This window comes from Pseudomonas sp. NPDC087358, assembly GCF_044900785.1.
Classification (GTDB): domain Bacteria; phylum Pseudomonadota; class Gammaproteobacteria; order Pseudomonadales; family Pseudomonadaceae; genus Aquipseudomonas.
Genome location: NZ_JBJDOA010000019.1, coordinates 1 through 57264, shown reverse-complemented (window position 1 = coordinate 57264; position 57264 = coordinate 1). Strand labels below are relative to the sequence as shown.

At 61.2% G+C, this 57264-nt stretch carries 52 protein-coding genes, 1 pseudogene and 1 riboswitch (1 of these 54 only partly in view); of the genes and pseudogenes, 38 read left to right on the top strand and 15 right to left on the bottom strand.

Annotation, left to right across the window (positions count from 1 at the left end):
• The 6 genes from ACI2KS_RS28105 to ACI2KS_RS28080 all read left to right on the top strand — a co-directional run.
• On the top strand, positions 1-272 hold the 3' portion of the coding sequence (locus tag ACI2KS_RS28105) for a DUF2066 domain-containing protein (RefSeq protein ID WP_404624294.1). Its footprint begins 787 nt before the window's first position; the window shows 272 of its 1059 coding nt (coding positions 788-1059); its start codon lies beyond the left edge, outside the window; it ends in the stop codon at positions 270-272.
• 55 nt (positions 273-327) lie between these two features.
• Positions 328-1401 carry an AI-2E family transporter gene (locus ACI2KS_RS28100; protein WP_404624293.1) on the top strand — a complete coding sequence of 358 codons (1074 nt, stop codon included), beginning with the start codon at positions 328-330 and terminating at the stop codon, positions 1399-1401.
• Between the two features lie 321 nt (positions 1402-1722).
• Positions 1723-2427, top strand: a complete 705-nt coding sequence (gene hda, locus ACI2KS_RS28095) for a DnaA regulatory inactivator Hda (RefSeq protein ID WP_404624292.1) — start codon at positions 1723-1725, stop codon at positions 2425-2427.
• A 10-nt stretch (positions 2428-2437) separates the two neighbouring features.
• On the top strand, positions 2438-3217 hold the full coding sequence (locus ACI2KS_RS28090) for an NAD-dependent deacylase (RefSeq protein ID WP_404624291.1): 780 nt from the start codon (positions 2438-2440) through the stop codon (positions 3215-3217).
• Between the two features lie 75 nt (positions 3218-3292).
• Complete coding sequence (locus ACI2KS_RS28085) at positions 3293-3982, top strand: C40 family peptidase (protein WP_404624290.1); 690 nt, start codon at positions 3293-3295, stop codon at positions 3980-3982.
• 88 nt (positions 3983-4070) lie between these two features.
• Positions 4071-4607 (top strand): C40 family peptidase, encoded by a 537-nt coding sequence (locus tag ACI2KS_RS28080; protein WP_404624289.1) that lies wholly within the window; start codon positions 4071-4073, stop codon positions 4605-4607.
• A gap of 35 nt (positions 4608-4642) precedes the next feature.
• On the opposite strand, the gene ACI2KS_RS28075 is transcribed toward ACI2KS_RS28080, so the two are convergent.
• Complete coding sequence (locus tag ACI2KS_RS28075; protein ID WP_404624288.1) at positions 4643-6001, bottom strand: PQQ-dependent sugar dehydrogenase; 1359 nt, start codon at positions 5999-6001, stop codon at positions 4643-4645.
• Positions 6002-6138: 137 nt separating this feature from the next.
• Positions 6139-6382: riboswitch (cobalamin riboswitch) on the top strand.
• A gap of 110 nt (positions 6383-6492) precedes the next feature.
• Between ACI2KS_RS28075 and cobO the strand changes: the two genes are divergently transcribed.
• The 12 genes from cobO (at position 6493) to ACI2KS_RS28015 (ending at position 17668) form a co-directional block, all read left to right on the top strand.
• Positions 6493-7104: a cob(I)yrinic acid a,c-diamide adenosyltransferase gene (cobO, locus tag ACI2KS_RS28070; RefSeq protein WP_404624287.1), complete on the top strand. Its 612-nt coding sequence runs from the start codon at positions 6493-6495 to the stop codon at positions 7102-7104.
• Positions 7101-8402, top strand: a complete 1302-nt coding sequence (locus ACI2KS_RS28065) for a cobyrinate a,c-diamide synthase (protein WP_404624286.1) — start codon at positions 7101-7103, stop codon at positions 8400-8402. The genes cobO and ACI2KS_RS28065 overlap by 4 nt, the downstream gene beginning before the upstream one ends.
• Entirely contained in the window at positions 8399-9049 is a 651-nt protein-coding gene (gene bluB, locus ACI2KS_RS28060) for a 5,6-dimethylbenzimidazole synthase (RefSeq protein WP_404624285.1), read from the top strand. Before ACI2KS_RS28065 ends, bluB begins: the two co-directional genes overlap by 4 nt.
• Positions 9046-9954 carry an adenosylcobinamide-phosphate synthase CbiB gene (cbiB, locus tag ACI2KS_RS28055; protein ID WP_404624284.1) on the top strand — a complete coding sequence of 303 codons (909 nt, stop codon included), beginning with the start codon at positions 9046-9048 and terminating at the stop codon, positions 9952-9954. Before bluB ends, cbiB begins: the two co-directional genes overlap by 4 nt.
• Positions 9947-10951, top strand: coding sequence for a threonine-phosphate decarboxylase CobD (cobD, locus tag ACI2KS_RS28050; RefSeq protein ID WP_404624283.1), 1005 nt, complete (start codon positions 9947-9949; stop codon positions 10949-10951). Before cbiB ends, cobD begins: the two co-directional genes overlap by 8 nt.
• The gene (locus tag ACI2KS_RS28045; protein ID WP_404624282.1) at positions 10948-12426 is read left to right on the top strand and encodes a cobyric acid synthase; all 1479 of its coding nucleotides are present in this window, start codon (positions 10948-10950) and stop codon (positions 12424-12426) included. Before cobD ends, ACI2KS_RS28045 begins: the two co-directional genes overlap by 4 nt.
• A complete protein-coding gene (gene cobU, locus ACI2KS_RS28040; protein ID WP_404624281.1) occupies positions 12426-12947 on the top strand; it encodes a bifunctional adenosylcobinamide kinase/adenosylcobinamide-phosphate guanylyltransferase in 522 nt (173 codons plus the stop codon). Before ACI2KS_RS28045 ends, cobU begins: the two co-directional genes overlap by 1 nt.
• Entirely contained in the window at positions 12944-13996 is a 1053-nt protein-coding gene (cobT, locus tag ACI2KS_RS28035; RefSeq protein WP_404624280.1) for a nicotinate-nucleotide--dimethylbenzimidazole phosphoribosyltransferase, read from the top strand. The genes cobU and cobT overlap by 4 nt, the downstream gene beginning before the upstream one ends.
• Complete coding sequence (gene cobC, locus ACI2KS_RS28030) at positions 13993-14565, top strand: alpha-ribazole phosphatase family protein (RefSeq protein ID WP_404624279.1); 573 nt, start codon at positions 13993-13995, stop codon at positions 14563-14565. The genes cobT and cobC overlap by 4 nt, the downstream gene beginning before the upstream one ends.
• Positions 14566-15297, top strand: a complete 732-nt coding sequence (locus tag ACI2KS_RS28025) for an adenosylcobinamide-GDP ribazoletransferase (protein WP_404624278.1) — start codon at positions 14566-14568, stop codon at positions 15295-15297. It begins immediately after the preceding gene.
• Between the two features lie 413 nt (positions 15298-15710).
• Positions 15711-16919: an MFS transporter gene (locus ACI2KS_RS28020; protein WP_404624277.1), complete on the top strand. Its 1209-nt coding sequence runs from the start codon at positions 15711-15713 to the stop codon at positions 16917-16919.
• A gap of 197 nt (positions 16920-17116) precedes the next feature.
• Entirely contained in the window at positions 17117-17668 is a 552-nt protein-coding gene (locus ACI2KS_RS28015; protein ID WP_404624276.1) for a glutathione peroxidase, read from the top strand.
• A gap of 90 nt (positions 17669-17758) precedes the next feature.
• Here the strand turns inward: ACI2KS_RS28015 and ACI2KS_RS28010 are convergent, their stop codons facing one another.
• The 3 genes from ACI2KS_RS28010 to ACI2KS_RS28000 form a co-directional block, all read right to left on the bottom strand.
• Positions 17759-19063, bottom strand: a complete 1305-nt coding sequence (locus ACI2KS_RS28010; RefSeq protein WP_404624275.1) for an OmpP1/FadL family transporter — start codon at positions 19061-19063, stop codon at positions 17759-17761.
• Positions 19064-19202: 139 nt separating this feature from the next.
• Positions 19203-19694, bottom strand: coding sequence for a hypothetical protein (locus ACI2KS_RS28005; protein WP_404624274.1), 492 nt, complete (start codon positions 19692-19694; stop codon positions 19203-19205).
• A 280-nt stretch (positions 19695-19974) separates the two neighbouring features.
• The gene (locus ACI2KS_RS28000) at positions 19975-20199 is read right to left on the bottom strand and encodes a hypothetical protein (RefSeq protein ID WP_404624273.1); all 225 of its coding nucleotides are present in this window, start codon (positions 20197-20199) and stop codon (positions 19975-19977) included.
• Between the two features lie 1089 nt (positions 20200-21288).
• Between ACI2KS_RS28000 and rmuC the strand changes: the two genes are divergently transcribed.
• The 3 genes and pseudogenes from rmuC to ACI2KS_RS27985 all read left to right on the top strand — a co-directional run bounded on the left by rmuC (position 21289) and on the right by ACI2KS_RS27985 (position 24808).
• Positions 21289-22653: a DNA recombination protein RmuC gene (gene rmuC, locus ACI2KS_RS27995; protein ID WP_404624344.1), complete on the top strand. Its 1365-nt coding sequence runs from the start codon at positions 21289-21291 to the stop codon at positions 22651-22653.
• 387 nt (positions 22654-23040) lie between these two features.
• Positions 23041-24491, top strand: a pseudogene (locus ACI2KS_RS27990) (NCS1 family nucleobase:cation symporter-1).
• Between the two features lie 191 nt (positions 24492-24682).
• Positions 24683-24808 (top strand): PA1414 family protein, encoded by a 126-nt coding sequence (locus ACI2KS_RS27985; protein WP_256601618.1) that lies wholly within the window; start codon positions 24683-24685, stop codon positions 24806-24808.
• A gap of 140 nt (positions 24809-24948) precedes the next feature.
• Here ACI2KS_RS27985 and ACI2KS_RS27980 read toward each other — a convergent pair whose 3' ends face one another.
• The 3 genes from ACI2KS_RS27980 to speB form a co-directional block, all read right to left on the bottom strand.
• Positions 24949-25239, bottom strand: a complete 291-nt coding sequence (locus tag ACI2KS_RS27980) for a hypothetical protein (protein ID WP_404624272.1) — start codon at positions 25237-25239, stop codon at positions 24949-24951.
• A 249-nt stretch (positions 25240-25488) separates the two neighbouring features.
• Positions 25489-26868: a sodium:solute symporter gene (locus ACI2KS_RS27975; protein WP_404624271.1), complete on the bottom strand. Its 1380-nt coding sequence runs from the start codon at positions 26866-26868 to the stop codon at positions 25489-25491.
• Between the two features lie 216 nt (positions 26869-27084).
• Positions 27085-28035 (bottom strand): agmatinase, encoded by a 951-nt coding sequence (gene speB, locus ACI2KS_RS27970; RefSeq protein ID WP_346832118.1) that lies wholly within the window; start codon positions 28033-28035, stop codon positions 27085-27087.
• 230 nt (positions 28036-28265) lie between these two features.
• On the opposite strand from speB, the gene ACI2KS_RS27965 reads away from it, so the two are divergent.
• Together ACI2KS_RS27965 and ACI2KS_RS27960 are read left to right on the top strand one after the other, a co-directional pair.
• Entirely contained in the window at positions 28266-29159 is an 894-nt protein-coding gene (locus ACI2KS_RS27965; protein ID WP_404624270.1) for a LysR family transcriptional regulator, read from the top strand.
• 10 nt (positions 29160-29169) lie between these two features.
• Positions 29170-29760 (top strand): tRNA-uridine aminocarboxypropyltransferase, encoded by a 591-nt coding sequence (locus ACI2KS_RS27960; protein ID WP_404624269.1) that lies wholly within the window; start codon positions 29170-29172, stop codon positions 29758-29760.
• Positions 29761-29763: 3 nt separating this feature from the next.
• Here ACI2KS_RS27960 and ACI2KS_RS27955 read toward each other — a convergent pair whose 3' ends face one another.
• The 3 genes from ACI2KS_RS27955 to ACI2KS_RS27945 all read right to left on the bottom strand — a co-directional run bounded on the left by ACI2KS_RS27955 (position 29764) and on the right by ACI2KS_RS27945 (position 32333).
• Positions 29764-29979, bottom strand: coding sequence for a DUF6316 family protein (locus tag ACI2KS_RS27955; RefSeq protein ID WP_404624268.1), 216 nt, complete (start codon positions 29977-29979; stop codon positions 29764-29766).
• Between the two features lie 352 nt (positions 29980-30331).
• Positions 30332-30946 (bottom strand): NAD(P)H-dependent oxidoreductase, encoded by a 615-nt coding sequence (locus ACI2KS_RS27950; protein WP_404624267.1) that lies wholly within the window; start codon positions 30944-30946, stop codon positions 30332-30334.
• Complete coding sequence (locus tag ACI2KS_RS27945; RefSeq protein WP_404624266.1) at positions 30939-32333, bottom strand: class II fumarate hydratase; 1395 nt, start codon at positions 32331-32333, stop codon at positions 30939-30941. Before ACI2KS_RS27945 ends, ACI2KS_RS27950 begins: the two co-directional genes overlap by 8 nt.
• Before the next feature lie 262 nt (positions 32334-32595).
• Here ACI2KS_RS27945 and ACI2KS_RS27940 point away from each other — a divergent pair, with 262 nt between their 5' ends.
• The 7 genes from ACI2KS_RS27940 to ACI2KS_RS27910 all read left to right on the top strand — a co-directional run bounded on the left by ACI2KS_RS27940 (position 32596) and on the right by ACI2KS_RS27910 (position 40732).
• Positions 32596-33132, top strand: coding sequence for a DUF2059 domain-containing protein (locus ACI2KS_RS27940; protein WP_404624265.1), 537 nt, complete (start codon positions 32596-32598; stop codon positions 33130-33132).
• 12 nt (positions 33133-33144) lie between these two features.
• Entirely contained in the window at positions 33145-33441 is a 297-nt protein-coding gene (locus ACI2KS_RS27935; protein WP_404624264.1) for a BolA family protein, read from the top strand.
• 281 nt (positions 33442-33722) lie between these two features.
• Positions 33723-34694: a rhodanese-related sulfurtransferase gene (locus ACI2KS_RS27930; RefSeq protein WP_404624263.1), complete on the top strand. Its 972-nt coding sequence runs from the start codon at positions 33723-33725 to the stop codon at positions 34692-34694.
• A 36-nt stretch (positions 34695-34730) separates the two neighbouring features.
• A complete protein-coding gene (locus ACI2KS_RS27925) occupies positions 34731-35333 on the top strand; it encodes a DsbA family protein (RefSeq protein ID WP_404624343.1) in 603 nt (200 codons plus the stop codon).
• 49 nt (positions 35334-35382) lie between these two features.
• The gene (locus tag ACI2KS_RS27920) at positions 35383-37161 is read left to right on the top strand and encodes an ABC transporter ATP-binding protein (RefSeq protein WP_404624342.1); all 1779 of its coding nucleotides are present in this window, start codon (positions 35383-35385) and stop codon (positions 37159-37161) included.
• A 273-nt stretch (positions 37162-37434) separates the two neighbouring features.
• Positions 37435-39900 carry an EAL domain-containing protein gene (locus tag ACI2KS_RS27915; RefSeq protein WP_404624262.1) on the top strand — a complete coding sequence of 822 codons (2466 nt, stop codon included), beginning with the start codon at positions 37435-37437 and terminating at the stop codon, positions 39898-39900.
• A gap of 34 nt (positions 39901-39934) precedes the next feature.
• Positions 39935-40732: a TenA family transcriptional regulator gene (locus ACI2KS_RS27910; RefSeq protein WP_404624261.1), complete on the top strand. Its 798-nt coding sequence runs from the start codon at positions 39935-39937 to the stop codon at positions 40730-40732.
• Positions 40733-40737: 5 nt separating this feature from the next.
• Here the strand turns inward: ACI2KS_RS27910 and ACI2KS_RS27905 are convergent, their stop codons facing one another.
• The 5 genes from ACI2KS_RS27905 to ACI2KS_RS27885 form a co-directional block, all read right to left on the bottom strand.
• Entirely contained in the window at positions 40738-41664 is a 927-nt protein-coding gene (locus ACI2KS_RS27905) for a GGDEF domain-containing protein (RefSeq protein WP_404624260.1), read from the bottom strand.
• A gap of 433 nt (positions 41665-42097) precedes the next feature.
• Positions 42098-42844, bottom strand: coding sequence for a YciK family oxidoreductase (locus tag ACI2KS_RS27900; protein ID WP_404624259.1), 747 nt, complete (start codon positions 42842-42844; stop codon positions 42098-42100).
• Positions 42845-43019: 175 nt separating this feature from the next.
• Positions 43020-43691: an N-acetylmuramic acid 6-phosphate phosphatase MupP gene (mupP, locus tag ACI2KS_RS27895; protein ID WP_404624258.1), complete on the bottom strand. Its 672-nt coding sequence runs from the start codon at positions 43689-43691 to the stop codon at positions 43020-43022.
• A 3-nt stretch (positions 43692-43694) separates the two neighbouring features.
• Positions 43695-44393 (bottom strand): bifunctional 2-polyprenyl-6-hydroxyphenol methylase/3-demethylubiquinol 3-O-methyltransferase UbiG, encoded by a 699-nt coding sequence (gene ubiG, locus ACI2KS_RS27890; protein WP_404624257.1) that lies wholly within the window; start codon positions 44391-44393, stop codon positions 43695-43697.
• A 69-nt stretch (positions 44394-44462) separates the two neighbouring features.
• Positions 44463-45791, bottom strand: coding sequence for a TRZ/ATZ family hydrolase (locus ACI2KS_RS27885; RefSeq protein ID WP_404624256.1), 1329 nt, complete (start codon positions 45789-45791; stop codon positions 44463-44465).
• 227 nt (positions 45792-46018) lie between these two features.
• Between ACI2KS_RS27885 and mtnA the strand changes: the two genes are divergently transcribed.
• The 8 genes from mtnA to ACI2KS_RS27845 form a co-directional block, all read left to right on the top strand.
• Positions 46019-47095: an S-methyl-5-thioribose-1-phosphate isomerase gene (gene mtnA, locus ACI2KS_RS27880; protein WP_404624255.1), complete on the top strand. Its 1077-nt coding sequence runs from the start codon at positions 46019-46021 to the stop codon at positions 47093-47095.
• 304 nt (positions 47096-47399) lie between these two features.
• Entirely contained in the window at positions 47400-50195 is a 2796-nt protein-coding gene (gene gyrA, locus ACI2KS_RS27875; protein WP_404624254.1) for a DNA gyrase subunit A, read from the top strand.
• Positions 50196-50345: 150 nt separating this feature from the next.
• On the top strand, positions 50346-51431 hold the full coding sequence (gene serC / locus ACI2KS_RS27870) for a 3-phosphoserine/phosphohydroxythreonine transaminase (RefSeq protein ID WP_404624253.1): 1086 nt from the start codon (positions 50346-50348) through the stop codon (positions 51429-51431).
• Positions 51431-52525 (top strand): prephenate dehydratase, encoded by a 1095-nt coding sequence (gene pheA / locus ACI2KS_RS27865; protein WP_404624252.1) that lies wholly within the window; start codon positions 51431-51433, stop codon positions 52523-52525. The genes serC and pheA overlap by 1 nt, the downstream gene beginning before the upstream one ends.
• A 170-nt stretch (positions 52526-52695) precedes the next feature.
• Entirely contained in the window at positions 52696-53808 is a 1113-nt protein-coding gene (hisC, locus tag ACI2KS_RS27860) for a histidinol-phosphate transaminase (RefSeq protein WP_404624251.1), read from the top strand.
• Between the two features lie 28 nt (positions 53809-53836).
• On the top strand, positions 53837-56044 hold the full coding sequence (locus ACI2KS_RS27855; protein ID WP_404624341.1) for a bifunctional prephenate dehydrogenase/3-phosphoshikimate 1-carboxyvinyltransferase: 2208 nt from the start codon (positions 53837-53839) through the stop codon (positions 56042-56044).
• On the top strand, positions 56041-56730 hold the full coding sequence (gene cmk, locus ACI2KS_RS27850) for a (d)CMP kinase (protein ID WP_404624250.1): 690 nt from the start codon (positions 56041-56043) through the stop codon (positions 56728-56730). Before ACI2KS_RS27855 ends, cmk begins: the two co-directional genes overlap by 4 nt.
• A gap of 121 nt (positions 56731-56851) precedes the next feature.
• A partial coding sequence (locus ACI2KS_RS27845; protein ID WP_404624249.1) for a S1 RNA-binding domain-containing protein occupies positions 56852-57264 on the top strand: 413 nt, incomplete at its 3' end.

Here is a 57264-nt window from a genome sequence, read left to right as displayed (position 1 = left end):
AGGGCATGAACCTTGAGCGCTACGCGCAGTTGGGGCGTTTGCTCGAACCCTTTGGCGGGCGTCTGAAGTCGGTGGACGCCGATCGTGTGGTATTTGATGTCAGCGGCAGCCCGGACCAGTTGCGTTCGCAGTTGTCACTGGCCCGGTTGCAGGAAGTGCCTGCCGGTGAGGTCGCTGCAGTCCCGGTCAATGCCGGACAGGTGCCGGTTCAGGGAGCCCCTGCGCCGCAGCCACAGGCAGCTTCTGCACAAACACTGCACTTCCGTTGGTGAAAGCGTTCATAACGACGCTGCATGACGCAAACAATTCTGGTTTCAAGGGGCTGTAATGACTGATACGCGTCGTTGGTTCTGGCTCGGCGGGGTTGTCCTGCTGTGCCTGTTTGTCTGGTTGCTGCACGCTATCCTGACGCCGTTCCTGGTGGCGCTGCTGTTGGCGTACATGGGTGATCCGCTGGCTGACCGGCTGGAAAAACTCAAGATGTCGCGCACCTGGAGCGTGGTCACGGTCTTCGTGCTGTTCACCCTGATTTTCATGGGGCTGATGCTGGTGCTGGTGCCGATGCTGGCCAAGCAGCTGTACCGTCTGTATGAGCTGGCACCGCAGATACTTGACTGGTTGCAGCATACGGCACTGCCGTGGACTCAGGCCAAGCTCGGTCTGGCGGACGGTTTCTGGAAGTTCGACAAGGTCAAGGCGGCGATTTCCGAGCACATGGGGCAGACGGGTGACATCGTCGGCATCGTCCTGGCGCAAGCCACGACCTCGACCCTGGCGCTGATCGGCTGGCTGACCAATCTGGTGCTGATCCCGGTGGTCTGTTTCTATCTGCTACGGGACTGGGACGTGATGATGGCCAAGGTGCGCAGCCTGTTGCCGCGTCACCGCGAGAAAAAGATCGTCGCCCTGGCCGACGAGTGTCACGAGGTGCTGGGGGCGTTCATTCGCGGCCAGTTGCTGGTGATGGTGGCGCTGGGTGTGATCTATGCCGGCGGGCTGATGCTGGTCGGGCTTGAGCTGGGCTTGTTGATCGGCGTGATCGCAGGTCTGGCGGCGATCGTGCCTTATATGGGCTTTGTGATCGGGATTGGCTCGGCGATTCTGGCGGGCTTCTTCCAGTTCGGCGGCGATCTGTACCCGATGCTGGGCATCATCGCGGTCTTCATGGTGGGCCAGGCGCTCGAGGGCATGGTGCTCACGCCGCTGCTGGTCGGTGACCGTATCGGCCTGCACCCGGTGGCGGTGATCTTCGCCATCCTGGCCGGCGGCGAGCTGTTTGGCTTCACCGGTATCTTGCTGGCGTTGCCGGTGGCTGCGGTGATCATGGTGCTGGTGCGGCATGTGCACGATCTGTACAAGGATTCGGATATCTACGGCGGCATGGAAGATCCGGATCTGTAAGGCGCGATCCCCGCAAAACCCCTTGTGGCCGTCCGACGTGCCGGGGGCCAGGGTGTATCGGGCACTATAAAGGTGGCTGACACACCGCTACTGCCGGCAAGTCGTACTGCTACAGTTAATGAAGGCGCCTGAATCTTTCGTATTCAGGCGCTTTTTTTGTGTCCGGGTTTTGCCCGTATTCCGTGGCCTGGCTGCTATCAGGCGCAAGCCTTTGATTTTGCAGGCGGTCGGGCGCATTGTGCGGTCAGCCCTGCGGGTATAAACTTTGCACACTTTACACAGAGGCCCCTTGGCGGTTCGTCACTGAATCGCTCAGCCAGCATGAAACCAGTTCAGCTGCCCCTGAGTGTGCGTCTGCGTGATGACGCCACCTTCATCAATTACTATCCAGGCGCCAATGCCGCTGCACTCGGCTATGTCGAGCGGCTGTGCGAAGCCGACGCCGGGTGGACCGAAAGCCTGATCTATCTCTGGGGCAAGCACGGGGTAGGGCGCACGCACCTTCTGCAAGCTGCCTGCCTGCGTTTCGAGCAAATGGGCGAGCCTGCGGTTTACCTGCCCATGGCCGAGGTCATCGATGAAGGCGTCGAGCTGTTCGATCACCTGGAGCAGTACGAGCTGGTGTGCCTGGATGACTTGCAGGCCGTAGTCGGCAAGCCGGAATGGGAAGAAGCGCTGTTTCACCTGTTCAACCGCCTGCGCGACAGCGGTCGTCGCTTGCTGATTGCCGCCTCCTGTTCGCCTCGTGAGCTTCCCGTCAAGCTGGCCGACCTCAAGTCGCGGCTGACCATGGCGCTGGTGTTCCAGATGCGCCTGCTGTCCGACGAAGAAAAACTCCGTGCCCTGCAATTGCGCGCTTCGCGTCGCGGCCTGCACCTGACCGACGAAGTCGGCCATTTCATCCTGACTCGAGGCACTCGCAGCATGAGTGCCCTGTTCGATCTGCTCGAACAACTGGATCAGGCCTCGCTACAGGCCCAGCGCAAACTGACCATTCCTTTTCTCAAGGAAACCCTGGGCTGGTGAGCGAGGGCGCATGGTAAACCCATCCGTCGTCGATCCAGCCCTCGTGCTGCAGACCGCCGCAGCCTTGCGCCACGCCAAACGTATCCTGATCATCACCGGTGCCGGGCTCTCGGCTGATTCCGGATTGCCGACCTACCGTGGCGTTGGTGGCCTTTATAACGGTCAGACCGATGACGGGCTGCCGATCGAAATGGCGTTATCCGGCCCGATGCTGCGCCGCGACCCTGCGCTGTGCTGGAAGTATATTGCTCAATTAGGCAGCGCCTGCCTGGGTGGGCAGCCCAATGCGGCGCACTATGCCATCGCTCAATTGCAGCGGCGCAAACCTGAATGTTGGGTGCTTACGCAAAATGTCGATGGCTATCATCGCGCGGCAGGCAGCCCGCCCGAGCGGCTGATCGAGATCCATGGTCGACTGGCACCGCTCTACTGTCAGTCCTGCGGCGCTGAAGACCCGCAGCTGAGCGAGCATTTGCAACGGCCCTTGCCGCCTTTATGCGCCGACTGTCACGGAGTTTTGCGACCGCCGGTGGTGTTGTTCGAGGAGATGCTGCCAGAGCTGGCATTGAATGTGCTTTATGAGGAGATGGCGAAAGGCTTTGATGCTGTTCTCAGTATCGGTACCACCGCCAGCTTTCCTTATATCCACGAGCCGATGCTGCGCACGCGGGTGGCGGGAGGCTTTACTGCCGAGATAAACCCCTCGTCGACCGATCACTCCATTCACATGGATGTATTTCTGAGGTGTAGAGCCTTAGATGTGATGGAAGACCTGTTAAGTCACATTTGATTCGATTGAATTTGCAAATGACGACGATAGAGGGCATAGTCTCGGCTTCTTTACACATCAGCCACGGTCGTGCCCATGCTAAATCGCTTCGCACCCCTCGTGCCTCTAGCACTTGTTTCACTGCTGTTCGGCTGCGCGGCCCAGATGCCAGCGTCGCAACAACAGTCGCAGAATCCCCAGTTCAAGGACTCTGTCACCGCTCAGGCCGCCGCCAAACGTGCCGATTATTCGACTTCGGTTCTGGACGACGAGATCGCCACCGAAGATGAACTGGCCCAGTTTGCCGACAGCAAGCCTTATCAGCTGCCGGTTCTGGCCGACAGCATCCTGGAACGCGGCAAGTCATTGATCGGTACCCGCTACCGTTTCGGCGGCACCTCGACCACTTCCGGTTTCGATTGCAGCGGTTTCATCGGCTATCTGTTTCGTGAAGAAGCCGGCGTGAGCCTGCCTCGTTCTTCGCGCGAGATGATCAACATCGATGCACCGCTGGTCAAGCGTCATGACCTCAAGCCTGGCGACCTGCTGTTTTTCAGCACCGCAGGGCGCGGTCGCGTCAGCCATGCCGGCATCTACCTGGGTGATGATCAGTTCATCCACTCCAGCAGCCGCCGCAGCGGTGGTGTCCGAGTCGACAGCCTCGACGATGCCTACTGGGCTCGCACCTTCATCGAAGCCAAGCGCGCACTGGCCATGGCACCTTCCAAGGTTCCTGAAACAACGACTGCGATGACTTCGACTACAATCAAGCGCCAACACCGTTAATTCCGGCCGTGCAACCGGGGAAACCCGGATTGCACACGGCCCCGGCTCCCGGCAGAGTAAGCCGCATCCCGCAAAGGTTGTTGTGTCTATGTCGTTTACGGTTCGTCTGGCTGTCGCTTCACTGGCTCTATTGCTGGCCGCCTGCTCCAGCAATCCTCGGCCAGCCCCGCCCAAGGTCATTTCCAGACCTGTGGTTTCCGTTCCTTCCCAGTTTTCTTCGCCTCTGGCTGACGATGTGCTGCTGCGCGCCATTGGGCTTGTCGGTACGCCTTATCGCTGGGGCGGCAACACGCCTGATTCGGGTTTCGACTGCAGTGGTCTGATCGGTTATGTCTATCAGGGCGCGGCAGGCATCACCCTGCCACGTTCGACTCGGGACATGATCAATCTGCGTGGGCCGGATATCGATCGCACTCAACTGCAGACCGGCGACCTGGTGTTCTTTGCCACCAGTGGCGGCTCGAATGTCAGCCACGCGGGGATCTACGTCGGAGAAGGGCGTTTCGTGCATGCGCCAGCCACCGGCGGGACGGTCAAGCTCGACAGCCTCGACAAGCCTTATTGGCAGAAAGCCTGGTTGAACGCCAAGCGCGTGATTACGCCGTCGAATCTGGCTCGCCAGTAACTGGCAGCGAAAATGTAATCAGGACCGGTGGTCTATCAGGGCTTGTTGGTCGAAGCCTGGACCGTCCGCGCCGCCGTCCGCGCCGCCGTCACTCGCCAGATTTTGTTGCCGACGTCATCGGCCACCAGCACCCCGCCCTTGTTGTCATTGACCACGCCCACCGGCCGACCTTGCGCCTTGTCATCGGCATTGAGGAACCCGGTCAGCAGGTCCACTGGCGTGCCGCTCGGTTTGCCGTCCTTGAAGGGCACGAACAAGACCTTGTAGCCGCTGTGCGGTTTACGGTTCCACGAGCCATGCTGGCCAACCAACAGCCCTTCATTGAACGGTGCTGGCAGCGACTTGCCGTCTGCAAAGGCCAGGCCCAGCGATGCGGTATGCGGGCCGACAGCGAAATCCGGCGCGATGGCCTTCTGCACCATCTGCGCGTTCTGTGGCGAGACCCTGATGTCCACGTGCTGGCCGTAATAGCTGAACGGCCAGCCATAGAAGGCGCCGTCCTGCACGGAGGTCACGTAGTCGGGCACCAGGTCGCTGCCGATCTCGTCGCGCTCGTTGACCGCCACCCATAGTTTGCCGGTGTGTGGATCCCAGTCCATGCCGTTGGGGTTGCGCAGGCCGGAGGCAAAGATCCGGTGATTGCCGGTGGCAGCGTCCACTTCCCAGATAGCCGCCCGATCCTTCTCCGCCTCCAGGCCGTTTTCAGCGACGTTGCTGTTGGAGCCGACGGTCACATACAGCTTGCTGCCGTCCTTGCTGGCGATGACGTTCTTGGTCCAGTGGTGATTGATGGTGCCGCCGGGCAGGTCGGTGACTTTCAGCGGCTCGCCCTTTATCGACGTTTCGCCCGGCTGGTAGTTGAAACGCAGCAGGCGGTCGGTGTCGGCCACATAGAAATTGTTGCCCACCAGTGTCATGCCGAACGGCGAGTTGAGGTGGTCGATGAAGACGGTGCGGGTTTCGGCGATGCCATCATGGTCCTTGTCGCGCAGCAGGGTAATGCGGTTTGCGCTCGGCACCCCGGCACCGGCGCGGCCCATGACTTTTTTCATGACCCAACCCTTTATGCCTTTGCTGTCGTCCGGTTTTGCCGGCTCGTTGGTTTCGGCCACCAGCACATCGCCATTGGGCAGTACGTAAAGCCAGCGCGGATGATCGAGGTTCTCGGCGAAGGCTGCGACCTGCGTGCCCGGGGCTGCGGTGGGTTTGCCGCCTGCGGGCCAGCCGACGGCCGGGGCGATGTTGACCGTGGGGATCAGCGTCTTGTTGGGTTCAGGCAACTGGGGCGACGGTCCGGTGCCGTCCGAGACCTGCAGCCTGGACGACTCGCCGCATGCTGCGAGGCCCCCAGCGACCAACAGTAAAACCACAATCTGGGGTTTGAGCGTGAACATGGTCGAAACTCCCTTTGCTGGCAGTCATGCAATGGCATGTCTAGCAATAGAGGCCTGGCCTGGCGCAGGGGTTCAACCGGTGATCAATTGCGCCATTGGGCCGAGCTTCGATTGACGCTCCGGGGGCAACCCACTAACCTTCGCGGCTTGTTTCAGGTGCCCGCGACCAAGGTCGATCAACAGGGTGAAACAGGGAAGCCGGTGCGAGCGCTCATGCGCTTAATCCCGGCGCTGCCTCCGCAACGGTAAATGAGTCAAGGCCACGCACACCGCCACTGTGTTCATCGAACATGGGAAGGCGCGCGGCCCGCGCAGAAACGGCAATTGCCTGTCTGTGTTCGCTCATGAGTCCGGAGACCGGCCTGATCCAATCAACAGCATCACGGAGGGCGATGCTCTGCGCAGGCTCGGGCATTCAGGTCCCGGCGCCTGCTGTCAGTCTTTGCCTGCGTCCTCCGTTTGCCACAGCTGCCCTCAAGCGGAGAGCCCGGATGAGCGAATCCCCCGAACGTGACGAACGCCACCTGGCGCGCATGCTGCGCAAAAAGGCGGTAATGGACGAGCGCATTGCCAGCTCGCCGAACGAATGCGGCCTGTTGCTGGTGCTCACCGGCAACGGCAAAGGCAAGAGCAGTTCCGCCTTTGGCATGTTGGCACGGGCCATGGGCCACGGCATGCAGTGCGCCGTGGTGCAGTTCATCAAGGGCCGCAACGCGACCGGCGAAGAACTGTTCTTTCGTCGTTTCCCCGAACAAGTGCGCTACCACGTGATGGGCGAGGGGTTCACCTGGGAGACCCAGGACCGCCAGCGCGATATCGCCGCCGCCGAAGCGGCCTGGGCGGTGACCCAGGGCATGCTCAAGGACCCGACCATCGGGCTGGTGATCCTTGATGAACTGAACATTGCCCTCAAACACGGTTACCTCGATCTTGAGCAGGTGCTCAGCGATCTGCAGGCGCGCCCGCCGATGCAGCACGTGGTAGTGACCGGCCGTGGCGCCAGGCAGGAGCTGATCGACCTGTCCGACACCGTTTCCGAAATTGCCGTGGTCAAGCATGCGTTCCAGGCCGGCATCAAGGCGCAGAAAGGCATCGAATTGTGAGTCAACGTTTACCAAGGCAATGCCCTGCGGTGTTGATCGCCGCCCCGGCGTCCGGTCAAGGCAAGACCACCGTCACTGCGGCGCTCGCGCGGCTGCATCGTAATCAGGGGCGCACCGTGCGCGTGTTCAAGTGTGGGCCGGACTTTCTCGACCCGATGATCCTCGAGCGCGCCAGCGGCAACCCGGTCTATCAACTGGATATGTGGATGGTCGGTGAGCAAGAAAGCCGTCGCCTGCTGTGGGAAGCCGCCGCAGATGCCGATCTGATTCTCATCGAGGGGGTCATGGGGCTGTTTGACGGCACGCCTTCGAGCGCCGATCTGGCGCGGCACTTTGGAGTACCGGTGCTGGCCGTGATCGACGGCACCGCCATGGCGCAGACCTTCGGTGCGTTGGCCTTGGGCTTGGCGCGGTATCAGCCTGACCTGCCATTTGCCGGCGTGTTGGCCAACCGCGTCGGTACCGTGCGGCATGCGCAGTTGCTCGAAGGTAGCCTGACCGAAGGCTTGCGCTGGTATGGCGCGCTGTCGCGGGAAACCGGGATCGAACTGCCAAGCCGGCATCTGGGGCTGGTTCAGGCCAGTGAACTGAACGACCTGGACGTGCGCCTGGATGCCGCCGCTGCGGCACTGGCCAGCACCTGCGACGCCGCGTTACCGCCCGCGGTGACCTTCGCTGCGCCCGATTTCCTGCCCGCCGAGCCGTTGCTTCGCGGCGTGCGCATAGCCGTCGCCCATGACGAGGCCTTTGCCTTTACCTACGGCGCCAGCCTGGATCTGCTGCGTGCCATGGGCGCCGAGTTGGCGTTTTTCTCGCCGATCCGCGACAGCCAACTGCCTGAAGCTGACAGCCTGTACCTGCCCGGCGGCTACCCGGAGCTGCACCACGTAGCGCTGGGGCAAAACCTGGCGATGCTGCAGGCGATTCGTGCTCACCACGCGGCAGGCAAGCCACTGCTGGCTGAGTGTGGTGGCATGCTTTACCTGCTCGATGCCTTGACCGATGTCGACGGGCAACGCGCCGAATTGGTGGGGTTGCTCAGTGGCGAGGCGGTGATGCAAAAGCGACTGGCCGCCCTGGCCCTGCAGGCAGTGGAACTGCCGGAAGGCACCTTGCGCGGGCACACCTACCATCATTCGCTGACCAGCACCGAGTTGACGCCAATTGCCCGTGGCATCAGCCCCAATGGCGGTCGCGGCGCCGAGGCGGTGTATCGCGACGGTCGGATGACCGCGTCCTACGTGCATTTCTATTTCCCGTCCAACCCCCAGGCGATGGCGGCGCTGTTGTTGCCATGACTGACCACGCCTTCAGCGCCGATGAGCGCGCGGCCGTGTACCGGGCCATTGCCGAGCGCCGGGACATGCGTCACTTCAGTGGCGGGGCGGTGGCCCCTAAACTACTGGCGCGCTTGCTGGAAGCCGCGCACCAGGCACCCAGTGTCGGCTTGATGCAGCCATGGCGCTTCATTCGCATAAGCGATCGCCAGTTGCGCACGCAGATTCAGGCGCAGGTCGAAGAAGAACGGGTTCGCACCGCTCAGGCGCTCGGCGAGCGTTCCGATGACTTCATGAAGCTCAAGGTCGAAGGCATCACAGAGTGCGCCGAAGTATTGGTCGCGGCCCTGATGGATGACCGCGAGAAGCATATTTTCGGGCGTCGCACCTTGCCGGAAATGGACATGGCGTCGTTGTCCTGTGCGATCCAGAACCTGTGGCTGGCCGCGCGCGCCGAAGGCCTGGGGATGGGCTGGGTGTCGCTGTTCGACCCGCTTTCACTGGGCCAGTTGCTGGATATGCCAAGCGGTTCAAAACCCTTGGCGATTCTGTGCCTGGGGCCGGTTCAGCAATTCTATCCGGCGCCGATGCTGGTACTCGAAGGCTGGGCGCAGGCGCGTCCGCTGCAAGAGCTGATCTATGAGAACAAATGGGGAGTGAGTCCATGAGCGTGGCGTTGTTGAGCGTCGCCGGCGTTGCGCTGGATGCGCTGCTGGGCGAGCCCGAACGAAACCACCCGCTGGTCGCGTTCGGGCGCTATGCCGAGCGTATCGAGCAGCGTTTCAATGCCGCAGGTCGTGGCTGGCGCAGCCACGGTGTCAGCGCCTGGTTCATCGCAGTGATCCCGCTGACCCTGCTGGCCACGGTCCTCAGCTGGTTGCCCTACATCGGCTGGCTGGTGGAAGTGGCGGCGCTTTACTGCGCGCTGGGTCTGCGCAGTCTGGGCGAACATGTCCAGCCGGTGGCCCAGGCGCTGCGCAGTGACGATCTGCCAGAAGCCCGGCGCCGCGTGGGTTATCTGGTCAGTCGCCAAACCACCGAGCTGGATGCCACCGAAGTGGCGCGCGCCGCTACCGAATCGGTGCTTGAAAACGGCAGCGATGCGGTGTTCGCTGCCATTTTCTGGTTCGCGGTGCTGGGCGCGCCGGGTGTCGTGCTCTATCGTCTGAGCAACACACTGGATGCCATGTGGGGCTATCGCAACGAGCGCTTCGAGCGTTTCGGTTGGGCTGCGGCCAGGATCGACGATCTGCTTAACTACATTCCTGCACGACTGGTGGCGTTGACCTACGCGCTGCTGGGCAAAACCCGACTGGCGCTGCGCTGCTGGCGGACTCAGGCGCCGCAATGGGACAGCCCCAATGCCGGCCCGGTCATGGCATCGGGCGCAGGCGCGCTGGGTGTCGAATTGGGCGGGGCGGCGATTTATCACGGCCAGGTGCATCAACGTGCGCAACTGGGCGAGGGCTTGCCTGCGGACGCCACCTCCATTGATCGCGGCTGGCAACTGGTGCAACGCGGCGTCTGGCTGTGGCTGTTGATCCTCTGCCTGGGAACTGAACTCTATGCTTGAGCACGGCGGCCGGTTACGCGGTGCAATATTGAAGTACGGCATCGACGAGGCGCACTGGCTCGACCTGTCCAGCGGCATTTCGCCGTGGTCGTGGCCGATTCCGTCGATTCCGGAAGCGGCGTGGGCGCGCTTGCCTGAAACCGACGACGGCCTGGAAAACGCGGCGCGCCTCTATTACGGCGCGCCGGATCTGTTGCCCGTGGCCGGTTCGCAGGCGGCGATTCAAGCGTTGCCGCGACTGCGTCCTACGGGCAAGGTCGGCGTGTTGTCGCCCTGTTATGCCGAGCACGCCGAAGCCTGGCGCAGTAACGGGTTTCTGGTGCGCGAGGTATTGGAGCACGAGGTAGAGCGCTTTATCGACACCCTCGACGTGCTGGTGGTGGTCAACCCCAACAACCCCACCGGCCTGAGCCTGGCTCCCGGGCGTCTGCTGGAGTGGCATGCGCGCCTGGCACAACGCGGTGCCTGGCTGGTGGTGGATGAGGCCTTCATGGACAACACTCCGCAGCTGAGTCTGGCTGCGCAGACTCAGCGTCCAGGCCTGATCGTATTGCGTTCGTTCGGCAAGTTCTTTGGCCTGGCGGGGGTTCGACTGGGCTTCGTGCTTGCCGAGTCGCGATTCCTCAAAGTACTGGCCAGGCAGATCGGCCCCTGGTCGGTCAGCGGCCCGACACGAATTCTCGGGCAGGCCTGCCTGGACGACGTAGAAGGTCATCGTCTGCAACGCCAGCGCACCGAGCAGGCGAGTCAGCGTCTGGCCGAGTTGCTGAGCCGTCACGGTTTTGCCCCGCAGGGTGGCTGCGCGCTGTTTCAATGGCTGATTACGCCGTTGGCCGCCGAACTGCACGAGTTCTGTGCCCGGCGCGGCATCCTGTTACGCATCTTTCTCAACAATGGCGCGCATAACAGCAGCCTGCGTCTGGGCCTGCCTCGCGATGAAGCCGACTGGCAGCGTCTGCAGCAGGCCTTGAGCGACTTTTCCCAGGAGCGTGCATGAACCCTCCACTGCCCGGCAAAACCCTGATGGTGCAGGGCACCACATCAGATGCTGGCAAAAGCACGCTGGTGACTGCACTGTGCCGCTGGCTGACCCGCCAGGGCGTGCGTACCGTGCCGTTCAAGCCCCAGAACATGGCGCTCAACAGCGCCGTCACCGCCGACGGCGGCGAGATCGGCCGGGCTCAGGCCGTTCAGGCTCAGGCGTGTCATCTGCAGCCGCACACCGACATGAACCCGGTGCTGCTCAAGCCCAACAGCGACACCGGTGCGCAGGTGATCATTCACGGCCGCGCGGTGACCACCATGAACGCCGTGGCCTATCACGACTACAAGGCCATCGCCATGCAAGCGGTGCTGGCCTCACACCAACGGCTGAGCGCAGGCTGGCCGGTGGTGATGGTCGAGGGTGCAGGGTCGCCGGCTGAAATCAATCTGCGCGCCGGCGACATTGCCAACATGGGCTTTGCCGAGGCGGTGGATTGCCCGGTACTGCTGATCGCCGACATCAATCGCGGCGGCGTCTTCGCGCACCTGGTCGGCACCCTGGAGTTGCTCTCGGCGAGTGAGCAGGCGCGGGTCAAAGGCTTCATCATCAACCGCTTCCGGGGCGACATCGCGCTGCTGCAGCCCGGTCTCGACTGGCTGGAACAGCGCACCGGCAAACCGGTGGTGGGCGTGCTGCCGTTCGTGATGGACCTGCATCTGGAGGCCGAGGACGGTCTCGATCAGCGCCAGGCCGACAAGGCCGAGCAGGTGCTCAACGTGGTGGTGCCGGTGTTGCCGCGCATCAGCAATCACACCGATTTCGATCCGCTGCGCCTGCACCCTCAGGTCAACCTGCAATTCGTCGGGCCGGGTCAGCCGATCCCCCCCGCCGACCTGATCATCCTGCCCGGCTCCAAGAGCGTGCGCAGCGATCTTGCCTACCTGCGCGCTAATGGCTGGGACACGGCGATCAGTCGGCATTTGCGTTATGGCGGCAAGCTGCTCGGCATCTGCGGCGGCTTGCAGATGCTCGGCGAGCAATTGCATGACCCGCTGGGACTGGAGGGCGCGGCAGGTTCCAGTGCCGGTCTCGGTCTGCTGGCCATGAGCACGGTGCTGGAGCTGGAAAAACAACTGCGCAACGTGCACGGCCGCCTGACCCTGGAAGACGCCGAGGTCAGCGGTTATGAGATTCATGCCGGTGTGACCACAGGCGCGGCGCTGGAACACCCGTTGGTGCTGCTCAGTGACGGCCGTTGCGACGGCGCTCAAAGTGCCGATGGCCAAGTGGCCGGGACCTACCTGCATGGCTTGTTCGAAAACCCTGCGTCCAGCAGCGCCTTGTTGCGTTGGGCCGGCTTGCAGAACGTGCAAGCAGTGGACTATCACGCCCTGCGTGAGCGCGATATCGAACGGCTGGCCGATCTGGTGGAACAGCATCTGGACGGCAAGCTGCTCCGTGAACTCTGCGGTCTGGAGCCAGCCTGATGCTGCAATTGATCCTCGGCGGTGCACGCTCCGGCAAAAGTCGGCTGGCGGAAAGACTGGCCAGCGAAAGCTCACTGCAGGTGGTGTATATCGCCACCAGTCAGCCACTGGACGGGGAGATGAACCAGCGCGTGACGCTGCACCGTCAACGTCGCCCGGCCAGCTGGGGCCTCATCGAAGAGCCGCTTGAACTGGCCCGTGTATTGAAGCAGAGCGCAGCGCAGGATCGCTGTCTGTTGGTGGACTGCCTGACTTTGTGGCTGACCAATCTGCTGATGCTGGAAGATCCGCAACGATTGACCCAGGAGCGCCAGGCGTTGCTCGAATGCCTGGCTGAACTGCCCGGCGAAATCATTTTTGTCAGCAATGAAACCGGGTTGGGCGTCGTGCCCCTCGGTGAGCTGACCCGTCGTTACGTCGATGAGGCCGGCTGGCTGCATCAGGCGTTGGCCGAACGTTGCCAGCGCGTGGTGTTCACGGTCGCCGGCCTGCCCATGACCTTGAAAGGATCCGCACTATGAATAATGCCTGGTGGCTTGCGCCTGCACGGGAAATCGACCCAGCCAGCCGCGAGCAGGCGTTGGCCCGTCAGCAGCAGCTGACCAAGCCTGCGGGCTCATTGGGCCAGCTGGAAACGCTGGCGGTGCAACTGGCCGCCTTGCAAGGTCGAGACAGGCCCCGGGTCGACAAGGTCTGGATCGCCATCTTCGCCGGCGATCATGGCGTAGTCGCTGAAGGCGTGTCGGCCTACCCGCAGGAGGTGACCGGGCAGATGCTGCACAACTTCATCATGGGTGGTGCGGCGATCAGCGTGCTGGCTCGACAATTGTCGGCGCAGCTGGATGTGGTCGACCTGGGCACTGTGTCGCCGCTGAACCTGCCTGGCGTGCGTCATTTGAATCTTGGTGCGGGCACGGCCAACTTCGCCACGGCCGAGGCGATGACGCAGCAGCAGTTGCAAGGTGCCCTGCAAGGGGGCCGCGACAGCGTGCTGCGGGCCAGGGATGCCGGCACCGAGCTATTCATCGGCGGCGAAATGGGCATTGGCAACACCACGGTGGCCAGCGCAGTCGCCTGCTCGCTGCTCAACTGTGCGCCGCCGTTGCTGGTCGGGCCCGGCACTGGCCTGGATGCTCAGGGCATCAGCCACAAGACGCAAGTCATCGAGGCAGCGCTGCAGTTGCATGCCGAGCAGTCCGGCGATGCGTTGGGCAGCCTGCGTGCATTGGGCGGCTTCGAAGTGGCAGCGCTGGTCGGTGCTTACATGGCCTGTGCCCAGGAAGGCATCGTGGCGCTGGTGGACGGGTTCATCTGCACGGTGGCGGCGCTGGTCGCCGTGCAGCTCAATCCGTCCTGCCGCCCGTGGCTGCTGTTCGGCCATCGGGGTGCGGAGCCGGGGCACCGGCATGTGCTGCAGACCTTGCAGGCCGAGCCGTTGCTGGAGCTGGGTTTGCGCCTGGGCGAGGGCAGTGGCGCGGCGTTGGCAGTGCCGTTACTGCGCATGGCTTGCGAGCTGCACAACGGTATGGCGACGTTCGCCGAAGCTGCGGTGGCGGATCGTCCGGCATGACGTTGCGTCTGGACCTGTTGCGTCATGGCGAAACCGAGTTGGGTGGCGGGTTGCGGGGCAGTCTGGACGATGCCCTGACTGACGCTGGCTGGCAGCAGATGCGTGCAGCTGTCATCGAAGCTGGACCCTGGGATCGCATTGTCAGTTCGCCCCTGCAACGTTGCGCACGCTTCGCCGAGGAGCTGGCGGCGCAACGCTCACTGCCCATGTCCCTGGACGCCGACCTGCAGGAGTTGCATTTCGGTGACTGGGAAGGCATCGGCACCGCGCAGCTGATGGAAACCGATGCCGAAGGGCTCGGTCGCTTCTGGGAAGACCCTTATGGGTTCACCCCGCCCAACGGTGAACCGGTCCAGGCGTTCTCTGCGCGGGTGCTGGGCGCTGTTCGGCGGTTGCGGCAGGCCCATGCCGGCGAGCGGATTCTTGTCGTCTGTCACGGCGGAGTGATGCGTTTGCTGCTGGCGCAGGCGCGTGGCCTGCCGCGTGCGCAACTGTTGCAAGTGGTCGTCGGCCACGGCGGGTTGTTTGGGTTGAGGGTCGACGATCAGTGCGAGTTGACGGAGGTGTAGATGCTGCCATTCTGGATCGCGTTGCAATTTCTCAGCAGCCTGCCGGTTCGCCTGCCCGGCATGCCCACGCCACAGCAGCTGGGCCGTTCGCTACTGTTCTATCCGTTGGTGGGCGTGCTCTTCGGCTCGCTGCTGATGGCGCTGAATCTGTTGCTCGAAGGCGCGCCGCAGTTGCTTCATGCTGCCTTGTTGCTGGCCGCATGGGTGCTGCTCAGTGGCGGTCTGCACCTGGATGGTCTGGCCGACAGTGCTGACGCCTGGCTCGGCGGATTCGGCGACCGCGAACGCACACTGACCATCATGAAAGACCCGCGCAGCGGTCCGATCGCAGTGATCACGCTGGTGATCGTTCTGCTGCTCAAGTTCAGCGCAGTGCTGGCGCTGATCGAGACCCATCACAGCCTTGGTCTGCTGCTGGCGCCGGTCATTGGCCGGGCCGCCATGCTGGGGTTGTTCCTCAATACGCCCTATGTGCGTGCCGGTGGGTTGGGCCAGGCGCTGGCCGATCATCTGCCGCGCACGCGTGGCGTTCAGGTGCTGGCGATCACTGCGGCCGCTTGCGTGCTGATAGCAGGCTGGGCCGGCATCTGCTCGGTGCTGATCGCCGGCGCGGGGTTCTTCTGCTTGCGCCGACTGATGATTCAGCGCCTGGGCGGGAGCACCGGGGATACCGCCGGGGCGATGCTGGAGTTGCTTGAGGTGTTGGTGCTGGTGGCGCTGGCCCTGGTTTGAAGTCGGCTCGCTTTTGGCGCCGATCCAATGCCAGCTTGCTCTTGATTCTGGCCAGGGGCCGTGGGAGCTCGGCTTGCCAGCGATCTGTCGCGAAGCGGCAGCAGATCCTGCCGGATGCGGTACATCAGGCCCGTCCCGGTCGGCTGATTGTTACTGCCGGTGCCCGGCAGATCGTCGGCGAGCCGGACTCCCACGGCCTGCGGCCGGAATCAAAAGCGTGGAAGTGCCACCGGCCGGCTTGCTGCGTATGGCCTCCGAGAATCCAGAGTCGGTCATGTCAACTTATTGCGAATCAGTCATGTCAGTCCCCGTCACGTCGATTGACACCCCCAAATGCGCAGCGTAGCGTTCGCACATTCTGATTTGGTGGTATATGCACCTAATCTCTGCGCGGCATGACTGGGAGAATAAAAATGACGTCGGTCTGGCGTAGCAGTGGCTGGATTCTGTTGGGCAGTGCCTTGATTCTGGCTCTTTCGCTGGGCACCCGGCATGGCTTCGGTCTGTTTCTGCCGCCGATGAGCGCGCAGTTTGGCTGGGGCAGGGAAGTGTTCGCCTTTGCCATCGCCCTGCAGAATCTGGTCTGGGGCTTGGCTCAACCTTTTACCGGCGCGCTGGCCGATCGCTTCGGCGCGGCCAAGGTGGTGTTGGTCGGCGGGGTGCTTTATGCGGTCGGGCTGGCCATGATGAGCCTGGCCGACTCGCCGGCGTCGCTTTCGCTCAGTGCCGGTTTGCTGATCGGCATGGGCCTGTCCGGCACCACGTTTTCGATCATCCTCGGCGTGGTGGGCCGCGCATTGCCAGCGGAAAAACGCAGCATGGGCATGGGGCTGGCCAGTGCGGCAGGCTCGTTCGGCCAGTTCGCGATGCTGCCCGGCACGCTGGGTCTGATCGGCTGGCTGGGCTGGTCCATGGCGCTGGTTGCCCTGGGTCTGCTGGTGGCATTGATTCTGCCGTTGGTGGCGATGCTCAAGGACAAACCGATACCGGTGACCGCCGGGCAGCAGACACTGCGAGAGGCCTTGCATGAGGCATGTACGCATTCGGGCTTCTGGTTGTTGGCGTTCGGCTTTTTTGTCTGTGGCTTTCAGGTGGTGTTCATCGGCGTACACCTGCCAGCCTATCTGGTGGATCAGCACTTGCCTGCCACAGTCGGTACCACGGTGCTGGCGCTGATCGGGCTGTTCAACGTGTTCGGCACTTATATCGCCGGCTGGCTGGGCGGGCGGATGTCCAAGCCGCGCCTGCTGACCGGGTTATACCTGCTGCGCGCGGTGGTGATCGTGGTGTTTCTCTGGGCGCCGCTGACGCAGACCACGGCTTATCTGTTCGGCATCTCCATGGGGCTGCTCTGGCTGTCGACGGTGCCGCTGACCAACGGTACGGTGGCAACGCTGTTCGGGGTCCGCAACTTGTCGATGCTCGGCGGGATCGTCTTCCTGTTCCACCAACTGGGCGCGTTCCTTGGCGGCTGGCTGGGCGGCGTGGTGTATGACCGTACGGGGAATTACGACTTGATCTGGCACGTATCGATTGCGCTGAGCCTGGTGGCCGCGGTCCTGAACTGGCCCGTGCGCGAACGACCGGTGGCCCGTCTGCAAGCGCAGACGGTGGCGCTGTGACCCGCTGGTTGCCCTGGCTCGGCGGGATGGCCCTTGCGGTGACCCTGCTAACGTTGGCATGGTGGGGCTGGCAGCGTGTCGGGCTCGGCGCCTTGCAGCTCGGCATGACGTGCTAGCCGGGCTGGCTGGCTAGGCATCGGGCGCGGCAGAGAGTAGCGTGTGGCACTGATGCCCTCCCGCCTGCCCTGGATGCTGCCATGAGAAGTCGCTGGATCTGCCTTGCTGTCCTGTCATGCGCCGTCAGCGGCGCGGTTCTGGCTGCCGATTGTCCGCCGCTGTTGCAGGGCGAGTTGCCCAGGCTGCGTGCCAAACAGGATATCGACCTGTGCAAACAATTTGCCGGCAAGCCCATGGTGGTGGTCAACACTGCCAGCTTCTGTGGCTTCGCGCCGCAGTTCAAAGGTCTTGAAGCCCTCAATCAGCGGTTCAAGGGCCAAGGCCTGGAAGTGCTGGGCGTGCCCTCCGATGACTTCAAGCAAGAGTCCAGCGACGCCGCGGAAACGGCCAAGGTCTGCTACGTCAATTACGGCGTGACGTTCACCATGACCGAACCCCAGCCGGTGCGCGGCTCGGACGCCATTAATCTGTTCAGGGTACTGGCCGAGCAGAGCAATGCGCCGCGCTGGAATTTCTACAAGTACGTGGTGGACCGCAAAGGCAATGTCATCGCCAGCTTCTCCAGCAAGACCACGCCGGATGACCCTGAGCTGATTTCGGCGGTCGAGAAGGCGATTGCGTCCAAGCCATGATGAGCTGAAAAAAGAAAAACCCCGCAGCCATCGCTGGCTGCGGGGTTTTTCTGTATGGCGGACAGGTATTAGCCCGTCCCGCCAACTGCATCAGAAGCGGTAGGTCAGGCCCAGGCCGAAACCGTTGGCGCTGTTTTCATACTTGGCGTTGTACGTCTGGCCCAGGGCGTTGGCATCACGAACCTTGATGTCCTCTTCCTTGAGGTAGGAGTACGCCACGTCGATAGTGATGTCATCAGTCGGGCTGTAACCGGCGCCCAGGCTGAAGATTGTCCGATCGCCGGTAGGAATGCGTGGCGAGCGGTTATCGTTGTTGGTTGGCGACTGATCGAGCGACAGGCCGGTACGCAGTACCCACTGTTTGTTCAACTGGTAAGAAGTACCAATGGCGTAAGCCCAGGTGTCATGCCAGTTCTGTTCTTCGGTGATGGTGCCCAGCAGGGCGGGTGCAGCGCCACCACCGGCACGGGTGACACCCGAGTTTCTGACGGTGATGTCCTGCAGACGGCTCCAGCGCGTCCAGGTGGTGCCGGCGTACAATTTCCAGTCGTCATTGAGCTTCTGAGTGACGGAGAAGTCTACCGACTCCGGGGTGTCCAGACTCAGCTTGGCGTCATAGCGACCAGCGCCGAGGATTTGCGCAGGCACACCGGCACCGGGGGTGACTTCGGTGTGACCTTCAAGCTTGTAGGTCACTTTGGAGTGGTAGGTCAGACCCACGCTGGTAGAGTCGGTGGCTTGCACCAGGATGCCTGCGTTGAAGCCGTAACCGACGTCATCGCCTTTGACTTGAACGCGGCCATCGCCCGAGGCACGGCCGGTGGCCGGAAGGGTCAGCCCGCTGACATTCAGCGCCGATTCCAGCACGCCGGAAATACGGTTGATGGTCGGACCGAAGCCGATCGATACCTTGTCGTTGAACGCATAGCTGACCGTCGGCTGGAAGGTGATGACCTTGACCTGGCTCTTGCTGCCGAAGTTACGACCCTGGAAGCCATTCTCGTAATCGGTGATCAGACCGAACGGTGCATAGACGCCCAGGCCGAAAGCCCATTGGTCATCAATTGGCTTGACGTAAAAACCCATCGGCACGGCCGTAAACGGCACCATGTCGCCTTTGTTGCTGCCGGCGCTTCGGCCGCTGGTGTCGGAAATGTCGGTCTTGGCGTCGATCGCCGCCACGCCACCGGTGACTTGCTGGCGTTTGAGGCGCGACATGCCGGCCGGGTTGCCATAGACGATGCTGGCGTCATCGGCGGACGAGGAGCGGCCGGCGAAACCGGTGCCCATGCCGCTGATGCTTTGCTCGTTGAGGGCAAAACCGGAGGCGAAGATTTGGGTGGAGGCAAGTGTAATGGCGAGACTGAGGCTGGATTTGATCATTGTTTTTTTCATTGTTAGAACTCCTTGTTGATCACCGCGCGGAAATTACCAATATTTTTCATAACGCGCTATAGGCTGGATCACCCGAGTTCGAGCTGTTTTTGTAGGACAATCTGTTAAAAGTGCCGCGATCTGCGGCGAAACCGTCAGGTCACAAAATGGCTGATGCGGCCTGAAACAGCGGGCGGACCGAGGTTTGCCAGGCCGTGGTGAAATCCTGCAGGCGGCCCTCGGGCTGAAATATCTGGCGCCAAATGCGCGCCATGCCCATCAGGTCATCGTCGGCGGGCATGGGCAGGTGGCTGGCTTCGACCATCAGCCAGGCAATCGCGGTGGAGTAACGCAGGTTGACCGTGAGTTCCAGATCCGGCCCGGTCAGAAACGCATGCTGACTGGCCAGGCCTCTGACCAGGCTGGCAAGGTCCGGGTCTTTGGCCAGATAGTCATCCCAGACCTTTTGATGAAGCGTGTCGGGGATGCTGTAGAGCCCGTGCCCGCGCTGGCTGTCGAGCTCGTCACCCAATGCCGACTGGCTCGCGGCGACTGCGAGCAGGAACAACTCCGCTTCGCGATTGTGGCGGCCGAGGTAGATCAGCGTAGGGCGGATCACATAACGGCACAGTTCACTGGCAGCGATTCCCATAACACCCTCTAAAGGCTGATGAGCCGGCGGACCCTGACGCTTGGCAGCGGGGATGGAATCGGGGTCCACCGTAAGCGGCTCAGACCGCTTGAGTTGAAGTGTAGTGTCATATTTGCGGTGTAAAGGGCTGTTTTTAAAATATTTCCCTTCTTCCCACTCGCGCGATATGACGCGCCGCGCTTGGCCGCGAAGTCTTTTTATAGGAAAAACAGGCACAAAAAAGCCCCACCGTTTGAAGGTGAGGCTTGGGTGTCCGGATTAATTCAGCCGACGAACGGTATCAGGCGGTCAGTGCCTGGCGCGTGCGGTCGATCACGGCCTGCAGCGGTTCTGCGCTGGAGTACTGATCGGGGTAAAGGCGTTCGCTGTGACGGGCGATGCCGTGTTCATTGACGATGGTGAAGCTGAAGCAGCCTTTGCGAGCAGCCATGATCAGGCAGTCCATCGGTGCAAAGGCGTTGGTCAGGGTGCGGATTGCCGCTTGAGTCTGGGTATGAGTAGTCATGTAGTGGTGTTTCCTGAATCGACACGCAATAGAGGCGTGCAAAGTAAAAACGTTCCAGTAAACGCGGGCCGATGCTCGAATGCGAGTCAGGGCAGGGCGCAGAACCTGTCTGGAACAAAAGCAGCCAGTTGAAGCGCGGTTATCATGTGGCGCTGGGCTGACTGGTAGGTACTTCGGAGGGCAGGCAACACAACAGGAGCAAAGGTTCGATGCTCGGGGTGAAGATCCTGATCAATTTGCAGGCTGGCTTGAGCAGATCGTGAGGGATTCTCCACACCTGCGATTTTTCGCCAGGTTGTGTGAGCTCATGTCTGGAAACCATCGAGGTGATCGATCCCTTTTTTCAGTCCGTTTGCGCAATATGCAAACCGGGATTGAGGAATTTGTTCGATCAGAATTGACTTTCAGCTTGGTACTAACGGCGGCAATGCTACTCGATCGTGATGGGGGCTGCAAGTGTTTGTTTAAGTCGCAGCTTCCACAGCGTTCAGGCCTGATTGCGCAGGATGCCGGCGGGCATTGGCACGCCGAGGTTATCGAGGATGGCCAATTGATACTTTTTCTGCGGCTTCAGGCGAGTTATCACCCTTGCAGCGCTGGCTTATAGCCAATGGAATTTGAGTTGTGCACATTAGCGCAGTTAGCTGCCATGTCACTGTCACAAACAGTCCTAACAGCTTGATTTCCTGCAACGATTTATTAAGTCAATGAAAAGCATCGCATTTTTTCATTGGTGAAAAAATCGTCAGTTTGAACGCAGGCCCCGTTCCGTCTGCGTTTGCGGGGGTTAAAGGGATGTTGTCCACTGAGTTATCCACAGCTTCTGTGGATTGTCCCAAGCGCTTGCTCTAGTACGCACCTCTGCGTGCTTGCGCTACGCTTTATTCCCTTGTTCGCGATCCTCAATTGAATCTGACGCGGTCGCAGGTTCTGCGCATAATGCCGCCTGCATCGATCGTGGAGTTGGGGAATTTTATGGCTTTGGACCTCACCAGCCTGTTGCTGGGACTGGGGGCGGCGGCGTTGCCGTTGCTGGCGCTGGCTTGGCAACTGCAGCGCCGGGCGGCGCAACGTGAAGCAGAGGTGGCCTTGCTCGACGAGCGCTTGAGCAATGCGCAGATGGCCCAGGAAGGTCTGAACGCGCAGCTTGATGCGTGCCGTGACGAGATCAGTGACCTGGGGCAGGCCAATGCGGTCAAGCTGGCGGACCTGGCGGCCTTGCGCCGGGAAGTCGAGCTGATGCGCCAACAGCAGGAGCTGGCGCGTCAGGCTCAAGAGGGCTGGAGCCAGGAGCGCGCTTTGAAAGAGGCGGAGCTGCGGCGTCTGGATTCACAGTGCTCGTCGCTTAATGCCGAATTGCGAGAACAGCAGGAAAGCCATCAACAACGCCTGAACGATCTTCAGGGCTCGCGCGATGAGCTGCGGGCGCAGTTTGCCGAGTTGGCGGGGAAGATCTTCGACGAGCGTGAGCAGCGCTTCGCTGAAACCAGTCAGCAACAGCTGGGTCAGCTGCTCAATCCGCTCAAAGAGCGTATCCAGTCGTTCGAAAAGCGAGTTGAGGAAAGTTACCAACAGGAAGCTCGCGAGCGTTTCTCGTTGGGCAAGGAACTGGAGCGTCTGCAACAGCTCAATCAACGGCTCAGTGATGAGGCAACCAATCTGACGCGCGCCCTGAAGGGCCAGAAGACTCAAGGCAATTGGGGCGAGTTGATCCTTGAGCGAGTGCTCGAACACGCAGGGCTGGAAAAGGGTCGCGAGTATCAGACCCAGGTCAGCCTCAAAGGCCCGGACGGCGAGCGCTTCCAGCCCGATGTACTGATCATGCTGCCGGGCGACAAGCAGGTGGTGGTGGATGCCAAGGTCAGCCTCACGGCTTATCAGCAGTATGTATCGGCTGATGATGAGGTCATCGCTCAGGCGGCGCTGAAACAGCACGTGCTTTCATTGCGTAATCACGTCAAGGGTTTGTCCGGCAAGGATTACAAACGGCTGGAGGGCCTCCACAGCCTGGATTTCGTATTGCTCTTCGTGCCCATCGAGGCGGCTTTCTCGGCAGCCCTGCAGGCTGAACCGAACATGTTCCAGGACGCATTCGACCGCAATATCGTGATTGTCAGCCCGACTACGCTGTTGGCCACCCTGCGCGTCATCGACAGTCTGTGGAAGCAGGAGCGCCAGAGTCAGAACGCACGGGAAATCGCCGAGCGCGCCGGCTGGCTTTACGACAAGTTCGTGCTGTTCATCCAGGATCTGGACGAGGTCGGCAGCCGTCTGCAGCAGCTCGACAAGGCTTATGGCGCGGCCCGTAACAAACTGGTCGAGGGTCGCGGTAACCTGGTCAGCCGTAGCGAGCAACTCAAGCTGCTGGGTGCGCGGGCGAGCAAGAATCTGCCTGCCGATCTGCTCGAGCGAGCCATGACCGATGAAGACGGGTTGGTCCAGCTGCCGGAGTGAAGGCGGGTTAGTCAGCCTGTAGCAGTCCGGCTGGCCGGCAGTGGCGATCGTACGGGCGCTACCGCCAGCACGCCGGACTGCTAGAAGATCTGGTTCAATCGGTTGATAATTTGTATACAGCTTATCAGCCGGTATTTCTTCCCCGAAAAAATGCACCGACTTCAGGCATTCCTGCACTGTGAGCGGGCATCTCACGGAAAATCACCCTCAAGTATTGCCCTGGCGGGTTCGTCGCGAGCCGCTGTACAGCTTGGCTTGAGCGCTGCTTGAATCGCTGTGGCACGCATTCTGCCTATCAGTTCGTATACAACCCACACGCGCTCCCGTACGCAGTGTGTCAGGCAGGTCTGCTTCGGGAGCTCGTTCGTCCTCTCAGGGAGAAATGCGATGACCGAGCCAATGCCCAAGGGCTACAGCCCTCGTTTGTACAATGCGGACCTGGGACCACTGCCGCAGAAGTGGACCTGGTACAACATTTTCGCTTTCTGGATGAGCGATGTGCACAGCGTCGGCGGTTATGTTTTCGCCGCGAGTCTTTTCGCATTGGGGCTGGCCAGCTGGCAGGTGCTCATCGCGCTGCTGGTGGGCATTTGCATCATCCAAGTCATTGCCAATCTGCTCGCCAGGCCCAGCCAGCAGGCGGCTGTGCCATACCCGGTGATCTGCCGGTTGGCCTTTGGCGTGTTCGGCGCGAATATTCCGGCGGTGATCCGCGGCCTGATCGCCGTCGCCTGGTACGGGGTGCAGACTTATCTTGCTTCCAGCGCGCTGATCATCGTCGTGCTGCGATTCTTTCCACAGATGGCGGTTTACGCAGAGCCGCATTTTGCCGGGCTGTCCTACCTGGGCTGGTTTGGTTTCCTGGCGTTGTGGGTGGTGCAGGCTGCCGTGTTCTGGACCGGCATGGACTCGATTCGGCGCTTCATCGACTGGGCAGGCCCGGTGGTCTACGCGGTGATGTTCATGCTGGCGGGGTGGATCGTCTGGAAGGCCGGCTGGGCCAATATCAGCTTCACCCTGTCAGAGAAATCCCTGACCGGCTGGGAGGCGTCTCTCAGGTGATCATGGCGACCGCGCTGGTGGTGTCATACTTCTCCGGTCCTACGCTTAACTTTGGGGATTTCAGCCGGTACTGCAGGAGCATGTCCGAAGTACGTCGTGGAAATTTCTGGGGGCTTCCGGTCAATTTTCTCGCCTTCTCACTGGTGACCGTGGTGATCGTTTCTGGGACCTTGCCGGTGTTCGGTGAAATGCTCCACGACCCGATCGCCACCGTGGCCCGGATCGACAACGACGTGGCGGTGCTGCTCGGCGCCTTCGCCTTCGTGACCGCCACCATCGGCATCAATATCGTCGCCAATTTCGTCTCCCCGGCGTTTGATTTCGCCAACATCGCGCCAAGCAAGATCAGCTGGCGGGTGGGCGGGATGATTGCCGCGGTGGCTTCGATCTTTATCACCCCCTGGAACCTGTTCAACAACCCGGCCGTGATTCACTACACCCTCGATGTGCTGGCCGCCTTTATTGGTCCGCTGTTCGGCATCCTGCTGGTGGATTACTACGTCATCAAAAAGCAGCAGATCGACGTTGACGCGCTATTCAATGACGGCCCCACAGGCCGCTACTGGTACACCGGTGGGGTCAACTACACGGCCGTCAAGGCGCTGATTGTGGCGACGCTGGCGGGTGTGGCAATCACCTTCATTCCAGCGTTGCAGCCAATGGCCAACTTCGCCTGGTTCACCGGGTGTTTCCTGGGCGGTGGATTGTTTTTCGTGTTCGCCAGGCGCAGTCAGGCCCACGAAAGTGCAACCCTGGTGCCTGCTGTAGCGAGTTGACAATCCTGTGACTGGTGTACCGTTGGTCGCTTGATGGAATGGATTTGCCGGTTTGAAATGTCTTAACGCAAAGAAAGGAATAATTTCCTGCCGCGACACTCGGTAGCAGGCGTAAAGTGGGCCTTAGCACTATGATCTGCGTTAAGCAGGCCAGAAGTTGGCTGCCGGCATTTCCCTGAAGGGGGCGTTAAATGAACAGCAAATTGCAAGAATGGCTTCACGATGTGGGCGTCGCATTGGGTTTGATCGAGCGGCCGAAATTGCAGCCCATTCCTGTCCGTACCGATGACGATGAGCGTCGTCGCCCGCGCCGCTAGGACAGGGCTGTAACGAGACTGAAAAAAAGCGGTGCTATCGCCCGATAGCCCGCTGATGTGTCCTCATCATTTCGTCGCTGTTTCCAGCCGGCGAACTGTTTTTGTATCCCTCAGCCATACCGGAATCGAACGCATCAGCGTTACCCCGGTTTGCGGCTCTTCATTTTCTCCTGAATCAATGTGCTCAGACCTTCCAGGGTCAGTTGACTGTAATCCGGGTTCTCTGGCAGGTGAGAGATCTCGGACTTCATGCGCTGCGGCAGCACGATATCGAAATCCTCCTGCAGGCTGGCGAAGAAGTCGGCGAAGTCCTCCTCATCCAGCACCAGTTCGCTCAGCAATGCGTCGTCGCGCTCCTGAATCAGGGATTTGTCCACGAGAATCTTTCCGAGTGCATCGATGACATGTTGCTTGATGTCGCTATGGTCCATGACGGGCCTCTGCATTGACGAATTCGAAAGTGACCCTGACTTCATACACAGAGGGTTAGCGCTGGATCGCCGTGGTGTTCGATTCTCCCTGAACGCGGTTTCACGCGACATCCCATTGGCGGCCATGAGTGAAGGCTAGCCCAGTTTTGTCTGGTGGGACTGCACCGTTTGTGCTGATTTTTTGTAACCGCAAATAAAAAAGAGCGCCCGAGGGCGCTCTTGATATTTCACGGCGCCAGGAAGGCGCGGTCAGGCCGTGCGGGCGACCACCGACGGCCGTGGCGAGACCAGGCTGACCGCGACAAAACTCACCAGGCCGATCGCCAGGCTGTAATAGATCGGGGTGTTGGCATCCAGGCCATCCTTGAGCATGAACACCAGCGCAGTGAGGAAACCCAGCGCCATGCTGGTGATGGCCCCAGCCGTAGTAGCGCGCTTCCAGAAGATCGCACCGATCAGTGGGATCAGCATCCCGCCGACCAGCAGGTTATAGGCCAGGGTCAATGCGCTGATCACATCGTTGACCACCAGCGCGATGGCCAGCACGACGATACCGGTCAGGGCGGTGAACAGGCGGTTGATACCCAGGCTCGACTGTTTGCCACCGCGCAGTTTTGGCAGCAGGTCTTCGGTCAGGGTGGTGGAGGCGGCGAGCAGGCCGGCGCTGGCGGTGGACATCATGGCTGCCAGGGCTGCGGCGATGACCAGGCCACGGATACCGTCCGGCAACGAGGCTTTGACGATGGCCGCAAAGGCGGTGTTGACGTTGGCCAGATCAGGCAGCAGCACATGCGCGGCCATACCGATCAGGGCACACGCCAGGCCGTAGAAGATGCAATAGATGCCGGCGATCGAGCCAGCGTACTGAGCGACCTTGTCGGTGCGGGCAGTAAACACGCGCTGCCAGATATCCTGGCCGATCAGAATGCCGAAGAAGTAGATCAGGAAGTAGGTGATGATGGTGTCCCAGCCGATGGTGGTCCAGCTGAAACTCGACGCCGGCAGCTTGGCGACCAGTTCGTCCCAGCCGCCCACCCGATACAGGCAGATCGGTAGCAGGATGAACATCAACCCGACCGTCTTGATCACGAACTGGACGATGTCGGTCAGGGTCAGCGACCACATGCCACCGATGGTTGAATAGACCACAACCACGCCGCCGCCCAGCAGCACCGAAATCCAGAACGGCAGATCGAACAGCACTTGCATGACAGTGCCGATGGCCAGGATAGAGGTCACGCCAATCATCAGCGCGTAGGCCAGCATGATCACCGCGCTGGCCTGGCGGGCCATGGGGTTATAGCGCTTTTCGAGGATTTGCGTGACGGTGAAAATGCGCAGCTTGAGTAGCGGCTTGGCCAGGAACAGATTCAGCGCGATGATCCCCAGCCCCAATGCAGCACACAGCCAAAAACCCGAAATACCGTGCACATAGCCCAGGCGCACGGTGCCGACAGTGGAGGCGCCGCCCAGAACGGTTGCGGCCATGGTGCCCATGTACAAGGTCGGGCCGAGGTTGCGACCGGCAACCAGGTAGTCTTCGTGGGTCTTGGCCTTGCGCATGCCATACCAGCCCAACACCAACATGCCGGCTGCGTAAATCAGCACGACGAAAATATCTAAAGCCATGGAAGTGTCTCCAATCATTGTTTTTATAGTGAGTCGCGCATCATCCGGCTGAGACGGCGTGGGCAGTCAGCGGTGAAGGTTTTTTATAGGGTGCAGCGGTATCAGAGGCGACAGGTGCGCCTTTGTTGCAGCACGGCTTGCCGGCGGTGGCGCCCTTGAAGCCGCTACCGCCGGCAAGCCGGACTGCTACAGAAAAGCCGCGTTGTCAGATCGGGTTCAGCGATGTGCCACACCCGGCAACACGCAGAGCATTTCGTACAGCAGGTTGGCACCCAGCAACGAGGTATTGCCGGTGGTGTCATAGGGCGGCGAGACTTCTACCAGATCGCAACCGATCAGGTCCAGGCCCTGGCAACCGCGAATGATTTCGATGGCCTGGATAGTGGTCAGCCCGCCGATTTCCGGGGTGCCGGTGCCAGGCGCCCAGGCCGGGTCGATGCCGTCGATGTCGAAGCTCAGGTACACCGGGCCGCCGCCGACTTTTTCGCGAACTTCAGCCATCAGCGGCGCCAGCGACTTGTGCCAGCACTCTTCGGCCTGGACCACGCGGAAGCCCTGCTTGCGGCTCCAGTTGAAATCTTCGGCGGTATAGCCCTGGGCGCGCAGACCGATCTGCACCACACGGTCGCAGTCCAGAAGACCTTCTTCCACAGCGCGGCGGAAGGTGGTGCCGTGGGCGATTTTCTCGCCGAACATGTGGTCGTTGACGTCAGCGTGGGCGTCGATGTGCACCAGGCCGACCTTGCCATGTTTCTTGTGGATGGCGCGCAGGATCGGCAGGGTGATGGTGTGATCGCCGCCCAGGGTCAGCGGGATAATGCCGTGTTCGAGAAAACCGTCGTAGGCTTCTTCGATGATGCGCACCGCATCCAACAGGTTGAAGGTGTTGATGGCGACGTCGCCGATGTCGGCAACCGACAGCGAGTCAAAAGGCGCGGCGCCCGTGGCCATGTTGTAAGGGCGGATCATGACCGACTCGGCGCGGATCTCACGAGGGCCGAAGCGGGTACCGGCGCGCAGCGAGGTGCCGATGTCCAGAGGCACGCCGATGAAGGCGGCATCCAGGCCCTCGGCCGATTGCAGGTGGGGCAGGCGCATCATGGTGGCGATGCCGGCGAAGCGCGGCATTTCGTTGCCGCCCAGTGGTTGGTGGAAAATCTTGTCCACGGGATTGCCTCATCGGTTGGTTGTCAATAATGGTCGGAAGCTGGGATAAACAGTGCGCCGATTCTGCGAACCACAGGCCTTGGGAACAATCGCTGAGGCAAAATACTTAGTTCAGAGAATTCTGAACTATCGTGAAAATCAGGTTAAGCTGCCGCGCATTACGATCCCTGTCTCCGGGCTGCTACAGGGTGACAGTCTGATTCGCGCATATGGTTCTTTCCGGTGTCTCCATGGCCAACGCATTACCTGACCTGAAACTGCTGCGCATCTTTGTTTGCGTGGTCCGTCACCAAGGCTTCGCCAGCGCCCAGCAGGAGCTGAATCTGTCGACATCGGCGATCAGTACCTACATGAGCCAGTTGGAGTCGGCCCTGGGCATTGTCCTGTGCCACCGTGGCCGTGGCGGTTTCAGTCTGACCAGCAAGGGTGAGTTGTTTCATCAGGAAACCCTGCGCCTGCTCGGTGAGCTGGAAGGTTTCGAACTGTATGCCGCGGCACTCAAGGGCGAATTGCGCGGGACCCTGAATCTCGGGGTGCTGGACTCGACGGTGAGCGATCGGGCGCTGCCGTTCGCCGAAGTGATCGGGGCCTATAGCGAAGAGCACCCGGCCGTGCATTTGCACCTGTCGGTAATGAGTCCCTACGAGCTGCAACTGGGGGTGCTGGACAACCGCCTGGACCTGGCCATCGGCTCGTTTTCCACGCGCATGAACGGCCTGCTGTATCAGCCGCTCTACCGCGAGCAGCACTGGCTGTACTGCAGCAATCGGCATCCGTTGTTTGCCGAGCGGCGCATTCCGGAGCCGGTGATTACCCAACAGCGCATGGTCGGTCGGGGCTACTGGAGCCAGGCGGAGCTGGCACGCCACGGCTTCAAGCACAGTGCGGCGACGGTGGAGAGTATGGAGGCACAGCTGATTCTGGTGCTTTCCGGCGCTTACATCGGCTATCTGCCTGAGCATTACGCGCAATCCTGGGTCGACTCCGGCCACCTGCGGGTTCTGCTGCCAGCCACTTTCGGCTATCAGGCGCCGTTCTCCATGATCCTGCGCCGCGGTCGCAGTCGCGAACCGTTGATCCAGACGTTTCGCGATCTGCTCAAAGCCCAGCTCAACCCGGTTTAGGAGGCCTTTCATGTCCCGTGCCCGTTGTGAGCGTTGTCTGCGGCCGGAAGATCACTGCCTGTGTGCGCTGATCCCTCGGCTGGACAGCCGGACTCGCGTGCTGATCCTGCAACATCCAAGCGAGGTCAGGCATGCGCTCAACACCGCACGGCTGGCGGCACTGGGCTTGAACAACGCGCAGTTGCTGGTGGGAGAGGTGTTCGAGGATCTGGGTCAATGGCTTGACGTGCCAGGGTACCGGCCGCGGCTGTTGTTTCCGGGGGAGGGCGCCACCGCGCTGAGTGCCTCAGGCGTCGAGCAGGAGCCGACGTTGCTGGTGGTCCCCGACGGCACCTGGCGCAAGGCGCGCAAACTGTTGCACCTTAATCCGCTGTTGGCGGCCCTGCCCAGGGTCAGCCTGCAAGATGCGCCGAGCTCGCGCTACCGGTTGCGCAAGGCGCCGGGGCCAGATGCGTTATCTACGCTGGAGGCGATTGTGCATGCCCTGGAGACGCTGGAACCAAGCGGCTCGTTCGAGGCATTGCTGCGTCCATTCGATGCATTGATCGAGGGCCAGATTGCGGCGATGGGGCCGCAGACCTTCAAGCGCAATCATTCATGACGGTCAGCCGTTGAGCGAAGCGGGCGGCGCGGGCGTCCTGCCGGCCTGCATGCGGCGGATATAAGCCTCGGTTTCGCGCTCTGCATCCTCTTTAGTGAAGAAGGGGCCTTCGAGGGTGTTTTCACGGGTGCTGAAGAAATACAGGCCGTTGACGCGCGAAACGCGGTCGCTGCGAAAGTGCACGGCGGTCTGGGGATCTTGATCACGCTTGCTCAACATAGCCTTCTCCGTTCTCGGGAGGGTGGGTTGGAGATGGTTTCAGGACGGCTAAACCTGTAGTTGCCAAGCCGATTGCCTTTCCACAGCGTGAGACGGAAAAGCGGGCTGGACGTTCGATACTTTACTCCAAACCGCGCCGGTTTGAAGCAGTGCTGCGCGTTGAGACGAGTGAATACAGCGGGCCGCTGCACACACCGGTGGGAGCCGGTTTGCTGGCGAATGCGTTGGGTCAGCGGCCTTGAATGGAGATTGACACACCGCATTCGCTGCCGTCGTAACCTGCGACGTCTGCCACAGCTTCTGCGGTGTGATCGGGATCAGTTTCCGGCTGCGGCCGGACCACAAATGGAGATTAACGCTTGCCCAGCTCCTCTGCCTGCCGAATCCATTGCTGGCGCTGTTCTTCGGTGGATGTCCGGACCGGGGAAAACTCCGTCAGGCGTTTGGTCTTGATGCCGCAGAACTCCAGAATGGTGCGCTTGATCTGCCAGTGCGCCGGCGCCTTGAACACCCAGCGGAAATAGCGTGAGGGGGTGTCCAGCGTCACCAGCAGCTCGGCGGTACGGCCCTTGAGCAGTTCATTGGACGGATGATGGCGACCGTGAGCCTTGAAGGCGAAACCGGGCATGAATACCCGGTCGAAAAAGCCGCTGAGCAGGCTCGGCAGTCCGCCCCACCAGACGGGATAGACGAACACCAGATGCTGGGCCCAGTGAATTTCGCGCTGGGCTTCCAACAGGTCGTGCTCCAGTGTCTGGCTGGATTCGTAGCCGCCGCGAAGCACCGGGTCGAACGCCAGCTCCTCGAGTTTCAGCACCCGTACCACATGCCCCTGACTGCGCGCGCCCTGGGCGTAAGCGTCACCCAGGGCATGACACAGGCTAATGGTCTTGGGCGAGCCGATGACCATCAGGATGCGTTTGCCATAGCCTTCCAGTGGCGTGGCGCCACTTATCGGCTCAGCCATTGCTGCCGGCCTCGAGCATTTTCTCAGGGCGTACCCAGGCATCGAACTCGGCGTCGGTCAACATGCCCAGCTGCAAGGCTGCTTCGCGCAGGGTCAGGCCTTCGCTGTAGGCCTTCTTGGCGATCTGCGCCGATTTGTCATAACCGATATGCGGGTTCAGCGCCGTCACCAGCATCAAACCACGCTCAAGGTGCTCGGCCATTTTCGCCGCATCCGGCTCCATCCCGGCGATACAGTGTTCATTGAAGTTGCGGCAGCCATCACCGAGCAGTCGAATCGATTGCAGCAGGTTGTGAATGATCACCGGCTTGAACACGTTCAGTTGCAGATGGCCCTGGCTTGCCGCGAAGGTGATGGTGGTGTCATTGCCCATGACCTGACACGCCAGCATCGACAATGCCTCGCACTGAGTCGGGTTGACCTTGCCGGGCATGATCGAACTGCCGGGCTCGTTGGCCGGCAGTCTGACTTCGGCGATCCCGGCGCGGGGGCCGGAGCCTAGCAGGCGCAGATCGTTGGCGATTTTCATCAGGGTCACGGCCAGGGTCTTCAATGCGCCCGAAAGCGCCGTCAGTGGCTCATGACCGGCCAGTGCAGCGAACTTGTTGGGCGCGGTGACAAACGGCAATCCGGAAAGCGCCGCCAGTTCGGCGGCCACCGCTTCAGCGAAACCGTGGGGCGAATTGAGGCCGGTGCCCACCGCTGTGCCGCCCTGGGCCAGCTCATACACGGCGGGCAGGGCTGCGCGGATGCTCTTTTCAGCGTAATCGAGTTGCGCGACGAACGCCGAAAGCTCTTGGCCGAATGTGATCGGCGTGGCATCCATCATGTGCGTGCGCCCGGTCTTCACCAGCTTCATGTGGCGTGCCGACTGTTCGGCGATACCGGCCGACAGCTCGGCGATGGCAGGCAACAGTTGTTCCTTGACCGCTTGCGCCGCAGCAATGTGCATCGCGGTAGGAAAGCAATCGTTGGAGCTTTGTGAGCGGTTGACGTGATCGTTGGGGTGCACCGGGGACTTGCCGCCGCGACCCTTGCCCGCCAGCTCGTTGCCACGACCGGCGATGACTTCGTTGACGTTCATGTTGCTCTGGGTGCCGCTGCCGGTCTGCCAGACCACCAGAGGGAACTGCTCGTCGAGCTTGCCGCTGAGCACTTCATCGGCCGACTGTTCGATCAGCCGGGCGATATCGGCTGGCAAATCGCCGTTGCGGTCGTTGACCCGCGCCGCCGCCTTCTTGATCAGGGCCAGTGCGTGCAGCACCGGCAGGGGCATGCGCTCCTGACCGATGGCAAAGTTGATCAGAGAACGCTGGGTCTGCGCCCCCCAGTAAGCGTCTTCGGGGACTTCAATCGGACCTATGCTGTCGGTTTCGGTACGGCTCACTGGACTCACTCCTTAAGATCGGCTAGCGCAGTTTAGTACCTGGGAAGCCGGTTCGGTTCCCGGTAGTGGCTAGGCGGCAAGAACATCGGCTGCCAGTGTGCGACAAAACGCCGGGCGAGGTCCTGTGAAACCTTCGCTGCAGGCCGCCACCGTGCGGCGGCGATTCAACCGCTCGTAGGCCCGGGGGTTGAGCGCAGGGTAAAAACGAGCGCAGAATGGTCGGTCTTGGGGTTCAGCCTCGCCTGCTAGATAAGGAAACTCGATGACCCGTCTTCGTGCCATCTGTGCTGCGGTCGCTCTGGTATGCGCCAGCGGCCAGGTTCTCGCCGCCACCGCCAGCCATGAGGCCAGTGCCGTAGCGTTCCTCAAACTGGCTCACGCCGACCAGTTGGGTGCGCCGATTTACATGCAAGCGCAGCAAATGTTCGCCCAGCGTTTCGCTGAAACCAAAGCCCCTGATTCCAAAAAGGCCGTGCTGGAAAAGTACCAGGCCCAAACCAACGCCGTGCTGGACAAGAGCATCGGCTGGGACAAGCTGCAGCCTGACATGGTCAAGCTCTACACCGACAACTTCAGCGAGCAGGAGCTCAAGGACCTGGTAGCGTTCTATCAGTCGCCGCTGGGCAAGAAGGTCCAGGCGAAAATGCCTCAGATCAGCCAGCAGTCGTTCCAGATGACTCAGGAAAAACTGCAACCGGCCGTGCCTACCGTCGAGAAGCTGCTGAGCGACATGACCAATGAGCTGGTTCCGGCCGGTGCCAAAGGCGCGGCGCCAGCTGCCCCTGCCAAAAAGCCATAAGCGAAGCCCCACATGAGCATGCAACAGCGAATCGAATCCGCGCTGGCCGTCTTTCAGCCTGAGTACCTACAGGTACTCAATGAAAGTCACATGCACAGCCGTGGCTCGGACACGCACTACAAGGCGGTCGTGGTCAGCGAGCAGTTCGCTGGCCTCAATGCCGTCAAGCGCCACCAGAAGGTCTACGGCCTGCTGGGGGGCTTGATGGGCGAGTTCCATGCCTTGGCCCTGCATACCTACACCCCGCAGGAATGGTCACAGCTGGGCATCGCGCCCGCTTCGCCGACCTGCGCCGGTGGGCATGACTGAGTCGTTGCTACAAGGTTGATTCGACCGCTTGCGCCCTATCGCGAGCAAGCTCACTCCTACAGGCAATCGCAAAATCTTGTAGGAGTGAGCTTGCTCGCGATTGCATTTCATCCGGGAATAAACGGGTCTGTAGATCCAGATCAATCCCCCGCTGATCACCCCCTCTGTCTGCACTTCCCCGATTTTTGCTAGAATCCGCGCCGCGTTGCCCGGACGGCACGCTTGACCTGAATCATTCATCCGGTAGGCCCTTTGCGAGGGTCACCACCTGGAGATGCAACATGACCCAAACCGCACCCATCGTCGTCGCGGCGCTGTATAAATTCGTCACCCTTAGCGACTACGTACAGATGCGCGAGCCGTTGCTCAAGGCAATGGTCGACAACGGCATCAAAGGCACCTTGCTGATTGCCGAAGAAGGCATCAACGGCACGGTTTCCGGCAGCCGCGAAGGCATCGACGGGCTGATGGCCTGGCTCAAGAACGACCCGCGCATGGACGACATCGACCATAAAGAGTCGTACTGCGACGACCAGCCGTTCTACCGCACCAAGGTCAAGCTCAAGAAGGAAATCGTCACCCTGGGCGTTGAGGGCGTAGACCCGAACAAGGCGGTCGGCACCTACGTCGAGGCGCGGGACTGGAACGCCCTGATTGCCGACCCTGAAGTGCTGCTGATCGACACCCGTAACGATTACGAAGTGTCCATCGGCACCTTCGAAGGTGCCATCGATCCCAAGACCACGACGTTTCGCGAGTTTCCCGAGTACATCAAGGCCAACTTCGATCCGGCCAGACACAAGAAAGTCGCCATGTTCTGCACCGGCGGGATCCGCTGTGAGAAGGCCTCCAGCTTCATGCTCGGCGAGGGCTTCGAAGAGGTCTATCACCTCAAGGGCGGCATCCTCAAATACCTCGAAGAGGTACCGCAGGAACAAACTCAGTGGCGCGGCGACTGCTTCGTCTTCGACAATCGCGTGACCGTACGCCATGACCTGACCGAAGGCGACTACGATCAATGCCATGCGTGCCGCACACCCATCAGCGCGCAAGACCGGGCCAGCGAGCACTATTCACCCGGCGTCAGCTGCCCGCATTGCTGGGATTCATTGAGCGAGAAAACCCGTCGCAGCGCCATCGACCGGCAAAAGCAGATCGACCTGGCCAAGGCGCGCAATCAGCCACACCCCATCGGTCGCAATTATCGTCAGCTGGATGCCGAGGCTGACGAAACACACACCCACGAGGCCTGAGCCATGCATGCCCGTCTGCTCTACGTAATGGACCCCATGTGCTCATGGTGCTGGGGCTTTGCGCCCGTGGCCGACGCACTGGTCGAGCAGGCGCGGGCAGCCGGGCTGCCGCTGCATCTGGTGGTAGGCGGCTTGCGCACAGGCAGTGGCGCGGCACTTGAGCCGAACACCCGGCGCTATATTCTTGAGCACTGGCAGGCGGTGCATGACACGACCGGGCAGTCGTTCCAGTTCGAAGGGGCCTTGCCGGACGGTTTTGTCTACGACACCGAACCTGCCTGCCGTGCTGTTGTAGCGGCGCGCAGTCTGGCCCCGGACATCGCCTGGAAGCTGGTCAAGGAAATACAGCAGGCTTTTTACCTGCAGGGTCTGGACGTCACCCAGGCCTCGGTGCTGGCGCAACTGGCTGAAAAGGCCGGGCTGCCACGCATCGAGTTCGCCGAAGCGTTCGACAGTGCCGAGCAACTGGCGGCCACCGCGTCCGACTTCTCCTGGGTTCAGGATCTGGGCATCGCCGGCTTTCCCACCTTGCTTGCCGAGCGCAATGGGCAATTGGCCCTGTTGACCAACGGCTATCAACCTCTGGAAGAAATCGCGCCTTTGCTCAGCCGTTGGCTGGAGCGCGCCGCCAGTGCGTGACCCTGTCGACATTGAAGGCATCGCCCCAGCCACGGCGGGCGCGGCGCACATTGATCGTCTCAGTTGGGCGCAGGTCCGACGCTTGGCCCTGCATCACCGAAAATCGCTGTGGATCGCCAACGGCATTGCGGTGCTGGCGGTGCTGTGTTCGGTGCCCATCCCGTTGCTGTTGCCATTACTGGTTGATGAAGTGTTGCTGGGCAAGGGCGATTCAGCACTGATTTTCATGAACCGGTTTTTACCGGTCAGCCTGCACAAACCGCTGGGTTACATCGGCCTGATGCTGGTCACCACCCTGTGTCTGCGTCTTGGGGCGTTGCTGTTCAACGTCATTCAGGCGCGTCTGTTCGCCGGGCTGGCCAAGGACATTGTCTATCGCATCCGCATCCGTCTGATCGAGCGGCTCAAGCGGATTTCCCTGGGCGAGTACGAAAGCCTGGGCAGCGGGACTGTGACAGCGCACCTGGTCACCGATCTGGACACGCTGGACAAGTTCGTCGGCGAGACCTTGAGCAAATTTCTCGTAGCGATGCTGACCCTCACGGGCACCGCGGCGATTCTGATGTGGATGCATTGGCAGCTGGCGCTGTTGATCCTGCTGTTCAACCCGCTGGTGGTCTATGCCACGGTGAAGCTGGGCAAGCGCGTCAAGCACCTCAAGAAGCTGGAAAACGACAGCACCGCGCGCTTTACCCAGGCGCTGACCGAAACCCTGGACGCGATCCAGGAAATTCGGGCCGGTAACCGTCAGGGCTATTTTCTTGGTCTGCTGGGGCTACGCGCCCGGGAAGTGCGCGATTACGCGGTGTCGTCGCAATGGAAAAGCGACGCATCGGGACGTGCCAGCGGTTTGTTGTTCCAGTTCGGTATCGACATTTTCCGTGCCGCGGCGATGCTCACGGTGCTGTTCTCCGACCTGTCCATCGGCCATATGCTGGCGGTCTTCAGCTACCTGTGGTTCATGATCGGCCCGGTGGAGCAGTTGCTGAATCTGCAATACGCGTTTTATGCCGCCGGCGGCGCACTTACCCGGATCAATGAACTGCTGGCGCGGGCCGACGAGCCTCAGTACCCGGCGCGGATCAATCCCTTCATCGGTCGTGACACGGTGAGCATCGACGTGCGCGGCCTGTGCTTCGGTTATAACGAAGAACTGGTACTCGATCACCTGGACCTGTCGATCACCCCGGGGGAAAAGGTAGCGATTGTCGGCGCCAGCGGCGGTGGCAAAAGTACCTTGGTGCAACTGCTGCTGGGGCTTTACAGCGCCCGGTCCGGAAGCATTCGTTTCGGCGGCGCGAGCCTTGAAGACATCGGTCTGGAGACCGTTCGCGAGCATGTCGCCGTGGTGCTTCAACATCCTGCGCTGTTCAACGACACGGTGCGCGCCAATCTGACGATGGGCCGCGAGCGCAGCGATCCGGCCTGCTGGCGTGCCCTGGAAATTGCTCAGCTGGACGCGACCATCCGGGCGCTGCCTCACGGTCTGGACAGTGTCGTGGGGCGCTCGGGCGTACGTTTGTCAGGCGGCCAGCGCCAGCGCCTGGCGATTGCACGGATGGTCCTGGCCGATCCCAAAGTGGTCATTCTGGACGAAGCGACTTCGGCGCTGGATGCCGCCACCGAATACAACCTGCATCAGGCCCTCAATCGTTTCCTCAGTGGTCGGACCACGCTGATCATCGCCCACCGCCTGTCGGCAGTGAAACAAGCCGACCGCGTGCTGGTGTTTGATGGCGGCAGCGTTGCCGAAGATGGCGACCATCAGCAGCTCATCGCCGAGGGCGGCCTCTATGCCCGGCTTTACGGCCACCTTCAACAACTCTGATACAGCCTGTCGGTTTTTTGCGTCATGGATCCGAAATGGCTTAACGCCAGTGGATTCCGTCAATTCTTGGTCTACGCTTGGGCGATGTGCGTCAGGAAAGTGTGAAAAGCGTCATATTTACGTCTTTTCTTTTCCTGTCGGCCGCGAGGAGTCGTGTAGAACGGTCAAGCAACACCCGCTGCATCGTGGAAATTAGCCGAGTCCCCTTCAAGGTCAGGAAGGTCGCCTGAGCCGGGGGAGTGAGTATCTGGCAGTGCTGATGAAAGGGACACCATGAAGCAAAAGCGGATTCTCGAGAAGCCCCGTCTTCTGGGCATCGTCTGGCCATTTATCGCCGTGGTACTGCTGCAGGCGCTGCTTGGTTGCGTCAGCCTTTACATGATGTCGGCTGTGCGCAGTTATATTGCCGGGGAAAGCCTGTGGTCCAAGGGCCAGAAGGACGCCATCTACTATTTGAATCTCTACGCCAACAGTCGCGATGAGATCAACTTCCTGAAGTACCAGCAGGCCATTGCCATCCCGCAGGGCGGACACGATCTGCGCGTCGCCCTGGATAAGCCGGATCCAGATATCGCCCGCGCCACGGCGGGGATTCTGCAGGGCGGCAACCATCCCGACGATGCGCAGGGCATCATCTGGCTTTACCTCAATTTCCGACACTTCAGCTACCTGGAAAAAGCCATCGATCTGTGGAAGATCGGCGACAACTATCTGCTGCAGCTTGATGAGGTCGCGCGGGAAATGCATGCGCGCGTGCTGGACGGCAGCGCCACCAACGGCGACGTGCTGACCTGGCGTCGGCAGATCAATGACATCAACGAAGGCGTGACCCCGGCAGCCATGGCGTTCAGTGACGCACTGGGTGAGGGTTCGCGGGTCATCCTGCGGATTCTGTTGGTCGTGAACCTGACCACCGCGATCTTTCTGATCATTCTGGCCCTGCTGCGTACGCACAAATTGCTCGAGCAGCGCCACGCATTCGCCACTGCCTTGCAGATGGAGAAGGAACGGGCGCAGATCACCCTGGAGTCCATTGGTGATGGCGTGATCACCACCGATGTCGACGGCTCCATCAGCTATATGAACCCCGCGGCCGAGCAGATGACGCACTGGAAGAACGAGCAGGCGTGCGGGCTGCCGCTGGCGGCGTTGTTCAATCTGCTCGATGAGAACGATCAGAAAGACAGCTCGGCGCTGATCGAGCACATCCTCAGTGGCAAGCTGGGGGGCGGCAGCGAAGGCTCCAGGCTGATTCAGCGTCTGGACGGCAGCACCGTGTCGGTCGCGTTGGTGGGTTCGCCCATTCGCACTGAGGGCAACGTCAGCGGGGCGGTGCTGGTGCTGCACGACATGACTCAGGAGCGCCAGTACATTGCCAATCTTTCCTGGCAGGCAACCCACGATGCCCTGACCGGCCTGGCCAACCGTCGTGAGTTCGAGTACCGGCTGGAGCTGGCCTTGAACGGCCTGACCCATCAGCCAGCGCGGCATGCGGTGCTGTTCCTGGATCTGGATCAGTTCAAGCTGGTCAACGACACCAGTGGCCACGCGGCCGGTGATGAGCTGCTGCGCCACATCTGCGCGTTGCTGCAACAAGGGCTGCGCGAAGGCGACACGCTGGCGCGTTTGGGCGGGGACGAGTTCGGCATTCTGCTGGAACATTGCTCGCTGGAATCGGCCGAGAAGATCGCCGAGGGCCTGCGCCAGACGATCGAAAGCCTGCATTTTGTCTGGAAAGGGCGGCCGTTCATGACCACCGTCAGCATCGGCCTGGTGCACGTCTCCCAGACGCCAACCACCCTCGAAGCCTCACTGCGTGCTGCCGACATGGCCTGCTACATGGCCAAGGAAAAAGGCCGCAACCGGGTTCAGGTGTATCACGACGACGATTCGGAGCTGTCCACCCGGTTTGGTGAAATGGCCTGGATTCAGCGCCTGCACATGGCCCTTGAAGACAACCGCTTCTGCCTGTACTCGCAGGAAATCGCCGCGCTGAGCGACGATGCAGCCAACGGTCACGGCCACGTGGAAATCCTTCTGCGGCTGCGCGACGAGTCCGGCCGGATGATTCTGCCGGACAGTTTCATTCCGGCCGCCGAGCGCTACGGAATCATGACCACGCTCGATCGCTGGGTGGTGCAGAACGTCTTCAAGATCATCGCCGACTGTCTCAATGATGATCATCGCCAAGGGCCGCTGGCGCTGTGCGCGATCAATCTGTCGGGCACCAGCATCGGCGATGATGCTTTTCTCGAATATTTGCGACAGCAGTTCCAGATCTACGCGATACCTCCTGAACTTATCTGTTTTGAAATCACCGAAACCAGTGCAATCGCCAATCTGGGCAGTGCTATCCGGTTCATCAATGAACTTAAAAGTCTGGGATGCCGTTTCTCTCTGGATGACTTCTGTGCAGGCATGTCGTCATTCGCTTATCTGAAACATTTGCCTGTGGATTTCCTGAAGATCGATGGCAGTTTCGTAAAAGACATGCTCGACGATCCGGTTAACCGGGCGATGGTCGAAGTGATCAACCATATCGGGCACGTAATGGGTAAACAGACGATCGCTGAGTTCGTCGAAAGCCCGCAGATTGAGCAGGCGTTAATGGAAATCGGTGTGGACTACGCTCAGGGGTACGTTATCGAGCGACCGCGATTATTCACCTGTGAATGTCTGCACGCACGGCCCGCGAGGCAGACGCCCATGTTGTTCAGCGCCCCCGGGACTTTTCGCTGAACCAACCGATGCAATCCACATTAGGAGCTACACGGTGATCGATATGTTCATTAGAACCGGTCCGCTGATGGATGCCAGCAGTTACCCCGCCTGGGCACAGCAATTGATCCTTGATTGCAGTGAAGCCAAGAGTCGCGTGGTAGGGCATGAACTTTATCAACGTATGCGAGATGGGCGGCTCAGTTCTAAGACCATGCGCCAATACTTGATTGGTGGATGGCCTGTAGTCGAACAGTTCGCAGTCTATATGGCCCATAACCTGACCAAGACCCGTTTTGCCCGGCATCCGGGCGAAGACATGGCGCGTCGCTGGCTGATGCGCAATATTCGGGTTGAACTCAACCATGCCGATTACTGGGTAAACTGGAGCGCGGCCCACGGGGTCACGCTGGAAGATCTGCAAGCGCAGCGCGTCCCGTCCGAGTTGCACGCATTGAATCACTGGTGCTGGCATAGTTGTTCGTCGGACTCGCTGGTCGTTGCGATCGCTGCCACCAACTATGCCATTGAAGGGGCGACCGGCGAATGGTCTGCTGTGGTCTGCTCGCAAGAGACATACGCAGATATGTTCCCGCCGGATCTGCGCAAGCGCGCCATGAAATGGCTGAAGATGCACGCCCAATACGACGATTCCCACCCTTGGGAGGCGCTGGAAATCATCTGCACCCTGGCCGGTAACAATCCCGGCGAGCAGTTGCAGGCGGACCTGAGAATGGCGGTGTGCAAAAGTTATGAGTACATGTACCTGTTCCTTGAGCGCTGTATGGCTCAGGAACGACCTCAAGAAGCAAACTCGCCCCTGCGCGATCGACGTTTCGCGATCGGCGCCTGAGCGTTTCAGCCCGCCATTTCGAGACGATTACGGCCCTGACGTTTGGCTGCATACAGGGCGCTGTCGGCGCGACGCAACAAGCTGTCGGGGGACTCTCCCGGCAGCAACGTCGAGCAGCCCAGGCTGACGGTCAACTCCACCGCACGACCCTTGACCGGATAAGTGAGTTGCAGTGCCGCGTGCCGCAGGCGTTCGCCTACCAGCGCGGCTGGCTCACGACCGGTGTTGGTCAGCACGATCAGGAATTCCTCCCCGCCAAACCTGAACACCTGATCGATGTTGCGCAGATGATCCTTGATCGCATCGGCCACCGCTCTGAGCACTTCATCACCCGTGGCGTGGCCGTGGGTGTCGTTGATTCCCTTGAAATGATCGATGTCCAGCATCAGCACCGATAAGGGTTGCTGCTGGCGCCGGGCGATCTCAACTTCACGCGTCAGCGACTGTTCCATCGCAATGCGATTGCCCGCACCGGTCAGTGGGTCGCGCAACGCGCTCAGACTGGCATTTCGGTAAAGCAGGGCGTTGCGCAGGGGGTAGAGCAGGCAGGTCAGCAGCGATTCGAGTTGCGACAGTTCATGCTCGGTGAAGCGCCTGTCGCGCTGAAACACCAGGTCCCCCAGCTGCTCGCCTTCGTGGGTCATGCAATAACTGGCGTGATGGCGCGAAGGTTCGCCGAACTCCAGCCGCAGATCCGTGCCCAGGTGCTTGTAATTGAGCGCATTGAGCGGGATCAACTGCTGAACGCTGTTGAAGAACATCGCCAGAATCTTGTCCGCTTCAAGGCTTGTCTGCAAATGCAGGCCCAGCCGGCGCTGCAACTGCTCGTAATCCAGAGGTTGTTGCGCAGGGCCGTGCGCAGGCGCAAAACCGAAGCGTTGCAGCCGGGCACTGTCGAAATCAATGGCGTTGGTTCTTGTCGGAAAACTCATGTTTTCGCTCCTGCGCCTCTCATCGGGCTTGATATCAGTAGAGCGAAACTCGTGCCAATTCGTTCGCTTGAGTGGATTTCCATGAAAATCATGGGGTTAGCGTTTATAAGGGGCAATGCAATGCACGGCAGCGCCTTGGAATTGGCTAACGTACCGCTTTACAGGCGAAGGAACTACAACCAGGCGACGGAAAACCGCCGAGGGGACGGAAGGCCGCCTGACCAATCGGTATGGGGGCAGGTTGATGTTGATTCTGGCCGCAGGCCGTGGGCGCACGCTTGCTTGCGATCTGCCGGGCACCGGTGGCAGCTTCGGTAAGCCAGGTGTATCTGACCCACCCGGGCCGCCTGATTTCGCTGCCGCTTCGCGCCAGATCGCTGGCAAGCCAAGCGCCTACGCCCTTCGGGCCGAGGCCCGAGGGCTAAACCGCCACTTACTTCATTTGCGCATCGAATGCCTGGCCGTTGATGCCCGTACTGTCCGCGCCCATCAGGTACAGGTACACCGGCATGATCTCTTCGGGCGTCGGATTGTTCAGCGGGTTTTCTGCCGGGTATGCCTGGGCGCGCATATCGGTGCGTGTGGCACCGGGGTTGATGCTGTTGGCCCGCACCGATGCCAGGCCGTCGACTTCATCAGCCAGGGTTTGCATCAATCCTTCGGTGGCGAACTTGGATACGCCGTAGGCTCCCCAGTATGCGCGACCCTTGCGGCCGACGCTGCTGGAGGTAAACACCACAGAGGCATCTGCAGACAGCTTGAGCAGCGGCAGCAAGCTGGCGGTCAACATGAACGTCGCGTTGACGTTGATGTGCATGACCCTCATGAAATGCTCGCCGGACAGTTGCTCGATCGGCGTACGCGGACCAATGATCGAGGCATTGTGCAGAAGACCGTCAAGGCGACCGAACTCGGCTTCGATCATCGCCGCCAGTTCGTCGTACTGGTGGGGCAGGGCAGTTTCCAGATTGAAGGGGATCACCACCGGCTGCGGCTGGCCGGCCGCCTCGATCTCGTCGTACAAAGCGGTAAGGCTGGATTCGGTCTTGCCCAGCAACAGGACGGTTGCGCCGTGAGCCGCATAGGCCCGGGCTGCGGCAGCGCCAATCCCGCGCCCTGCGCCGGTAACGAGAATGACCCGATCCTTGAGCAGTTCGGGGCGAGCGGAGTAGTTGAACATGGGGAGCCTCGTCAATTCTTGGTGAGTTTCGCTGTCCCGGGCCTGACGGTCTCTTGCATAAACAGCGATCACTGTAGGAGTGAGCTGCTCGCGATAGTGACTTTTCTGCACCGTCTGCGTTGCCTGACACAGCGCAATCGCGAGCAAGCTCACTCCTACAGGTCTGAGGTGACGCTCAGCAGCTGCAAAGCGCGTTGTCGAGCACCCGCCGCAACTCCAGCGGGTGGTCCACTACCACATCCGCACCCCAATGATCGGGGTTGTCGTGGGGATGAATATAGCCATAACGCACGGCTGCGGTGCGGGTACCTGCGTCGCGACCAGACTCGATGTCGCGCAGATCATCGCCGACGAACAACACACTGGCCGGGTCCAGGTCGAGCATCTTGCAGGCCAGCAGCAGCGGCTCGGGATCGGGTTTGCTTTTGGTCACGTGATCGGGGCAGATCAGCACGGCCGAGCGCTCGGCCAGGCCAAGCTGGTCCATGATGGGCTGGGCAAAGCGGACCGGTTTGTTGGTCACCACGCCCCAGATCAGCTTCGCCTGCTCGATGTCCGCCAGCAGCTGCGCCATGCCGTCGAACAGTTTGCTGTGAACGGCGCAGTCCTTCTGGTAGCGCTCCAGGAATTCCAGGCGCAATGCCTCGAACTGCGGCTCGTTCGGCGACATCGCAAATGCGGCCGAGACCATGGCCTTGGCGCCGCCGGAGATCTCATCGCGAATCAGTTTGTCAGCCACTGGCGCGAATCCGCGTTCGGCCAGCATGGCCTGGCAGATGGCGATGAAGTCCGGCGCGGTGTCGAGCAGGGTGCCGTCCATGTCGAATAGAACCGCTCTCAACCGCATGGCTCAGGCCTCCCGCAGCGTCTGGATCATGTAGTTGACGTCGACGTCGCTGGCCAGCTTGTAATGCTTGGTCAGCGGGTTGTAGGTCAGGCCGATGATGTCCTTGACCTCGAGCCCGGCGTTGCGGCTCCAGGCACCCAGTTCGGAAGGGCGAATGAATTTCTTGAAATCGTGGGTGCCACGCGGCAGCAGATTCATGATGTATTCAGCGCCGATGATGGCGAACAGGTAAGCCTTGGGGTTGCGGTTGATGGTGGAGAAAAACACCTGACCGCCCGGCTTGACCATGCGGTAGCAGGCGCGAATGACCGACGATGGATCAGGCACGTGCTCGAGCATCTCAAGGCAGGTGACCACATCGAACTGCTCGGGCATTTCTTCGGCCAGGGCTTCTGCGGTGATCTGCCGGTATTCGACGCTGACGCCCGACTCCAGCTGGTGCAACTGGGCCACGGCCAGAGGCGCCTCGCCCATGTCGATGCCGGTCACGGTCGCGCCACGCAGCGCCATGGCCTCGCTGAGGATGCCGCCGCCACAACCGACATCGAGCACCTTCTTGCCGGCCAGACTGACGCGTTCGTCGATCCAGTTCACCCGCAGCGGATTGATGTCGTGCAGCGGCTTGAACTCGCTGTTGCGGTCCCACCAGCGATGGGCCAGGGCTTCGAATTTGGCGATTTCGGCGTGGTCGACGTTGCTCATGTGTAATCCCTCTGAAACTTGAAATTCGGTGACCGGTCGCGTCAATCAGCCGCAACCGCGCTCAATGGTTCAGCCTTTGGCGGCGATCCGATTGCCCCAGGCTTTGGCGGTCCTGATCAGCGCGTCTTCATCCATGCGCGTCAGGCGCTTGTCCTCGAGCAGTTGCTTGCCCGCGACCCAGACGTGGCTGACGCAGTCGCGGCCGGTGGCATAAATAAGCTGTGAAACCGGATCGTAGATCGGCTGTTGCGCCAGGCCTGACAGGTCGAAGGCGACCATGTCGGCGGCCTTGCCCAGCTCCAGCGAGCCGGTGTGCGCTTCGATGCCCATGGCGCGCGCGCCGTTGAGTGTCGCCATACGCAGGGCTCGGTGGGCGTCCAGCGCAGTGGCGGAGCCGGCGACGGCCTTGGCCAGCAGTGCGGCGGTGCGGGTTTCGCCCAGCAGATCCAGGTCGTTGTTGCTGGCCGCGCCGTCGGTGCCCACCGCGACATTGACCCCTGCTTGCCACAGGCGTTCGACCGGGCAGAACCCGCTGGCCAGCTTCAGGTTCGACTCGGGGCAGTGAATCACGCTGGAGTTGCTTTCTACCAGCATCGCCAGGTCTTCGTCGCTGATCTGGGTCATGTGTACCGCCTGGAAGCGCGGGCCCAGCAAACCCAGGCGTTGCAGCCGGGCGAGCGGACGTTCCTGGCGCTGCTGCAGCGCTTCATGCACTTCAAAGGCGGTTTCGTGAACGTGCATGTGAATCATCGCGTCCAGCTCATCGGCGATGACCCGGATCTTTTCCAGGTTCTCATCGCTGACGGTGTAGGGCGCGTGTGGGCCCATGGCGATCCGGATGCGGTCGTGATGGGCCAGGTCGTTGAACAGTTCGACGCCGATGTGCAGCGATTCGTCGGCATTGCGGGCGCCGGGTATCGGGAAGTCCAGCACCGGCACGGTGATCTGTGCACGAATGCCACTGTTGTGTACGCGCTCGCAGGCGACCTTGGGGAAAAAGTACATGTCCGAGAAGCAGGTGATGCCGCCTTTCAACTGTTCGGCGATGGCGATATCGGTGCCATCGCGCACGAAGTCCTCATCCACCCACTTGCTTTCGGCCGGCCAGATATGGTCCTGCAGCCAGGTCATCAGTGGCAGATCGTCGGCCAGGCCGCGGAACAGGGTCATCGCCGCGTGCCCGTGGGCGTTGATCAGGCCGGGGCTCAGGAGCATGCCGGGCAGTTCACGCACTTCGCTGGCGTTCTGCCGCAGGGCTTCGGCCCTGGGACCTATATAAACGATCAGCCCGTCACGAATCCCGATACCGTGTTGCTGCAGGACGACGCCAGCGGGTTCGACCGGTACCAGCCAGTCCGGCAGGAGCAGAAGGTCGAGCGGGGCAGCGGAGTCGGGCATGGTACGGGCATCCAATGGCTTATTACGGGGACGGCGAAGTATACCCGAGCGTCTTGTCGGACGGCTCGCTATAATCGGCGGCTTTTTCAGGCGCTGGCTGTATGACTGTGGCCTGTGCAGCACCTGCAGGCGTGAGCTTGCTCGCGATTGCCGAGCGTCGACCCGGGCAAAGGGGTCAACGCTCTGCACTGCGAAGGTCATCAAAATTTCATCATGTGGGGTGTGCAATGCGCGATCGATTACTGGCTGCGGAGAAGGTGAAGGCCATCGATTGGCGGGATGGCACGCTGTATCTGCTCGATCAACGAATCCTGCCGTTCGAGGAAACCTGGCATCCCTACGACAGCGCGGCCGGCGTGGCAGAGGCAATTCGCACCATGGTCGTGCGCGGTGCGCCAGCGATCGGCATCAGCGCGGCCTACGGCATTGTCCTGGCAGTGATCGACCGCCTGGCCGAGGGCGGCGACTGGCAGATGGCGCTGGAGGAGGATTTCGAGCTGCTGGGCAACTCCAGGCCGACAGCGGTCAATCTGTTCTGGGCGCTGAACCGCATGCGTGAGCGTCTGTACAAGCTCAAGGATCATGAAGATCCGCGCAAGGTCATGGAAGCCGAGGCCGTGGCGATCCACCTCAGTGATCGCGAAGCCAACCTGACCATGGCGCAGCTGGGTGCCGAACTGATCCGCAAGCATCAGGGCAACCTGCAGACAGTCTTGACCCATTGCAACACCGGCGCGCTGGCCACGGGCGGTTTCGGTACCGCGCTGGGAGTGATTCGCGCGGCGCACCTTGAAGGCATGATCGAGCGCGTCTACGCCGACGAGACCCGCCCTTGGCTGCAGGGCTCGCGGCTCACCGCATGGGAGCTGGTCAATGAAGGCATTCCGGTGACCCTCAATGCGGACTCCGCCGCCGCGCACCTGATGAAAACCAAGGGCATCACCTGGGTCATCGTCGGTGCCGACCGCATCACCGCCAACGGCGATGTCGCCAACAAGATCGGCACCTATCAACTGGCGGTCGCAGCCATGCACCATGGCGTGCGTTTCATGGTGGTGGCGCCAAGCTCGACCATCGACATGAACCTGGCCAGTGGCGACGACATCCCCATCGAAGAGCGCGATGGCAAGGAACTGCTGGAGGTGGGTGGCCAGAGGGTGGGGGCCGAAGTCGACGCCTTCAATCCGGTTTTCGACGTGACGCCAGCTGACCTCATCGATGCGATCGTGACCGAGAAGGGCATCGTCGAGCGTCCCGATACGGCGAAAATGGCCCAGCTGATGTGCCGTAAGCGCCTGCATTGATCCCGGCGTTGTCACGTATACCGTCTGTCCGGGGAGGCGCTACAGGCCCTGTAAGCGCTTCTCAGGGGCCTACTGACGAAATGGCTCATTTTCAGCGCCTTCAAAGGCTTCGTGCCTGACGGCGATTGTGGTAACATCCGGCGGTTTCCAAGAGGGCGCATTGCGGCCCTCTTTACTGCGCAAATCCATGCCTTAACTCGCTGATTTGTCGTAAGTCGTTGCCAGGCAATTGCCGGCGGCGGCGAGCTTCGTTCATCCCGGATGGATGTACGAGGTTTCACCAGAAAAAGGAATCAGGCTTCTCATGGGCGAACTGGCCAAAGAAATCCTCCCGGTCAATATCGAAGACGAGCTGAAGCAGTCCTACCTCGACTACGCGATGAGCGTCATCGTCGGACGAGCTCTGCCCGATGCGCGCGACGGCTTGAAGCCCGTGCACCGGCGTGTACTGTTTGCGATGAGCGAACTGGGTAACGACTGGAACAAGCCGTACAAGAAATCCGCTCGTGTGGTCGGTGACGTCATCGGTAAGTACCACCCGCATGGCGACACAGCTGTCTACGACACCATCGTGCGTATGGCTCAACCCTTTTCCCTGCGCTACCTGCTGGTAGACGGCCAGGGCAACTTCGGTTCGGTGGACGGCGACAACGCCGCGGCCATGCGATACACCGAAGTGCGCATGACCAAGCTGGCCCACGAGCTGCTGGCGGACCTGCACAAGGAAACCGTCGACTGGGTGCCCAACTATGATGGCACCGAGCAGATCCCGGCGGTCATGCCGACCCGTATTCCCAACCTGCTGGTCAACGGTTCCAGCGGTATTGCCGTGGGCATGGCGACCAACATTCCGCCGCACAACCTCGGTGAAGTCATCGACGGTTGCCTGGCGCTGATCGACAACGGCGACCTGACCGTCGACGAGTTGATGCAGTACATCCCCGGTCCTGACTTCCCGACCGCAGCCATCATCAATGGCCGCGCCGGCATCGTCGAAGCCTACAAAACCGGTCGCGGGCGCATTTACATGCGCGCCCGTTCGATGGTCGAAGACATCGACAAGGTCGGTGGCCGTCAGCAGATCGTCATCACCGAGCTGCCGTACCAGCTGAACAAGGCGCGTCTGATCGAGAAGATCGCCGAGCTGGTCAAGGAGAAGAAACTCGAAGGCATCACCGAGCTGCGCGACGAGTCCGACAAGGACGGCATGCGCGTGGTCATCGAGCTGCGCCGCGGCGAAGTGCCTGAGGTCATCCTCAACAATCTCTACGCCCAGACCCAGCTGCAAAGCGTTTTCGGCATCAACATCGTTGCGCTGATCGACGGCCGCCCACGGATCCTCAACCTCAAGGATCTGCTGGAAGCTTTCATTCGTCACCGTCGCGAAGTCGTCACCCGCCGTACTGTCTTCGAACTGCGCAAGGCGCGTGAGCGTGGGCATATTCTCGAAGGTCAAGCGGTTGCCTTGTCGAACATCGACCCGGTCATCGCCCTGATCAAGGCATCGCCGACCCCGGCCGAAGCCAAGGAAGGCCTGATCAACACGCCGTGGGAATCGAGCGCCGTGGTCGAGATGGTCGAGCGCGCAGGCGCCGAGTCGTCCCGTCCGGAGAACCTCGATGCGCGATACGGCCTGCGTGATGGCAAGTATTTCCTGTCGCCGGAACAGGCCCAGGCCATTCTGGAACTGCGTCTGCATCGCCTGACCGGTCTGGAGCACGAAAAGCTGCTGACCGAGTATCAGGAAATCCTGACTCAGATCGGCGAGCTGATCCGCATCCTCAACAGCTCCGTGCGCCTGATGGAAGTCATCCGCGAAGAGCTGGAGCTGATCCGCGCCGAATACGGCGACGTGCGCCGCACCGAGATCCTCGATGCGCGCCTGGATCTGACCCTGGGCGACATGATCCCGGAAGAAGAGCGCGTGGTGACCATCTCCCACGGCGGTTATGCCAAGACTCAACCGCTGGCCGTGTATCAGGCTCAGCGTCGCGGCGGCAAAGGCAAGTCGGCCACCGGCGTCAAGGATGAGGACTACATCGCTCACCTGCTGGTCGCCAACAGCCACACCACGCTGCTGATGTTCTCCAGCAAGGGCAAGGTGTACTGGCTCAAGACCTACGAGATCCCGGAAGCGTCCCGCGCTGCCCGTGGTCGTCCGTTGGTCAACCTGTTGCCGTTGAGCGAGGGTGAATACATCACCACCATGCTGCCGGTCGATCTGGAAGCCATGCGCAAGCAGGCGGACGAAGAAGAGGCCGAAGGCATCGAGTCAGATATCGAAGACCTCGAAAACGCCAACGAAACCGAAGAAGAGCGCAAGGCGCGGATCAAGGCTGCAGACAAGAAGAAGGCGCCGTTCATCTTCATGTCCACTGCCAACGGTACGGTCAAGAAGACGCCTCTGGTGGCCTTCAGCCGTCAGCGCAGCGTCGGTCTGATCGCACTGGAACTGGACGAAGGCGACATCCTGATCTCCGCAGCCGTTACCGATGGCGAACAGGAAATCATGCTGTTCTCCGACGGTGGCAAGGTCACCCGGTTCAAGGAGTCCGAAGTTCGTGCCATGGGCCGTACCGCCCGTGGTGTGCGTGGCATGCGTCTGCCAGAAGGGCAGAAGCTGATCTCCATGCTGATTCCGGAAGAAGGCAGCCAGATTCTCACCGCGTCTGAACGTGGCTATGGCAAGCGCACCGCAATCACCGAGTTCCCTGAATACAAGCGTGGCGGTCAGGGCGTTATCGCCATGGTCAGCAACGAGCGTAACGGCCGTCTGGTCGGCGCGGTTCAGGTGCAGGATGGCGAAGAGATCATGCTCATCTCCGACCAGGGCACACTGGTGCGCACCCGCGTCGGTGAAGTCTCAAGTCTTGGCCGCAACACTCAGGGTGTGACCCTGATCAAGCTGGCCAAGGACGAGAAACTGGTCGGCCTGGAGCGTGTTCAAGAGCCGTCTGAAGTCGAAGGCGACGAGCTTGAAGGCGAAGAGTTCGAGGGTCAGGCGCTGGAAGGCGAGGTTGCACATCTCTCCGACTCCGACGAATCGACCGGTGATCTGCAAGCTGACGCAGCGTCCGACGAAGAAGAACCGCAGGACTGACAGACGTTGTAGCAGGGGCCTGCCTGGGCCCCTTTTGGCCCTGGCCAAATTCGTAGCAGTCCGGCTTGCCGGCGGTTGGATCGCCTTCCCATGGCAAGCAGGACTGCCGTAGCGTTATCGAATTCAACACGTGACATGACGAGAGTGGATATGAGCAAGCGAGCCTTTAACTTCTGCGCGGGTCCTGCTGCGCTTCCTGAAGCTGTTCTGCTGCGCGCCCAGGCAGAGCTCCTGGACTGGCATGGCAAAGGCCTGTCCGTCATGGAAATGAGCCATCGCAGCGATGACTACACCGCTGTCGCCGAAAAGGCCGAGCAGGATCTGCGCGAGCTGCTGTCCGTCCCCTCCAACTACAAAATCCTGTTCCTGCAGGGTGGCGCGAGCCAGCAATTCGCTGAGATTCCGCTGAACCTGCTGCCGGAAAACGGCACTGCCGACTACATCGAGACCGGTATCTGGTCGAAGAAGGCCATCGAGGAAGCGCGCCGCTTCGGTAACGTCAATATTGCCGCCAGCGCCAAGCCTTTCGATTACCTGGCTATTCCCGGTCAGAACGAATGGAACCTGAGCAGCAACGCTGCCTACGTCCACTACGCGTCCAACGAGACCATCGGTGGTCTGCAGTTCGACTGGGTGCCCCAGACCGGCGACGTGCCGCTGGTGGTCGATATGTCCTCCGACATCCTTTCGCGCCCGATCGATGTCTCGCAGTTCGGCCTGATCTACGCCGGCGCGCAGAAAAACATCGGCCCGAGTGGCCTGGTGGTGGTGATCGTTCGCGAAGACCTGCTCGGTCGTGCGCGCAGCAGCTGCCCGACCATGCTCGACTACAAGGTGTCCGCCGACAACGGCTCGATGTACAACACTCCGGCCACGTATTCCTGGTACCTCTCGGGGCTGGTCTTCGAGTGGCTCAAGGAGCAGGGTGGGGTGGAGGAAATGGAGCGGCGCAACCGCGCCAAGAAGGACCGCCTGTACGGCTTCATCGACAAGAGCGCCTTCTACAGCAATCCGATCAGCCACAATGCCCGTTCGTGGATGAACGTGCCGTTCCGTCTGGCTGACGAGCGACTGGACAAGGCGTTCCTGGCCGGTGCCGATGCGCGTGACCTGCTCAACCTCAAGGGCCACCGGTCGGTCGGCGGCATGCGTGCCTCGATCTACAATGCGCTGGGCCTGGATGCGGTCGAAGCGCTGGTGGCCTACATGGCCGAATTCGAGAAGGAACACGGCTAATGTCTGAACAAGAGCTCAAGGCGCTGCGGGTTCGCATCGACAGCCTGGACGAAAGGGTCCTGGAGTTGATCAGCGAGCGGGCACGCTGCGCGCAGGAAGTGGCGCGGGTGAAGATGGCCAGTCTGGCCGAGGGTGAAGAACCGGTGTTCTATCGCCCGGAGCGTGAGGCTGCCGTGCTCAAGCGCGTCATGGAGCGCAATCGTGGCCCGCTGAGCAACGAAGAGATGGCGCGGCTGTTTCGCGAAATCATGTCCTCGTGTCTGGCCTTGGAGCAGCCGCTCAAGGTCGCCTATCTCGGCCCTGAAGGCACCTTTACCCAAGCAGCGGCGCTGAAACACTTCGGACACGCGGTGATCAGCAAGCCGATGGCGGCGATCGACGAGGTGTTTCGCGAAGTGGCCGCCGGTGCGGTCAATTTTGGCGTGGTTCCGGTGGAAAACTCCACCGAAGGCGCGGTCAATCACACGCTGGACAGCTTCCTCGAACACGACATGGTCATCTGCGGGGAGGTGGAATTGCGCATTCACCACCATCTGCTGGTGGGCGAAAATACCAAGACCGACAGCATCAGCCGTATCTACTCCCACGCGCAGTCGCTGGCGCAGTGCCGCAAATGGCTGGATGCGCACTATCCGAACGTCGAGCGTGTGGCCGTCGCCAGCAACGCCGAGGCCGCCAAGCGGGTCAAGGGTGAGTGGAACTCCGCGGCGATCGCCGGTGACATGGCCGCGGGCCTGTATGGCCTGACGCGCATTGCCGAGAAGATCGAAGACCGTCCGGACAACTCGACGCGCTTCTTGATGATCGGCAGCCAGGAAGTGCCGCCGACCGGTGACGACAAGACCTCGATCATCGTATCGATGAGCAACAAACCTGGCGCATTGCATGAGCTGCTGGTGCCTTTCCACGAGAATGGCATCGACCTGACTCGAATCGAGACGCGGCCTTCACGCAGCGGTAAATGGACCTACGTGTTCTTTATCGACTTCGTCGGTCACCACCGCGACCCGCTGATCAAGGCAGTGCTGGAGCGGATCAGTCAGGAAGCCGTAGCACTCAAGGTGCTGGGTTCCTACCCGAAGGCGGTTCTCTGATTCGATACTGATCGAGCAATAGCCCTGTAGCGGTGCGGTTTACCGGCGGTGACGGACGCAAGATCGCTACCGCCGTCGAGCCGGACTGCTACAGGGCTCAGTCTGCATTCCGGCAGGTCATGCACCGCGCAACCTGCGCGATTGTTGTTTTATAAGAGGTAAAGCGGTACATGAGCGGCGACTTCCTCGCGCTGGCACAGGCCGGCGTGCAAAAACTATCGCCTTACGTTCCCGGCAAGCCGGTGGACGAGCTGGCGCGTGAACTGGGTATCGATCCGGCTCACATCATCAAGCTGGCCAGCAACGAAAATCCGATGGGCGCAAGTCCCAAGGCGTTGCAGGCGATCGGCGATGCCCTGGCCGAGCTGACGCGTTACCCCGACGGCAACGGTTTCGAACTCAAGCAACGTCTGTCGGCGCGCTGTGGCGTCAACGCCAACCAGGTGACGTTGGGCAATGGCTCCAATGACATTCTTGAAATCGTTGCCCGTGCCTATCTGGGCCCGGGGCTCAATGCCGTTTTCAGCGAGCACGCATTCGCCATCTATCCCATTGTGACTCAGGCCGTGGGTGCCAGCGCGCGCGTGGCGAAAGCCAGAGACTGGGGGCACGACTTGCCTGCCATGTTGGCCGCCATCGACAATCAGACCCGGGTGGTCTTCATTGCCAATCCGAACAACCCGACCGGTACCTGGTTCGGGCCGGACGCGCTGGCCGACTTCCTGGCCAAGGTGCCGGAAAAGGTTCTCGTGGTGCTGGATGAGGCCTACATCGAATACGCCGAAGGTGCCGAGTTGCCTGATGGGCTGAACTTCCTCGCGGATTATCCGAATCTGCTGGTGTCGCGGACGTTTTCCAAGGCTTACGGCCTCGCCTCGTTGCGGGTCGGCTACGCGCTGTCCTCGCCTGTGGTGGCCGACGTGCTCAACCGCGTGCGTCAACCATTCAACGTCAACAGCCTTGCGCTGGCTGCGGCCTGTGCAGCGCTGGACGATGTCGCCTATGTCGCCCAAAGCCGCCGACTGAACGAGGCCGGTATGCAGCAAATGGAAGCGGGCCTGCGTCAGTTGGGGCTGCGCTGGATTGCTTCCAGGGCCAACTTCATTGCCGTCGATCTTGAGCGTGAAGCAGCGTCGATCTATGAGGGTCTGCTGCGAGAAGGCGTCATTGTTCGCCCGGTCGGGGGTTACGGCATGCCGAACCACCTGCGAGTGAGCATTGGCTTGCCCGCTGAAAACAGTCGTTTCCTCGAGGCACTGAGCAAGGTTCTGGCGCGTGATTGATGTTCTCCCGATGCGAGCGGCGGTGCCTGTGATCGGTCGCCTGGTGGTGATCGGTCTCGGCCTGATCGGAGGTTCATTCGCCAAGGGTTTGAAGGAAAGTGGCCTGTGCCGCGAGGTGGTCGGTGTCGATCTCGACCCGCAGTCGCGCCAGCTGGCCGTCGAACTTGGGGTCGTCGATCGCTGTGAAGAAGACCTGGCTGCGGCCTGTGTCGGCGCCGACGTCATCCAGCTGGCCGTTCCGATCCTGGCGATGGAAAAGCTGCTGGGCGTGCTGGCAAAGCTGGACCTGGGGGCCGCCGTGCTGACGGACGTCGGCAGCGCCAAGGGCAATGTCGTGCGCGCGGCACGTGAGGTGTTCGGCGTCATGCCGGCGCGCTTCGTGCCGGGCCACCCGATCGCCGGCTCCGAGCAGAGCGGGGTAGAGGCATCCAACGCGCAACTGTTCCGCCGTCACAAGGTGATCCTCACGCCGTTGCCGGAGACCGACCCTGCTGCGTTGGCGCTGGTCGATCGCATGTGGTCGCAACTGGGCGCCGATGTCGAGCATATGCAGGTCGAGCGCCATGACGAGGTGCTGGCGGCGACCAGCCATTTGCCGCACTTGCTGGCATTCGGTCTGGTGGATTCGTTGGCCAAGCGCAACGAAAACCTGGATATCTTCCGTTACGCCGCTGGGGGTTTCCGCGACTTCACCCGGATCGCCGGCAGTGATCCGGTCATGTGGCATGACATCTTCCTGGCCAACCGCGAAGCGGTATTGCGCACCCTGGACACCTTTCGCAGCGATCTCGATACGTTGCGCGATGCCGTGGACGCCGGTGACGGCCATCAGCTGCTCGGCGTGTTTACCCGCGCCCGGGTCGCGCGCGAGCATTTCGGCAAGATCCTCGCCCGCCGCGCTTACGTTGAAGCAGCAGCTGCTCAAGAGTTGGCATTCCTGGCCGAGCCGGGCGGCAGTGTCTGTGGCCGAATTCGTGTGCCAGGGGATAAATCGATTTCCCATCGTTCGATCATGCTCGGTTCGCTGGCCGAGGGCACGACGCAGGTCGAAGGCTTTCTGGAAGGCGAAGACGCTCTCGCGACGTTGCAGGCGTTTCGCGACATGGGGGTGGTCATTGAAGGCCCGCACCATGGCCGCTTGACCATTCACGGTGTCGGCTTGCACGGGCTCAAGCCTGCTCCCGGGCCGATCTACCTGGGCAATTCGGGCACATCGATGCGCCTGCTTTGCGGATTGCTGGCCGCTCAACGCTTCGACAGCGTGCTGACCGGCGATGCCTCCTTGTCCAAGCGCCCGATGGATCGTGTGGCCGGGCCTCTGCGACAGATGGGCGCGGTCATCGAGACTGCCGCAGACGGGCGACCGCCATTGACCATACGTGGCGGCCAGGTTCTCAAGGGCATCAGCTACGTCATGCCGATGGCCAGCGCGCAGGTCAAATCCTGTCTGCTGCTGGCCGGGCTGTACGCCGAGGGGACGACGACCGTCACCGAACCTGCACCAACCCGCGATCATACCGAGCGCATGCTGCGTGGATTCGGCTATCCGGTGGCGGGCAATGGCGCGACGGCCACGGTCAGGGCGGGGGGGCAACTGGCGGCAACCCGCATCGAAGTCCCCGCCGACATTTCCTCGGCCGCCTTCTTTCTGGTCGCAGCCTCCATCGCGCCGGGTTCGCAATTGCTGCTCGAGCACGTCGGCGTCAATCCGACTCGCACCGGGGTGATCGACATCTTGCGCCTCATGGGGGCGGACATTGCTGTCCAGAACCTGCGTGAGGCGGGCGGCGAGCCGGTGGCCGATCTGCGGGTGCGTCACGCCAGGCTCAAGGGCGTCGAGATTCCCCAGGCGCTGGTTTCGCTGGCCATCGACGAGTTCCCGGTGCTGTTCGTCGCGGCGGCCTGCGCCGAGGGCCGGACGGTGCTGCGCGGTGCGCAGGAGTTGCGAGTCAAGGAATCGGACCGTATCCAGGCCATGGCCGATGGTCTGACTACGCTGGGCATAAAGGTTGAACCGACCGCCGATGGCCTCATTATTGAAGGTGGAAGCATCGGTGGCGGTGAAGTCGACGGGCATGGTGATCACCGTATCGCCATGGCGTTCAGTATCGCGTCGTTGCGCGCAGCCGGTCCGATCCGTATTCGCGACTGCGCCAACGTGGCGACTTCTTTTCCCAATTTCCTGGCGCTGTGTGGCCAGGTGGGTATTCGTGTAGCGCAAGAGGGGCAATCGTGAAAGCTCAAGCTCCGGTCATTACGATCGATGGACCTAGCGGTTCCGGAAAGGGAACGGTCGCAGGCCAACTGGCCAAGCGTCTGGGGTGGTGCCTGCTGGACTCCGGCGCGCTGTATCGTCTGCTGGCATTCGCCGCCCGCAACCACGGTGTGGACCTGACCAATGAAGAGGCACTGAAGCTTTTGGCGGCGCATCTGGATGTGCAGTTCGAGGCGGCAACCGACGACCATGGTCAGCGCATCATTCTCGAAGGTGAAGATGTCACCCTGGCGATCCGCAACGAGCAGATCGGCAGTGGCGCTTCGCAGGTCGCATCGCTGCCGGCAGTGCGCGAGGCGTTGCTGCAGCGCCAGCGTGCGTTTCAGGAGTTTCCCGGGCTGATTGCAGATGGTCGCGACATGGGAACAGTGGTGTTTCCATCGGCGCCGCTGAAGGTTTTTCTGACGGCCAGCGCCGAGGAGCGTGCCCGACGTCGATATTTGCAGTTGAAGGCCAAGGGGGACGATGTTAGTCTGTCGAGTCTGCTAGATGAGATACGTGTCCGCGACGAGCGCGACACCCAGCGAGCGGTAGCCCCGCTCAAACCGGCGCATGACGCCATTCAGCTGGATTCCACCGAATTGTCCATCGAGCAGGTGCTTGAACGCATCCTGAGTGAAGTCGCGCTTCGCGATCTCGCTGGATGACCAGGAAGCCATGTGGGAGACCAGTCATAGTCCCGCAGGCTTCCTTTCATATGAACGAAACCCACGTTGTCTGGAGCGTGGCAGATGGGCGTATTCTTCGCCCTTATCAACAGGAATTAAAATGAGCGAAAGCTTTGCTGAACTTTTCGAAGAAAGCCTAAAGACCCTCAACCTGCAGGCCGGTTCGATCATCACCGCTATCATCGTCGATATCGATTATCAGGCTGGTTGGGTCACCGTTCACGCTGGCTTGAAGTCTGAAGGCCTCATCCCGCTGGAGCAGTTCCACAACGACGCCGGCGAGCTGACCATCAACATCGGCGACGAAGTTCACGTTGCGCTGGACGCGGTCGAAGACGGCTTTGGCGAAACCAAACTGTCCCGCGAAAAAGCCAAGCGTGCCGAGTGCTGGATCGTTCTGGAAGCGGCTTTCGCAGCTGAAGAAGTGGTCAAGGGCGTTATCAACGGTAAGGTTAAAGGCGGCTTCACTGTCGACGTTAACGGCATCCGTGCGTTCCTGCCAGGTTCTCTGGT

Coding starts and splice junctions, on each gene's coding strand:
- mtnA (WP_404624255.1), top strand. CDS start 46,019: ATGCGCGATCGATTACTGGCTGCGGAGAAGGTGAAGGCCATCGATTGG.
- ACI2KS_RS27940 (WP_404624265.1), top strand. CDS start 32,596: ATGACCCGTCTTCGTGCCATCTGTGCTGCGGTCGCTCTGGTATGCGCC.
- ACI2KS_RS28090 (WP_404624291.1), top strand. CDS start 2,438: ATGGTAAACCCATCCGTCGTCGATCCAGCCCTCGTGCTGCAGACCGCC.
- ACI2KS_RS28045 (WP_404624282.1), top strand. CDS start 10,948: ATGAACCCTCCACTGCCCGGCAAAACCCTGATGGTGCAGGGCACCACA.
- cobU (WP_404624281.1), top strand. CDS start 12,426: ATGCTGCAATTGATCCTCGGCGGTGCACGCTCCGGCAAAAGTCGGCTG.
- ACI2KS_RS27935 (WP_404624264.1), top strand. CDS start 33,145: ATGAGCATGCAACAGCGAATCGAATCCGCGCTGGCCGTCTTTCAGCCT.
- hisC (WP_404624251.1), top strand. CDS start 52,696: ATGAGCGGCGACTTCCTCGCGCTGGCACAGGCCGGCGTGCAAAAACTA.
- cobT (WP_404624280.1), top strand. CDS start 12,944: ATGAATAATGCCTGGTGGCTTGCGCCTGCACGGGAAATCGACCCAGCC.
- ubiG (WP_404624257.1), bottom strand. CDS start 44,393: ATGAGCAACGTCGACCACGCCGAAATCGCCAAATTCGAAGCCCTGGCC.
- ACI2KS_RS27960 (WP_404624269.1), top strand. CDS start 29,170: ATGTCCCGTGCCCGTTGTGAGCGTTGTCTGCGGCCGGAAGATCACTGC.
- ACI2KS_RS28080 (WP_404624289.1), top strand. CDS start 4,071: ATGTCGTTTACGGTTCGTCTGGCTGTCGCTTCACTGGCTCTATTGCTG.
- ACI2KS_RS27980 (WP_404624272.1), bottom strand. CDS start 25,239: ATGGACCATAGCGACATCAAGCAACATGTCATCGATGCACTCGGAAAG.
- hda (WP_404624292.1), top strand. CDS start 1,723: ATGAAACCAGTTCAGCTGCCCCTGAGTGTGCGTCTGCGTGATGACGCC.
- cobC (WP_404624279.1), top strand. CDS start 13,993: ATGACGTTGCGTCTGGACCTGTTGCGTCATGGCGAAACCGAGTTGGGT.
- ACI2KS_RS27950 (WP_404624267.1), bottom strand. CDS start 30,946: ATGGCTGAGCCGATAAGTGGCGCCACGCCACTGGAAGGCTATGGCAAA.
- ACI2KS_RS28020 (WP_404624277.1), top strand. CDS start 15,711: ATGACGTCGGTCTGGCGTAGCAGTGGCTGGATTCTGTTGGGCAGTGCC.
- ACI2KS_RS28000 (WP_404624273.1), bottom strand. CDS start 20,199: ATGACTACTCATACCCAGACTCAAGCGGCAATCCGCACCCTGACCAAC.
- ACI2KS_RS28025 (WP_404624278.1), top strand. CDS start 14,566: ATGCTGCCATTCTGGATCGCGTTGCAATTTCTCAGCAGCCTGCCGGTT.
- serC (WP_404624253.1), top strand. CDS start 50,346: ATGAGCAAGCGAGCCTTTAACTTCTGCGCGGGTCCTGCTGCGCTTCCT.
- cbiB (WP_404624284.1), top strand. CDS start 9,046: ATGAGCGTGGCGTTGTTGAGCGTCGCCGGCGTTGCGCTGGATGCGCTG.
- bluB (WP_404624285.1), top strand. CDS start 8,399: ATGACTGACCACGCCTTCAGCGCCGATGAGCGCGCGGCCGTGTACCGG.
- cobD (WP_404624283.1), top strand. CDS start 9,947: ATGCTTGAGCACGGCGGCCGGTTACGCGGTGCAATATTGAAGTACGGC.
- ACI2KS_RS28100 (WP_404624293.1), top strand. CDS start 328: ATGACTGATACGCGTCGTTGGTTCTGGCTCGGCGGGGTTGTCCTGCTG.
- ACI2KS_RS28015 (WP_404624276.1), top strand. CDS start 17,117: ATGAGAAGTCGCTGGATCTGCCTTGCTGTCCTGTCATGCGCCGTCAGC.
- ACI2KS_RS28085 (WP_404624290.1), top strand. CDS start 3,293: ATGCTAAATCGCTTCGCACCCCTCGTGCCTCTAGCACTTGTTTCACTG.
- ACI2KS_RS27915 (WP_404624262.1), top strand. CDS start 37,435: ATGAAGCAAAAGCGGATTCTCGAGAAGCCCCGTCTTCTGGGCATCGTC.
- ACI2KS_RS27965 (WP_404624270.1), top strand. CDS start 28,266: ATGGCCAACGCATTACCTGACCTGAAACTGCTGCGCATCTTTGTTTGC.
- ACI2KS_RS27905 (WP_404624260.1), bottom strand. CDS start 41,664: ATGAGTTTTCCGACAAGAACCAACGCCATTGATTTCGACAGTGCCCGG.
- ACI2KS_RS27975 (WP_404624271.1), bottom strand. CDS start 26,868: ATGGCTTTAGATATTTTCGTCGTGCTGATTTACGCAGCCGGCATGTTG.
- cobO (WP_404624287.1), top strand. CDS start 6,493: ATGAGCGAATCCCCCGAACGTGACGAACGCCACCTGGCGCGCATGCTG.
- pheA (WP_404624252.1), top strand. CDS start 51,431: ATGTCTGAACAAGAGCTCAAGGCGCTGCGGGTTCGCATCGACAGCCTG.
- ACI2KS_RS27930 (WP_404624263.1), top strand. CDS start 33,723: ATGACCCAAACCGCACCCATCGTCGTCGCGGCGCTGTATAAATTCGTC.
- mupP (WP_404624258.1), bottom strand. CDS start 43,691: ATGCGGTTGAGAGCGGTTCTATTCGACATGGACGGCACCCTGCTCGAC.
- ACI2KS_RS28010 (WP_404624275.1), bottom strand. CDS start 19,063: ATGAAAAAAACAATGATCAAATCCAGCCTCAGTCTCGCCATTACACTT.
- ACI2KS_RS27955 (WP_404624268.1), bottom strand. CDS start 29,979: ATGTTGAGCAAGCGTGATCAAGATCCCCAGACCGCCGTGCACTTTCGC.
- gyrA (WP_404624254.1), top strand. CDS start 47,400: ATGGGCGAACTGGCCAAAGAAATCCTCCCGGTCAATATCGAAGACGAG.
- ACI2KS_RS27885 (WP_404624256.1), bottom strand. CDS start 45,791: ATGCCCGACTCCGCTGCCCCGCTCGACCTTCTGCTCCTGCCGGACTGG.
- ACI2KS_RS27985 (WP_256601618.1), top strand. CDS start 24,683: ATGAACAGCAAATTGCAAGAATGGCTTCACGATGTGGGCGTCGCATTG.
- ACI2KS_RS28005 (WP_404624274.1), bottom strand. CDS start 19,694: ATGGGAATCGCTGCCAGTGAACTGTGCCGTTATGTGATCCGCCCTACG.
- ACI2KS_RS27925 (WP_404624343.1), top strand. CDS start 34,731: ATGTGCTCATGGTGCTGGGGCTTTGCGCCCGTGGCCGACGCACTGGTC.
- ACI2KS_RS28075 (WP_404624288.1), bottom strand. CDS start 6,001: ATGTTCACGCTCAAACCCCAGATTGTGGTTTTACTGTTGGTCGCTGGG.
- ACI2KS_RS27900 (WP_404624259.1), bottom strand. CDS start 42,844: ATGTTCAACTACTCCGCTCGCCCCGAACTGCTCAAGGATCGGGTCATT.